This is a genomic window from Sphingobacterium populi, assembly GCF_001586775.1.
Taxonomy (GTDB): domain Bacteria; phylum Bacteroidota; class Bacteroidia; order Sphingobacteriales; family Sphingobacteriaceae; genus Sphingobacterium; species Sphingobacterium populi.
In genome coordinates this window covers 173015-230685 of the sequence record NZ_LQXS01000001.1, presented here as the reverse complement: position 1 = coordinate 230685, position 57671 = coordinate 173015, and the positions used below count along the sequence as shown (strand labels likewise).

Here is a 57671-nt window from a genome sequence, read left to right as displayed (position 1 = left end):
CCGTATTATCTGATGGCCAAAACTCCGTAAAGTATTTTAGAGCGGCATAATCAACCCGGCCACCACCACCAGAGCACAGCATCATTGGCACCTTCGGGTATTTTGCGCGAATACGTTCCAGCACCTTGTACAAACCCCTCATGTATGCTATGTAAAAGTGTTCTTGTTGTTCTAAATACGAAGAATATGCGTTGTAAATAATAGAGTTACAGTCCCACTTGATATAAGCTATTTCGGGATTTGTGGTAAAAAGATCATCGAGCACACCGAATACAAAATCTTGAACAGCAGGATTAGAAAGGTCTAATACCAGCTGATTTCTAAAATAGTGTTCATCTCGTCTCGGTTGTTTTATGACCCACTCTGGGTGTTTCTCATAGAGCTCAGATTTCGGGCTAACCATTTCTGGCTCCACCCATATACCAAACTTAACACCCACATCAGAAGCTTCTTTGATGAGCGAAGCAATACCGTTGGGCAACTTAGTTTTGTTTTCTTGCCAATCACCGAGCCCAGTATGGTCATCGTTACGTGGATATTTATTAGCAAACCAGCCATCGTCCAATAAGAACAAGTCTACCCCTAACTTTTTAGTATCGCTAAGCAAGCCCTTCAGCTTTTGTTCGTTGAAATCGAAGTAAGTGGCTTCCCAATTATTTAACAATGTCAGTCGATCACCCTGTCCATCTAGTATTTTATAATTTCGTGCCCAGTCATGCATGTTTCGCGATGCCTTGCCTTTTCCTTGATTGGATAGTGTGAAACTAAACGTTGGTGTGGTGAATTTTTCTTTTGGTTTTAACGTATAGGCAGAAGCGTAGTTGTTTATACCTGCAATGATACGCAGGTTATTGAGATAATCTAGCTCCAGATCAATCTTGAAATTACCGCTGTATTCCAGTGTACCAAACAGCACTTCGCCAGTATCTTCAGCAGCAGGCTTATCCAGAGAAATCATAAAAGAGGATGGTTGAAATAAATTGGCGCGTGTCCCTAATTTACTGTCTATGGTCTTTATTCCATGTGTAATTCTAGAATCTTCAGGTTGCATTTCCATTGCCCAATCTCCATGGTATTGCCTTAGCCAATAAGACGGTGCCTTCAGTGTTAGGTTTGCTGAAGCAAATTTATGTAAGATTACGTTGCCTTTTTCATTATGTTCTATTGTTGCCCACTGCTCCATCATATCTTGTTTAAAATAAGACTTGTAGTATAATGTAACTGAAAGATCATATATAGGATCTTTCAATATAAGCTCTAGTATCGAAACGTTATCATCTACTTTATTGATCCGATGTGCCACATACCTCAGATCTAGAGATTGGTTACCATCTGCATGGACCACACTAATAGCTGGTTCTAAGATGTTTTTTGAGCCTGAGGGTGTGTAAACGGAGTTGGAAAGTCCAGTGTAGTCGTCGGTTTGCCGATACGCTGAAGGCACCATAGCATACTCCAATTGATTGCTCATTTTTTTTCCAAAGTATCCTACGGTAACATATCCAGCAGAATCTTTAAAGAGTACCAAAGCATTTGATTGAGTTTCGATTGGAATTACTACCGGCTGTGCGTACAGAGCATGTATTGATGTCAGGAATGTGGAGGCAACAACGAAAAGAACTTTATGGACAATAGCATTCATGTAAATAGTATAATTTTGGTTAACGTATAATTTAGATTAGTTCGGCTAGTATTTCTGTATTGAAAAAAGTTTAGCACTTTTTGCGCGCATATGTACGCTGCCAAAAGGTATTCTAGCACCATCCTCTAGGTCGATGAATTGATAGTGTGCTTGGTCGTCAAGGTTTATCTGATCTGCAGATAGAACCATATCTTGATCTGAATCATCGTAGTTTAGTAGTGCGATAAAGCTATTTTCCGGCATATGTTTAACAAAAATTCTTGACGCGTATTCGTTTGTTTCGACTGGCAGGAACGACTTTCCATCGTCGATCACAGTCCATATCGCATCGTTTCCAAAAAGCTTACGGGTAGTTTCATGCCATTTCCCAACTTGAGAAAAATCATCTCCCAAAACCACGCTACCGGTAATTAAAGAAGAATAAAAACGGGCAATATTTTCTGTATCGGAAGCGTCTTTAAACACCACATGATCCCCATCCATAAAATCGTAAAGATGAGTTTGCCACCAACCATAAGTAAGCGAATTGAGCGTGTATCGAGTATCTTTGATAGATGCAAATGCGTCGCATGCGATACGGCGTACATGTACATATGGAGCAGTGGCTATATTAGGTGATATGGCGGCATAAACTAGCATTTGACCATCCAATTGCTTTATGAGATATTCCATACCGACCGCATATGCTTGCATTCCGGTTTTTATTTTCGGATCAGCAAACTGTGTCGACTCTATCGCAGCATGTCCCAGAAAATCAATCTTGATCATTTCAAAACCACACTCCTTAAGTTTGGAAATAACTAATGCGAGGCGTTGTTGCGTTCCAGGATGAGTCGGGTCCAATGCCCTTGCATCATCCATATCATGATAGCCGTCCGCTACTTTCGTCCAAATATCAGCATATGTGTACGTAGAGTTTTCAACCCGACGATCGTGACCATTTCTAAATCCCCAGTCTACGAATGGCGCCCAATATGCTCCCGGTTTTAAACCTTTGGATTTTACATAATCCGCAAACTTCTTGAGTTCAGTATAATCACCTTCTAATCCCCCCTTTAACAATTTATCCCAATAGGAATCTAGATCGACGTAGATCGACTGACCTGTGGGGAGGTCAGGAACATCATCTGCCAGAAAATCTGTCACCTTGATAAGTTTGTCGAAACTGATATCTTGTTGCATGACGCCCCAACTGTTCCAAGCAACGGGAGTAGCATCCTTCCATTCATGCACGCTCCTTTTTTGAAGCGCTTTGGTATGAGCGGCGTAGGTATCCATGCCTATTCTCCAATCCGAAAATTGACCAATCAACACCTTAGCGGATTGAATATGCTGCCCTTCCAATGAGCCATGAGGCATATTGTCTCTAGTTACATCTTTGGCTGTAAAACCGACGATAGCCCTAATCTTAACCGTTTTATCTTGATTTTTAGACGTTTGTATGCCAGTTTTCCAAATACCTTGCTCGATGGAGCCAAAGATAAAGCCATGCCGGTTTTGCTCATGATACAACGCGCCGACTTCGGCGCTGTATAATTCATCAAAGTCATCGATGGATTTACTTTCATAGCTGATGAAGGCATCATTGTCGAATGGCGAAAAAAGGGATCTAAGTGCATCCGTACTAGTTGTAATAAGGTTGCCCTCCACCGGAATAAACTGATTCGAAACTAAGCCTTTGCTTTTGTCGTAGATTTCTACTTCCAGCACCAAATAATTCTGATCGGAATAGACGTAAAACGTCTGTTTAAAATCTGGAAAACCTTTGCGCGTGGAGGTGAAGATATGCTTCTTCCCTACGCCATAGTGATCTTCAAAGGTAGATACGCTATATTTGCGGTCTTCGTACTGCTTAGAATTTAAGATTTCGTCCCCATTCTTTGCCGTAGAAAATCCATCTTGTAACCATACTTTTCCTTGAGAACTGATCTTAAAGGTTCCAGTTTTTAAATCATAATCTACCTTCTCGTCCTTCCCGAAGATTATTTCTATTGCATTAGCTTTGCTAAAAGCTAGTATACAGCACAATAACGTGATCAATAGGTGTCTAATTTTCATATTCAAATCGTTTTTGATGTTCTAAAACATATATCTAATTCTTTCACTGGCTGAATGAGGCCAAGTGAAATCTACTCAATAGCTTAAAGGCGCTGGGTGGCAATGTCTTTGAATTCACCATTTACTTTTACTCTAACCATTTTTTCGGCGTCGGAAAATAACTTATACGATACTACTTCACCGTTTCGCCATTTCATATCTACTGTTATATTTCCCCTGGCTCGAAGTCCTGAAACCTCTCCTTCGGCTTCCCACTCCTCAGGAATCGCAGGAAGCAAATCGATAAATCCTTCTTGGCTTTGGATTAACATTTCGGCCACACCCGCAGCGTAGCCAAGATTTCCATCTATCTGAAAGGGCGGATGCGCACACAACAGATTTTCATAAACACCACCTCCGCCATCATAATCAATACCTTCGCTATCGACGAGTTTAATAAAGTTGCGGAGTATTTTGTAAGCATGATTGCCGTCTTGCAATCGTGCCCAAAAGTTCATTTTCCAAGCCATGGACCAACCCGTTGATTCGTCACCACGAGCAGAAAGACTTACGCGTGCTGCTTCGGCCAGTTCGGGCGTATTATTAATAGAAATCTGCCGTCCTGGATGCAGGGCAAAAAGATGTGATACGTGCCGATGCGTGTTTTCTGGATCGTCCCGATCAGTCTCCCATTCCTGTAATTGCCCCCAGCGACCAATTTGAGGCTTCAGCAGCTTATCGCGCAGCTTTGCGATATCGTTTCGGTATGCTATGTCAATCTGCAGCGAATCGCATGCTTCTACATAATTGGTGAACAAATCGTAGATAATCTGTTGGTCGTGGCTGACGCCATCTTCTCTAGGTCCATGCTCTGGAGACCAACCATTTGGTGCGACCACCGTACCGTCATCTCGGCGTTTGAGTTGGTCATCCCAAAACTCGCATACTTCTTTTAAAATAGGATACGCAAATTTTTTGAGGTAATGCTTGTCTTGATTATAGGCGTAATGTTCCCACAAAGCTTGTGCGAACCAAGCGCTTCCGGGAGTATTCCAATGAAAACTTTCCCCACCAAAAATATTGTTTTCTGTACGTACCGTCCACCCTCTCACACCGGGGAATTCTTGCTGCGTGTGTTCCTTTTTCACCGCTCGAATGGATTGAATATAATCCAAATAAGGACGATGACATGTTGCTAAATTGGTAGATTCTGCTAGCCAATAGTTCATCTGTACATTGATATTGGAATGATAATCCGAACGCCAAGGTGGGTTATTGCTATTATTCCACAACCCTTGAAGATTTGCTGGAAGCCCTCCCTCTCGTGACGAACTAATTAATAGGTAGCGACCGTATTGTACTAATAAGGTTTCGATTTCGCTAGCGTATTTCTTGCTATATAGCGCAACACGCTTTTTAGTAGGTAACCGAACCGATTTACTGCGCTTCCCTATTTTTAATTTGAACCTGTTGAATAGACTTTGGTAATCGGCGATATGCCGTTCCTTGAGTTCGTTGCTGGTAAGTTTAGTAGCTTGGTTGAGTTGTTCTTGTATTTTCTGAAGTGGATCCCCAGATCGCCAATGCTCACTCCGCAGGTTGCTATAATTGGTAGCCGCAGCTAATAGAATACGAAAAGAGTTTACATTTTCTAATCGCATTTGTGGTTTGCTATCTTCGCCAGTTTCTATGAATAATCTGCCGCCGTCGTGCTCAATCTGTGCTGCAGCTGCATAAGACATCTTATTTTGCAACGATCCAAAAAATATAGCTGTGCTCCGTCTGCCTGCACAGCTCCATCGTGCGCATCTGCTAACTGAATAACTGCGGAGTAGGCTCCCTTCTTTTTTGCTTTATATTCCAATACTATAACTTGATCAGGTCTGCTAGCAAAATATGTTCTGGAAAAAGAAGACTTTCTTGTTACAAATTTGGTATTGTGCAAGGCCGAATTCAGATCTAATGTGCGCGAATAACTTTCTGCTTCCGGAGACTCTATTCCTTCGAAATCAATCAATAAATCACCGAAGGCCTGATAAGCACCTGTTTCCTGTTCGTCGCCTGTCCACAAGCTATTTTCGTTGAACTGGATATGCTCTTTATCTACACCACCGAAGATCATAGCGCCTATACGTCCATTTCCGATAGGATAAGCCTGCGTCATCCAATCTTGTGCTGGCTCGTCGTCCCAAATCATCAAGTTTTCTGATTTTTGGGCGACTAACGACACGCTCCAACATCCAAAAAACAACAGTAGGAGGATTCGTCGGCTTGCTGTCTGCATACATCGGTTTCCGCTGTTCGCTGCGGCGCTCCATTTTCTTTTTCTCATACGCTGATTATCAAGCAGTAAATACATTGTTCTTAACTCGCTCTTCATTGTTGTACACTTAATATCCAGGGTTTTGATCGGCATCGGTCAAATTTGGGTTTTGACGAAGCTCGTCTAATGGGATTGGCCAAAGCAATCGAAAATTTTCAATGCTTACTGCAGGATTTATTCGCTCTTGCTTATACATGCCACTCACCCATCTATTTCGTTTTTCCACATAATTTTTGAGTAAACCTGTTCTCATTAAATCTAATTTTCGCCATCCTTCAAAGCACAGTTCACGCATTCGCTCATCCATCAGGTTTGCCGTAAACTCCGCCTCTCCCATATCCGTAGACCAGCGCATTGTTCCCGGTAGGGTTCCACCAAAAGCTCGAGTACGGACGATGTCATTAATCAATGTTATGCCTTCGTTCTGTCTGCCTATGTGGTACAAACATTCTGCATAGCAAAGAACGACATCACTAAACCTTATAAAAGGCACATTTTTTCCACTGTAATAAGTGCTCAATCCTTGTTCAAGAATTCGAGGATCTTCAAACTTTTTAATGTGTGGGTCTAATTCGTCTCCCCAGATATAACCTGACATGGACGGTGTTTGGCCATTCCAAGTAAAATCATATCGTATGCTTTCCTCTCTGCGCACGTCACCTTCTTCCCACAAACCTCCTTCCGATACCATTTCGTAGGCGTATTCGGTGGGCATAATCCCGTCAAAACCAGCAAATAAAGCTGTGGCTTCCACTGGTGTCATATTGGTCACTGCACGAGATCCCATATCCCATTGTATTGAGCTTTGGTCGCCACTTACATTCGAAAATTGGAAGGCATAAACCATTTCTCTCTGGTGCTGAGCGGAGCTCTCACTATTCGCATCAAATATGACAGAATAAGTAGGTGCACCTGTACCTCCATAATATGGGTTGTTATATACTTTCTCAAACTGTGCCGCAGCTTTTTCATAATCGCGAAAACCGGATTCCTCGGCTGCGTACAGGTAAAGTTTTCCTAACATCGCTTGTGCCAAGGGCTTTGTAGCTCGACGTAAATCTTGGTAACTTGCATCTGCGGGATCGGGCAAGTACTTCTCCGCTTTGACAAAATCTGCTTCAATCATTTTGTATACTACATCTAGCGGTTGTCTACTACTATTCGACTCACCCAAACCTTCCATACCGCTCAGGGGAATGGCACCGAACATTTGCACCAATTCAAAATAATTGACGCCACGGAGAAAACAAGCTTCGGCCAATCTCAAATTGAACTCATCGCTATTGGTACTTTCTGTCTGCGACAAGGAGGTAATTGCATTAGCAGCTCTTGATGCTACCTCATGACGGTTTCTCCAGATTCCTAAAGCGATTCCGTTGGTACTGTTCATGCCTTCTTGGTACATATCCAGTCCTCGCTTTGCATTATCGTCTCGCCATTGATTTCCTCCGATATTAGCTTCATCGGTTCCCATGTACATGCCGATACGATCTCGATGACCATCTCGCCAAGCTTTATACAAACCCAACATATAGGCATCTAGGTTCTCCGCGTTCTCAAAAATTGCTTCATCAGGTATCTTAGATTCTGGCGCCACGTCCAGAAATTTGCTGCAAGACGCAAAGAGTGTCATTGCCGCGATTAATATAAATAGTATAGTCGTTTTCATGAGGTTTTCGTTTTGTCTTAAAAAATTTGAATCGCCTGCAAAGTAAATATCAGATTAGAATGATACATTGAGTCCAAAGGTAAAACTCTTCGCTAGCGGAAACCCTTCGCCTGATTCTGGATCATATCCTTTATAAGGAGTGATCAGAAATAAATTATTGGCCGATGTAAATACACTTAGATTTTCTAAAACAGGGTTAATACTTGCCTGAGAGAAATTATAGCGTAAGGTGAGCGCGGCCAAGCGCAGAAATGAGGCATTCATCAATCCCCAATTGGTAGAACCATATCCGAAACGGTTATATCTATTACCTCGATATGCTCTTGGAATATTGGTATCTGTGTTTTCTGGTGTCCATCGATCGAGCTGGTCCTCATGAGCAGGACCGGCCGTAGCATTGCCGTCCATCATCCTTTCGTACTTCCAATCAAATTTCTTGGCTCCATACGAATACACAAATGCAGCATCTAAAGAAAGTCCTTTGTATCGTAAGTTTGTTGTGAATCCACCATAAAATCTTGGGTCGGCTTTGCCAACAATTGTCATATCATCTTCTGGAGTAATCTTGCCATCGCCATTGAGGTCTTTGGGCAAGATATCTCCCGGACGTACGATGTAATCATTATAAAAAGTCATGTTCTCAACACGTCCCATATCCGATTGCTGCGCAATCTTCTCGGCAGAAAAGGAATAATAAGTATTTAGAGACTCTCCGACAAATAAGTTACCGTCTCTAGACATAATATTGCCGCCATTCCATAGTACATCAACTCCATCAAGTAGTTGCCTTACTTTGTTACGATCGTGCGCAATATTTCCAGCAATACGCCATTGAAAATCTGAGGTTGATACCAGTAAAGCATTAAAATTAAACTCAATTCCTTTATTATCTAGTTTTGCCACGTTAGCAATTTGGTAATTGTAACCAAATGAAGGCCATAAAGACATTCTCATTAGAAGATCTCTATTGCTCATGGCAAACACTTCGCCCGTAATGGATAACCTATTATTCCAAAAACTTGCGTCTATCCCGACATTCCATTGCTGTTGCTTCTCCCACCTGAGATCTCGATTTCCAAACCTACTATCTTCGGGCACGAAACCTACAGAACCTAATGAATAACTAGGCGAGTATACAGTCATAAAGGAATAATCTGGAATATTTTGATTACCTACCAATCCAAAACCTGCCCGCAATTTCAATTGATTGACCCAACTTGCATTTTCCATGAAGCTTTCTCTGTCTATATTCCATGCGCCAGAAACGGATGGGAATGTCCCCCATTTGTTTCCATTTCCAAATTTTGAACTACCATCGCGTCGTACGGTGGCCGTTAATAAATATCGATCATCATAGGTGTAATTCATCCGCGCGATGGCGGCAAACAAGTTGTGCGTTCTGTAATCAGAACCGATGTTATTCAAATTCCTGTTACTGGCCAACCCCATATTATTTGATCCTAAAAAATCTGTTGGAAAATTGTATCCATTCATATTGATGGAGTTACCACGGGTACTAGATAACATGCTACTCAATAGACCAAAAAAGCGGTGTTTTCCGATCGTTTTTTCATAATTGATCGAATTATCCCATTGCCAATATTCCTTGAGCCCTCGCCACTGTGACCCTTGTCCATTGTAGCCTTCACGCATCGATTGACCGACGTAACTAGGTACATAACGACTATCTTCCTTATTGTAAATATCCGCTGAAAGCGTCGTACGTATAAATAAATTCTCGATGGGATTCGCTTCCACAAAATTTGCGGTCAAAACACGATTATGCAATTCCCGACTGTCGATATCCTGCGAAAGTATTGGATTGTAACTTCCCATTTGTGGAACGCCTTGAAAATACATGTAGAGCCTGTCTGTATCTATCTCTTGCATGGGATTTCCCATTAATGCCGCCTCATATGCGCTGCCATCGAGCCTATCTTTCACGGCTCTGGATATAGATGTATTGGTACCCACTTTTAACCAAGGCTTAATCCGCCGCTCGTAGTTAAACCGTCCGCCAATACGTTCGTAATTAGATTTAACGAGCACACCAGCATTATCGGAGTACGTAAATCCTAGAAAATAGTTCGATTCTTCATCGGCACCAGAAAAGTTTAAAGCATGATTTTGTTCCAGACCAGTACGTACGACCTCACCCAACCAATCTGAAGTGATATTATTTTGACCATTTCTTAACTCTTCGGCATCAAAGATGGCATTAGATCGGTCGGCTCTCGTTAAAACCTCCTCTATGTACTGTTGCCGATCCGCATTAGGGTTTTCGTCCATATAAGCATTGGCAAATGCATCAATTCGTAAGTCGTACATCTGACGCGAATCCAGCGTCTTCAATCGCCTCTGGTAGTTGCTTACCGTGGCAAAACCACTATAGTTCACTTTACCAGCTCCAGTTTTCCCCTTTTTCGTCGTGATGACTACGACACCATTAGAAGCTTTAGAACCATACAATGCTGTGGATGAAGCATCTTTTAGTACCTCAATCGATGCAATATCATCTGGGTTTACCATCCGCAATCCCTCTTCGGCAATGATACCATCAATCACGTAAACCGGATTCGTACCGTATGAAATAGAATTTGTACCACGCACTTTAATCGTTATATCTTCTCCCGGTGCCGCGTTTGACCTAGAGATATACAACCCCGGTACTTTACCTTGCATAGCGGTAGTGAGGTCTGTGGTTGGCACTTCTTTTAATTGCTCCGCTGATATAGTACCTATTGCTCCTGTAAGATCGCTTTTTCTCATTCTTGTGCCAACAATAACGATATCATCCAGTTCAAAACCTTCCGGTTCGAGGCTAATATTCAATGTACTACCATTTACAGCTAGTTCTTGAGTACGGTATCCCAATGAAGAAAAAATCAAGACGCCATCTTCAGGAATATCAACTGAAAATTGGCCAAGTCGGTCACTAGTTGTTCCGACCGAACTGCCTTTTAAAAGAATAGATACATTGGCTAGTGCATGTTGGGTTTGACTATCTTTAACGAAACCAGTAACTGTGCGTTGCTGTGCAGCGGCCACGCCAAGATTCGAAAGAAAAACTAGCCAAACGCCAATCAAATACGAATAACTAAATTGTTTTGGCCTACAGGTGAAAAAATAATTCATCATCATGTTTTACATAGTTTATAATCTGGTCCTAGCTATTGGGAATAAGACTAGGTTAAGAAAAAAGCAACACATCTGTTCTACTCTATTCTATTATGACAAATATATTTTTTTTATGAGCAATACAAAGAATATTTTATTGTAATATTCTTAGCGACAAAAAACTCATGTAAAACGGTTGTAGAAAACATCGAAACCGAGCATCATACTACATCAAATGATGAAAACTAAAAGACATCATGATTATCGTGCAATTGATAGCTTAGTAAGGAGAACTAAAATCTCTCCATACAGCTATCAATTGCCATATATTAAATAGTTATCGGATGTGTGAAAGATGGGACTCGTTAATTGGGTCTTGTCATATTTTTTCCGATTGAACACTTTTCAGCGTGTTATTGACTTTCACGGTCAGTGTATTTTTTTCAGGTGAAAATAATTTAAAATTTGTCACTTGACCATTCCTCCATGTCATGTCAACAGTTATATTGCCTTTCGCTTTAAGGCCTTTTACAGAACCATACGACTTCCATGCCTCTGGTATCGCAGGTAGCAAGTGGATGTAATCGTCATGGCTCTGTAGCACCATTTCCGCAATTCCAGCTGAAGCTCCAAAGTTTCCATCTATTTGAAAAGGAGGCCCAGCACTGAGTAAGTTATAATACACTCCACCTCCGGCTCCATAATTGATATCTGTTCTGGTGGTAGGCTTCAAAATTTCCTTCAACAACTTAAAAGCACGGTCGCCATCTAAAAGCCGTGCCCAAAATAGCTGTTTGTAGGCAATTGCCCAGCTTGGGCCATCGTCTCCGCGTACTTCTAAACTTTTCTTCGCAGCTTCTGCTAGTGCAGGTGTTTTATTAGGAGTGATTAAAGATGCTGGATATAGGCCATACAGATGCGAGATGTGTCGGTGTTGCGGATCTACTTCTTTGTAATCTTCCAACCATTCCTGTATACGGCCATCTTTGCTGATTATTCCTGGAGGCGGGAGCTGCTTAAGCTTGCTCGCTAAAACGGCTGTAAATTTCTTATCGACCCCCAACTTATTTGCTGCAGTGATGACATTGGTGAACAGCTCTCTGACAATCTGATTATCGATAGTCGGGCCCATGGATATACTTGCTTGATTTCCGTTGGGAAGATAGAATGAATTTTCAGGAGATACAGATGGAGAAGTGACCAGCCAACCGTTGTTTGGCTCTTTGATTAGCGCATCGTTATAAAATTCTGCCGAACCCTTTAATACAGGATATATATCCCGAAGATATTCCTCATCTAATGTATACTCATAGTGAGACCATAAATTGTTGCATAGCCAGCCAGACCCCGCATTGGATGCACCCCAATTGGCACTTTCGCCAGGTTCCGTAAAACCCCACACATTTGTTATCACGTGGGCGATCCAACCATTAGCATCGTAATACGCTTTGGCGGTACGTTGCCCAGGAATCACGAGCCCTTTCACCAGCTCGGCAAGAGGTAAATTAAGTTCTGCCAAATTACCCACTCCTAGTGCCCAGTGATTCATTTGAACATTTACGTCCAAGTGATAATCACCATTCCAAGGTGTATTTATCTCGTGCGCCCATAGTCCCTGCAAATTAGGTGGTAATAACCCAGGACGTGTGCTACTGATACTCAGATATCGAGCATATTGAAAGAATAATGCAGGCAGTGAAACGTCGTCCGAAGGGTTACTGTAGAAATTATCTAGTCGCTGTTTTGTCGTCCACTCTTTCTCCTTTCCGCTGCCTAAATCGAATTTGACGCGAGAAAATAAGCCTGAATAGTGATTGATATGGTTATCACGCTGCACCTTGTAGGCTTTTTTGACTGCTCTATTCAGCTCTTGCTTCATTATCGTCTTAAAATCAGCAGCGCGAAAGTCCGTACCTGCTGCTATGTAAATCGTAGCCTCCGAAGCTCCCTTTACCACAATACTGTCTTTGTTTGAAAGTAAAGTTCCTCCTTTTGGTATCACTCGAACGCGAGCAGCGTACCGCATCCCTTGACCATCAATGCCGTTATCCAACTGTCCGGACATTTCTAAATCCCCGTCCACTAAGTTGTTCTCAAACCTTTCTTGACGATCAAGAGCTATCTTAAAGTTCAATTTTCCCGCCCTGTCAGCCGTCAATTTGATAATTTGTACATCATCGTCGAAACTGGAGAAATATTCCTTTTGAAAATGGGTATTCCCTAATGTATACGAAGTATGTGCTATAGCTTCGTGCAGATTTAGGGTTCGTAGGTAGTTTTTATACTTGTGTCCGCTATTTTCAGGTCCATAATCAAATGCGATGTTTAGCTTTCCCATAGTCTGAAATTTCCCCCACTTGGCACCACCCGACCCAGGGCCCAAACAAACAAAGTTGCTATTGACTAAATCCTGCGCTTGATCATTTTTCCCCTGTAAAATAAGTTCTCTTATTCGTGGGAGACTTTTATGGGCATCATAATTATTGGCATCTTGCTTAGTTCCGGACCAGAGGGTGATATCATTGAGTACAATATCTTCTGAGAATGGATCTCCGCTTGGCGTCATACCTAGCCGACCATTGCCCAAGGGAAGACATTCTTCCCAAACAGTCGCAGGTTCATGATACCTCAATTCTAGATCGCCTTGACCAAGGGCATCGCCCATGCTAAATGTGTATACAATTGTCGTCAAGCTATAAAGGGTAAAATGTCTTTTTCTTCTCATCAATTAAATGCTGTATTTAGTATATATATGGCAAGTCTGCTTGTTTTAGCATATGGTTTCGTCCAAAGAACCACCATTTATTCTTTGTTCCAGAAAGTAATCTCGCTCATATTACTATTCCTTGATTCGTTATTGGAAGTTCTTTTGATTCTGATCCGTATATATCTTACCGCCGGTGGATTTTCAATAATATTAAACATCATGGGCGATACGCCATCGTCGGTTCTTACAGCATCGCAAAGTAGAGTCCAGCCCTTTTGCTCTGCTTCTGCTTTCCAGCCCGATTCGTTGGGTCTTAATTGCGTTTCGGCATTATCGATGTTATCAATTCCCCAAACCTCAAATTCTACTGGATTATGGCAACAGTTTCTGCCAATCTCCTCAAATTTGGAAAGGTTTGTATATACTTTTCCCATATCAAACGTAATGGTGTGCGGAATTGGCACATTATCTTGGCTATGGTATATGTCTGGATATCCTTCTGGCTCTCGCTTACCACTCCACAGGTTTCTAAGAGGACTCTCTCCCAATGTGTATACATCATGTTCCAATCTGACCTCTCGGAAAAGACTTTTATCACATTCAATGTCTTGGTACACATGAGAAGGAAAGGTACTGAAATTCAAAACCGCAAAGGTATCCAGAGAATTTCTCTGCGGCATGTAAAAAGATTTATAGCTTATTTCTGTTCCAAGCTTATAGTCGGGCACGGCGACTGTTCGTTGATCAGCACCAATTTTTATGGTTGCGTTATCCCCGGATTTTTTCTGATAACTTATTAAAGTATATACATTAATCGTATCTGGAGCTAGGAAATTTAAGATAGTTGACTCCTCGCTATATGAGACAAATGGTCTTTCGATATTGACTTGCCTGTTTAGCAAGCTACGGGTATATACTGTACCATAAACTTTCACATTGTTCGCATTAAACGGAATTGATTTATTCCCTTTATTATCGAAAGACTGTATTGTGAAGCTATAGGAATATTCGTTAAGCCCGTTAATAAGTGCCCTTAATGTATCTTGATTGGGCTGTGCTTTAACAACTACGGAATCCTTTTTGTCATTCCAGTATACAACATACCTGTCAATGGTTGCGTCAGTACTTGCCTTCCATACTAACTCTGTACGTAAGTTGCCAGGCCGGTAGGAAACATTTTCTACACTTCCGGTATAAATGATCTCATTTTGAGCCAAGAACTCACGAAAATCAGTATCCAACTTTGCGCAACCTACAAGTAATAATAGAATGGCTAACACAAAAGGTCTAAAAACACTATTTTTCATATTATATAGTATATATAGGGTTAATTATTGAGCGATCCGTACAGGGAAAGTTCTATGACGTGCGCCGAGCTTCCACCAGACCATGTTTCCGCAATGGATAGCCTAAGATAACGTACAGCAGGAGCGTTTAATGGCACATCAAAGCTTACACCAGATCTAACGAATGCCTCGTCTGCAGCATTAGATTGTCGGGGTGACGCGCCAGATGGTGGATCTGGAAAGCGATAGTTTCCTAAATTTATCCAATCGCCAATCTGCGCCCCCTCCTCGGCAACAAGCGGTAACTGTATATCTCGCGGTTGTGCCGACGAGGAGCCCCATAGTGAAAAAACTTTTGGATTTCCATGTCCATAAGCGTATTCTCCAGCCCTAGCCCACATGACAAAGCGACTAAGCTTATAGCGATTTCCTACATCAAAACTACAGACAAATGGTGGGCGAACTCCATCAACAGTATGCCAACCGTCGCCATCATTTCTTCCATCCCATAGATTAGGAAGAATCCAATTGTAGCCAATTGGCGAGTCGGTAGGAAGTTGATAAACCCGAAATTTACTTTTATCCAGCAACTCTTCATATAATGGAGTAATGTTGGCAATGGTAGTATCGGAAATATTGCCCCATTGATCTGTCACGTATACGCCAAACCTGCGTTCGCTGCTAGAGTAACCACGTACGGAATAGTCTATTGTTTCTTCTCTAGTAAACAATTGATCTTGAACTTCCATAACGCCAGTATTGTCGTCGAAAGCGACAAATATTAGCCCAATCTCTCGTTTTAAGGTATTCTGTGCCTTTACATTAACTCCTCCAAAATCTGAAGTCAACGTAATAGTAGGTGCCACTAGTTGATATACAGGCTTATTAGGATGAACAGTAACCGAAACTGGATCTGACATGATATTTGCACGAGATACGGCATATAGCGTTACTTCATGAGGCGTATCGGCGGCAAAACCATTTACAGTAATCGTGTCGGTATAGTAGCTAGATTTAGTTTCTCCTTCTACTTGATCATTAATCCGGTATTTTGCTAGTACATATAGTAAATTCGGAGATTTTGGAAGATCATAAATAATATGTGCTCCACCATTAAAATTTTCGACCCGGATATTGGTTACCTTTTCGGGTTTGGTAGTGTCTTGCGACACTACATCGTTAAAGCCATCCATTTCCTTACAGCCAAACATTGATAGACAGACTGGTAGAAGAAATAATAGCTTAATTGCATTTCTAGACATCATAGCTTGCTGTATTTTACCACAAAGGATTTTGAACCAAGTTGTTATTTACGATTAAATTATTGGCTTTGATTGGCCAGAGATAGTCTCGCTGATTGAATACTGGCGCAAACAGCAGTTGCGGTCTATAAAAATTACTCGCCTGCGATTCGTAGATATCCCAACCCTGCATCGGCCTACTCAATACTTCTTGCAATTCTTTCCAGCGCCTTAAATCCCAACCTACATTGCCCTCGAATGCCAATTCTATACGGCGCTCACGATGTATAATTTCTCGGAGGCCATCTTTTGTAGTAAATTTAGTTGGCTGTGTGGAATGATTTGTCCATGCTTCCTGAACAGATGGAAGACCGGCTCTGCTCCTCACGCGGTTTACATACTCTAGCACTTCAGCGTGCGGCTTACCGTTTTCATTCATCGCTTCGGCATACCAAAGGTAGAGTCCCGCTAACCGAATGATAGGAGATCGGTAAGGTTCCCAAGTCATCTGCCTTTCATAGACCGTTAGGTAATTCACTATTTTCTTTGGCCAGCATGCTGCAATATTGATCCGTATATCGTCTTTTGGCCCGGCAAAGGAAGCGCTACCTCTAGCTTGCACATATTGCGCATTTTCTGGGTCAAATGTTCCATTGCCGTACCAAACCCCTCCATCGAAGCCGATTGAGGAGTAAAACCTTGGTTCTCGATCAAAATGAGCATTTATGGTTTCGTATCCTTCATGGACGTAAAAACGATCTTTTGACTGCGAAGTCCTAATACTAAAGCGGTTTGAATAGTTCCACGTCCGGTCTTCATTGATCGGTAGGCCCTTATCGGTATAAAATAATTCTTGCTGTGAGATCGGAACAGCGTAAGTACCTTGTGCAATCAGATTGGTGGTAGAACCAGCGTTGAGACGAGGCATTCCAAACTCCTGTTGACCAAATCCAAATACGGGATTTATTGCCCATATAAGTTCGTTATTTAACTCCCATCTTTCTGTAATTGCAGTTTGTAACGTAAGCACCTGTCGTAGAGAATCAGGAAGATTGGATGGAATATTGGCAGGCGGCACAAAGGTGTGCAGGCGCAATCCCTGCTGCTCGCATAAGTTTATAGCAGCTAGGCATGCCTCTTCTGCTTTGACCCATTTGGACTGATCTACCTGTGTATTGAAGAGCATTTCTCCATCTTTCCCCGTGAAACCAGCATAATCAGCATTGCCATTGAATAACGGGCTTGCTGCCGTCATTAATACATCTGCTTTCACAGATAAGGCAATTACTCTGGTAATTCTCCCCAGCTCGGTCGTTTGGTTTGTAATGGTTAAGGGAAGGTTTGGAGTTGCCTCGTCGAGCAGGCCGACGATGTATTCTACAACCTGATCTACGGGCATTCTTTTGACCTTAACTGCATTTTCATCACTGCTAATTGGGAGATTGCTATCGGTGATGGGAATGGGACCATACATCCGCATAAGATAAAAATGGTAATATGCTTTGAGGAATTTTGCTTCCGCGATCCATCTTAACTTTTCACTTTCGGTTAAGTCGATCGGCTTATCCACGTTTTCAATCATGGTATTGCAATATCTGATAGCAGCGAAGAGAGCAAGTCCTTTTTCTTCTCCGTCCCAGTAATTTAGACCCGGATTATTTGCATTCTGCGTTCCGCGGATTATGTTAAATCCAAGTGCATCCATCCCCAAGTTATCGCGTAAATCATTTGGATAGACGATTTCGCCCGACGTGGTAAAACTAGGGTTGTGTTGCGGATACTGCATTCTCTGTAAAGTAGAGTAACAAGTAAAAAGGTATTTTTCTGCCTCATTTCTGTTGCGAAAAGCATAATCGATCGTCCCAACATTGTCAGGAATAACATCTAAGTAGTTGCATGAAGTGGCTAACATAACCACAAGTAGCATTCCTAAAAATCTGTATATTTTCATAATATGATCGTTGTACATTTTATTATAGATTTACGTTCAATCCCACATTAAATACTTTTTGTAGCGGATAATTAAAACCGTTGCCGCCTAACTCTGGATCCCACATTTTAAATGGTGCCCATGTAAGTAGGTTTAGTCCATTAAAGTATATCCGGAAGTTTTTCATATGTAATCGCTCAGACCATCTTGCGGGCAAAGTATATCCAAATTCAAGCGATTTAAGTCGCAAAAAACTACCATTGCGCATCCACCAAGTGCTTACTTGCCTATTATTTTCTATGATAGCTCCATTTGTTCCTAGTCTTGGATAAAGCGCGTATAGGTTTTGATTAGCTTCAGACCAATGATTATCTGCATATGCTTGTAGCAATTGTGTATCACCAGGGAATATTGCATCCGGGCTTTTTATAAATGGACTAGTACGTGCGGCATCAATCATAAAAGATACTTGAGATTGTCCCTGAAAAAAGCTGGATAAGTCGAAGCCCTTATAGCCCATGGAAAAGCCAAAACCATACACTATCTGAGGGATTGTAGGATAACCTACAAATGCTTGATCATCGAAATCTATTTTTCCGTCTCCATTTAGATCTCTGTACTTTATATCGCCTCCCATTGGAGCAATACCATTGGAGCTGAAAATTTGAGTAGGAGAATTTTGTGCTTCATAATCATCCACAAACAAACGCTCTGCAATAAATGCCCGCTGCCTATTCAAAGGCTGACCTTTCATATAGCGGTATTGCTCATTATAAGCAGGTTCTTCGAATTCGAGAAACTTATTCGTGGCAAATGTAAAATTACCCATTGCGGCAAGCCACAAGCTACTATTCAAGTTTTTTCTTCCGTCTAACGATAGTTCAAAGCCTTGTGACTCTACCTTTCCTATATTGGCAGAAATCGGAGCTTCTAAACCCATAGAAGTAGGAATACTAGCACGATCTTGCAATACATCAGATTTTAGGTTACGAAAGTATTCAGCAATTACTCTAAAATCTTTAAAAAGCGTCATCTCAGTACCTAAATTAAGCTGTCGTGATACTTCCCATGTGACATTACGGTTTTCATAATTTCTAATACTAACGCCATCCCTTCCATACGCATTATTTGTCCCAAACATAGCAGAACGATTTGGGTCATTCAGATTGACGTCCGATAAGTAGAAAAATCGTCGGTCTGAGATCGCATCATTTCCCACCATACCATAACTAGCACGAAGCTTCCATCTATCTACAACAGTACGCAGCCCTTCTCCATAAAATGGTTCCTCTGACAAGATCCAAGATCCACCGATCGTTGGAAAAAATCCATAACGATGATTTTCAGAAAAACGCTCAGAGCCATTATAGCCAAAATTGAACTCGAAAAAGTAGCGGTTTGAGTACGAGTAAGTAGCCCTTCCAGCAAGGTTCAGGTTTCGAAATGGCAATGAGTTAAATAGTGAGTTTGCATTTCCATTAAGCGTTTGTTGTTGGGAGTAGATTAATGCGGCACTCACATTGTGATTTTCTCCGATAGCTCGGTTATAATCTAATGTACCCTGTAAGTACAAGAACGTGCTTAAGTTATTTCCATTGTTATAATAATTCAGGTATTCGCGAGCTTGGTCAGGCTGCGAATTTATCCAATTGAGCGTATACTCGTCGGATGCTCGATCGTAAGTCTGTATATTATAATAGAACGGTGCATAAGCTAATGTAGAACGGAAGATCGCATACCGATTGGTGCTTGCTGTAGCATGAAAATTAAGACCTTCGGTTATAAAACGAAGACTTTGATTTAACTCGAATTGTGCTAACATACGCGACTCGGAGTAGCGCTGATTTCCGCGCAAAAGTGCCGCGTAAGGATTTGAAAAGCGTAGATTGGTAGAACCTGGCCCATCTGGCTCATTGCCAAACAAGATATGATTAGTCTGCTGGTTAGCAGCATCAGGAAGATAGTACGCAGGAAAATCAACTGGGCTGGTATGTGTGGCCAGATTATATAAATCTGTTCCGTACGAGTTTTCGGTAAATGTCATCGGGCCTGTATACTCATTAAAGTTTCCAGACAGTCGAACGATCATTTCTGTAGATGGGCTTAAATTAATGTTTACGTTACTTCTTAATTGATAATTTTTGAAGTTCACATTACTATTGTTGTTATTCCTGATGTCGTTCCGCAAAATACCATTGTCGTTAGATAATGATCCTGCGACATAATACTTCGCCACGCCTCCGCCACCAGAGACATTTAGATTTATTCGCTCTGTAGTAGTTCTCTTTTTAAACAACATATCCAGCCAGTCTACCGCGGGATACACGTAGGGATTACTATCTGGATGACCGTTCATCGTGGCTAGGGTATTCGCAATTTTATTTTGGCTGTATGGCCGAGGAGCCAACGGGTTACGTGTGATCATGGCTTCGTTATAAAGCATCATATAAGTCACGGGATCGGCCAGTTCTAATGATCTTACTGGCTGAGAAATCGATTGCTCCATACGCAGACCGATACTTGCTTTTCCTTCCCTACCCTCTTTTGTTTTAACTAAAATAACACCGTTACCGCCCCGTGCTCCATAAAGTGATGTTGCACTCGCATCTTTCAGAACAGAAAAACTTTCAATATCGTCCACCTGTAATCGAGCAAGGTCATTTGCAGTCATCTCCGTGTTGTCTATTAAGATTAAGGGATCTCTTTTGTATCCAAAAGTGGTGACGCCACGTATGAAGAAATTTGAATTATCCAACCCTGGCTGCCCGCTTGGCTGAAAAGCGATAACGCCAGCGATCTTCCCTGCCATTGCATTTGTGAGATTGGAAGCGGGGATTCTCAGTTCACCAGGCTTGACCGTGGTAACAGCGCCGACAATTGCTTCTCTGCGTTGCTTTTGGCCAAGTGCCGTTACTACGACTTCATCAATGCCATCGCTGGATTCGCGCATAACGACATTCAGAATCGACCGGTCCGTAGGAACAATTTCTAAGTGCTCTGTGTAGCCAACAAGCGTAAATTTTAATGTTGTGCCTTCAGAGGCTTCGAGCACAAACTTACCGCTGGCATCTGTGGAGGTAGCTTTTGCTCGATCGCTCAGCGAAACAACATTTACACCCGCCATTGCTTTGCCTAACGTATCAACGACCGTACCCGCGACTGTTTTGACGCGAGTTTGTGCTTGGATCTGGATCGAACATAAGCTCAAAAAGACAAAAATGAGCACGCAAACGATTCTATGCGAATCAAGAGGTTTCACAATCATAGAGATGATGATTAATTGGTTCTAAGTAGGTTTATAATATATTGGTTCGCAGTATAATTATATCTGTACTATACTATGCTATTATAATTCAAATATATATAAGAGATGCCGATCTTCCAAATTCTTTCAGAGAAAAAAATGAACATTCATTATTTTATGACCGATCCATCAATTATTTGGTTATATGCGCGTTAACTGTCATTCCAACTGACATATTGATAGATACCCGTTGTATCAAAATTGAAACTATATTGCATCGGCTTCAGGTATATTTATTACGCTTAATTCATAAATAGATGGTGGTGCAGTTGCTTCGTGTACATTAAATCTTAATTTTTCTGTTTGATAACGTGCTGGAAATTTTATCACCTTACAGTCACCCATAGGTACGTCACTTAGATAAATAGTTTGCCATTGGTTCTGTTGCCAGATAGCAATACTGTATTTTTTGATTCTTGGCACTCGCACTTGTGAAAAGCCATCCGGAAGGTTTTGTGTGTCTTGGTATTCAAATATGGTGATTTTGTTAAAGGCCTCGTTGGGGTCTAATTTCATTTCAACACTTGCAGTGAGATCTTTAGCCGCCCAACGACTATCCAATTTCCCATCGTTGATGGCACTAGATGCGTAGTTGTCATGATGATCAGGCCAGACACTAGTGGCGGTTGTATGCTTTTCTAAAGAAATGAATTTGCCATTTCGAGGAAGGGGCATGTGTGGGGCTAATTGAAGCCTTTTCCCTAAAGCTATGGCAGTATTTGCTACGTATTCTCGAATTCTTCCTGTTTGATCAGGAGATACATTCATGACCATACAGTTGTTGTTTTCGGTAGACCAATAAAATAGTTCTTCCAACTCATCCAGATCTCGTGTTGGCAATGGTTGGCTTTTTTCAAACCAGTTCCAATTTTTACTGATGCAAATAGTATGTTCAAATGGAAGATAATAGGATTCTCCTTGATGTATGTATTGTTTCTGATCGAATTTCGAAATCATCTTGGGATCCCATAGTCGAAAATCAGAAGGAAAATACTGGAAGAAATATTTATCATTGACAGTCATCTCAGACGGAATTGTGTAATCACGTTTCCCTTCCTCGTTTACAATCGTGTGATTAACGCTCACCGCGCATGCTGGATTAAATCCTTTAACAAGAGAATATATCTGATCAATTCCCCAGTCTGAAGGATTTTTATCCCAGCCACCATCAAGCCAGAGCTCTGCGATAACACCATAATTTGTATACAACTCGGTAAGTTGGTTCAGCATATAGTTGATGTACGCTTGAGGATCTTGGTCTTGATAAGATGGTTCATTTCTATCCCACAAAGAATAATAAATAGCAAACTGAACGTCGTATTTCTGACAAGCCTCAGCGACCGCTTTTACGACGTCTGTCTTTACTGGAGAAGATGCGACATCGTATGTTGTAAATTTACTATCCCACAGACAAAAGCCATCGTGGTGCTTGGCCACAAGTAGTACATAGCGAAACCCAGCATCTTTTGCAGTACGCACCCACTGCTCGGGATCAAGATTTGTTGGATTATAACTAGATACGGGTAACGTGCCATCAGACCATTCTACATCATTGAATGTATTTATACCAAAATGTATGAACATGCCGTACCCTCGATCGATCATAGCTTGCTGGGCAGGATTAGGTTTTGTTGACGGAACGATTGATTGTGCAGCACAAATGTTGAAGGCGAAAGCAAATAATAGAATTAAAATGTCCTGTTTTTTCATCGTCTGCTGATTTAATGTTCAAGTAATAGGTTTTAAAATGATGGCATGATCAGATTTAACGAAAGGTGTAAAACAAAAAGGCCATTAGTACTAGTAGAAGAAGAGAGATGGTTTTATAATTGCCAAAACCTGTTGAACCTTTAATTCTGAGTGGATCCAGTGGCGACCTCCAATATAGTTTTTGGCTTTCGGCAGTGTGTTTAACTGGAAACATATAAGAAAGACCTATCTGAATAAATACACAAAAACAGAAAAGGTAAAAAGCCATCATCATGAATGGAATATGACCGATTATAGATGCTGGGAACAACTTATTAATAGCGAACACCACTATTCCCATTGCCGAACCAAGCCATAAAGTGTATTTTGCCGAGATTGCTGATGCTTTCTTCCAAAAAATACCTAACAAAAAAACACAGGTTATCGGTGGTGCAATATGAGCAATGATATCATTAAGACCATTAAAAATGCTTTCATAATTATTTAGCAAAGGCAATAATGATAACGAAACTAAAAGAGCTATTCCTGCAGAAATTTTGCCGACTTTAACTAATTTCTGCTCATTTGTTTCTGGTTTGTATCGTTGGTATATGTCATAACTCACCATGGTCGAAATGGAGTTAAGAGCTCCGGAAATTTGGCTCATTAATCCTGATAATAATGCGGCAACCACAATCCCCATCAAGCCATTTGGCAACAGTTGCGTAATCATTACTGTGTAAATTCCCTTCGTATCTGTACTGGTGCTCCCGGCCGCGGTCGTTGTTAGCGAACTAATATCTAAGTGACCTGCTTGCGATAGTGTATATGCAAAAAGGCCCGGCATGACAAATATGAATACGGGTAGAATCTTTATAAATCCACAAAATAGTGGACCAAGTCTAGCGTGAGTTTCGTCTTTGGCTCCTAATACACGTTGAACAATAGTTTGATCTGCACACCAATACCAGATTCCAATAATAGGATATCCTAAAAACACCGCATACCATGGCATTCCACTACTGTCTCCGTGCGGTCGCATCATCGATAATTTATCCATCTGATTATTATCCTGAAGCACTTTGACCATCGGCTCCCATCCTCCCATTTTTAGATAGGCGGCTACACTCATGATAATAGCGCCCGCTAATAAGACAATAGTTTGTATTGATTCGGTAACGACTACCGCTCGTAGTCCTCCAATAACAGTATAAATCGCCGTTATAATAGAAATGACTACAATACTAGTATACATATCGACCCCAAAGAGCGTTTTAAGTACAATTCCGCCCGCTAAAAGAGAAAAAGAAATATGGATTATGACGGCTGAGACGACAGATACGATTGCTAACCAATCTCTACTCGAACGATCGTATCGCTTCTCCAAAAAATCGGGCAGTGTACTAACGCCCGACTTGATATAAAAAGGAGCAAAGAAAACAGCGAGTAGAATTAGCGTGAATATGGCCATCCATTCGAAATTGCCATTGAGTAATCCGGTATCAAAACCACTTTGAGCCAGGCTGACTAGATGAACACAGGAAATATTAGTGGCAAAAAGAGCCAGACCAATTACCGGCCAGCGCAATGTTTTTCCAGCTAGAAAATATTCTCCGGCAACATCTGCATCCTCTATTTTCTTATTGTGCTTAATGCCTGCCCAAAGCCCGATGGTTACAATTCCCAGAATGTAAAATATACTTATGGCTAAATCTACCGAACCTATCATGACATTAAATACTTTTAATTTTGAGAGAATTCTATTGTTTAAAATCGCAACTGCTTCCTGGTTCTTGAGGCGTTATGTACGTTCCGTTGACTATTTGTGCGGGGTGCAAGAAGTGTTGCTGTAAATGTGGTATATGTTCTAAAAAAAGTACCTCGTGCCCAATAGAGATATGATTGAATAACACTAAATGCTGGTGCAATTGCCCCATATCACCCACATGTGGTACCACAGGAATACCATATTTTTTTGCTAGTAAACTTATGGTGATGAATTCACTTACGCCGCCAACACGTAACGCGTCAACTTGTATAAAAGCAGCAGCCCGGGCTTGTAAATAATTTTTAAAGATTACTTTATTAGGAACATGCTCTCCTAAGGCTAATTTTATTGGCGCAATGCTTTTTGCCAATATTTGATGTGCTAACACATCATCGGGATGTGTCGGTTCCTCAATCCAGTAGGGATTCATCTTTTTTAACTCATCACAAATGGCTATTGCTTGTGGAAGATTCCATTGTTGATTAGCATCGAGCATTACTTTGATATCATCACCGGCTACTTCACGTACAATGTTTGCCCTCCGAATATCCCGCTCTGCATCGGTAGATCCTACTTTCAATTTCATCGCGGTAAACCCATCAGCTATTGCTTTATGACAATTCTCTCTTACTTTTTGATCCGAGTAATTGAACCAACCAATGGAAGTATCATATCCAGGATACCCTTTTTCAAGAACCAAACTTCTTTCTTTCTTACCATTTAGTTGTTTAGTTAATAATTCCACAGCTTGCGCTTTGCTGAGCACTTCTTCTAAATAAGAAAGGTCAAGCGTATTCACGATCTCCTCTGCAGACAGGTCTATCAATAATTTCCACAGCGGAACACCTCTGTGTTTTGCCCAAAGATCATAACAAGCATTCGTGACGGAGGCCAAAGCTAGCTGAACAACACCCTTATGCGGACCAAGCCATCTAAATTGTTGATCGTTAGATAATTCTTGAAATATAAGACCAAACTCAGCCATCACATCTTCAATATCTTTACCTTTTAATTTTTCAGCATAATACTGTGCTGCCTTACATACCAGATCATTTCCTTCGCCTAACGTAAATGCGATTCCGACGCCTTTCAAGCCGCTACCATCCAAAAGTTCCGTAACGGCATAGGAATATATCGGATCTCTATGTATGGCATCGCTGCCGGCATTTCCATCCAGTTTGTATCTCTTATCTTTAACTACTATATTTTTGATCATAACGCGTTCTACTAAATGTCAGCATATCTTCTATACCCCAATTCTGCGCCACCACTTACAGGCATAATGCAACCTGTGATAAATCTCGCCTGTTCTGACACTAAAAAGACGCAAGCATCTGCTACAACATCGCCTTCTGGGCAATAGCCTAATGCGTGGATATTCGCTAAGTAACTATCGATTACGTGACTGTTTGGTTGTTCAGCGCTCCATTTCCTGAGCATAGGTGTCCATACGCCAGCTGGAGCAATGCTATTAACCCTTATACCAAAAGGTGCATAATCCAGCGCCATAGATTTTGTTAATGCATTTACAGCACCTTTCGTTGCGCTGTAGGCTGCATGAATTTCTTGGCCAATTTCGCCCACAAGGCTGCCAGTATTTAATACATTTCCTTTTGTCTTCTTTAACTCTGAGAGCCCTGCCTTTGTCGTATTGTATATTCCTTTAACGTTTACATTGAAGAGGTGATTCCATTCTTCATCATCGGTATCGTGTAGTGCTTTTGACGGATTTGAAATTCCAGCATTGTTATGAATAATGTTGATCTTACCAAACCTTTTAATTGTAGTAACTATGGCCTGCTCTACCTCTTCGAATATAGAGACGTCAGCAAGGATAAATAGCACCTCATTACCAGATAAGGTGCTTTCGGCTTCTTTTATGCTATCGGTATTATTAGAAATTATGCTGAGTTTAGCTCCCGATCGAAGATAGGCTTTTGCACATTCCAGTCCGATACCTTCAGTTCCACCAGTTAAAAAGATAATTTTGTCTTTAAGCATATGATAGTTTGCTTACTTCTTTGTTAGGTTATGTAAAACGATATTGCTGTCTGCTGCTCATGTAGCATCGAGCAAGATAATTGGCTATTGTTCTCAAAAGTAGACCATAATAAATTGGCTAAAAATGGGGAATACCACTATTTGGATGGACAATTTAACTATCAAATTATTTTAGTGTATTGTCGAACAGTTGGATGTTATTATCAAGATTTAATGCTACTTTTAGATCTTAGCTTACTGTTGCAATTCAGCCACATTCCTATGTTATGAGTATCAATTTCAAAAAAAGAGATGGATTTGAAGGGGAGAAAATTATTAATGTTCCTCAGAAAGTGCTTAAGCAGATCATGGCAAAACACCGTTGTCTATTCCCGCTTTACATAACTCATATTGGCTATTTTCCAAAGGCAACGGCTCATTATAGAGAAAGAAGAAAGGGTTGCGAGGATAATATTTTCATTTATTGCACACAAGGTAAAGGTCATTTTATAATCGACGACAACCAGATTGAAGTCAAAGCCAATGAGTTTTTAATGGTCCCAGCAACAGATAAATATTTACGCTACTGGGCAGATGCAGAAGATCCATGGACAATTTACTGGATTCATTTCAGAGGAAAAGATTTGAATGAATTTAACAATTCGCTTAAAATAACTTTAAATAGTGGCCCGATACAAATTCCATTTAATCAAAAGGCGTTAGATATTTGGGATAATATTTACAGAAGCTTGGAAATGGGCTACAATCTTGAAAATTTATGTAATTCAACTTTCTGCCTATATCATTTTCTTGCAACTTTTGTGTTTTTCGAAAAACACATTACAATCGTCGAAAAAGAAAAAGAGGACATTATTGCTGAGTCTATCAAATACCTGAAGTCCCATCTAAATGAAAAACTTCGCGTAGAAGATATTGCAGGCAAATACAATCTTTCGAATTCTCATTTTGCCGGCCTATTTAAAAAAAGTACAGGCATGTCGCCGATAGATTACTTCATACATCTTAAAATGCAAAGGGCCTGTCAACTATTGCACAGCAGCGATGATAAAGTGAGTGTAGTCGCTCATCAGTTGGGATATGATGATCAGTATTATTTCTCAAGAATTTTTAAAAAACAGATGGGATTGTCTCCAGAACAATATCGACTAATGACAAAAAAGAGTAAAAAGAACTTCGTAGCATCTGCCTAAACTTATTGACGATACGAATTTTAAATTCTTCCCCAGACTACACCGTAAGGAATCTAGACGGATTACATTTACATCAACATGAATGAACATTACGATGCCTGCTGGACTAAATTCGATAACATGCGATGATCAATATCCTCAGATTTTACTATATTGAGCTATATGACGAGTAATTTGATATCCGCAATTACTTTAAAATATCATTTTATATTTACCTTTTGCCAACCTATGACTACGATCCCTCAACCTATCAAAACGTATCTATTACTATTTTCTCACTTAGTTATTATCTTTTTCGCCAACGTGTCGCACGCGCAAAATCTCAAATCACCTGTGTCATTTGATATAAAACTAACTTACGAAGTAGATTTTTTGCAAGACAGCAGCGAGTCGCAGTCGTTTCGCACCGAATTGACGCATTTATTAGTAAATGACTCCATGTCACTTTTTGAGTCCAGCAACGCTGCCGCATTAGATTCTGCCCAGTACCTGGTAGAAGATGACGTGGAGAAGAAGCGTTTACTTGCGACCTCCAACTCAGGCACAGCAATTACTTATAAAGTACTCAAAACGGCAAACCGAATCACTACCTACGATTTATTGTTCAATAATCGGGAAAACACCAGTGGTATCGGATTCTTTTATGATGAAGCTTTTCCAGAGTGGGAATTATCTGCTGATACCACCCGTATTAATGGATTATTGTGCCAAAAAGCGAGCACGCAATTAGGTAATCGCGAATGGATCGCTTGGTTCACAACAGAAATACCAATATCTGATGGACCCTACAAATTTTGTGGACTACCCGGCCTAGTTGTTCAAGTAAAAGATCGAAAAGAACATTGGGTATTTACGCTTCGGGATATTCAAAACACGGCCGACTACAAAGCCACTTTACAAGGGCAAATGGACTATGAGCGACTTGCCGACAAGGAAGCCTTTTTCGCAACGAAGCGCGAATACAATAAATCCATATTTGCAAAGGAAGAATTACGATCTGGTCGAAAATATACCCCAGAAACACGTCCGATAATAGAAAAGAGGTTACAGTCTTTTGTCAAGCAATCTAGCAATTGGATAGAGTTGGATTCTGCTAACTAATCGCTTTTGTATTATCGTAGCTCAATCCAATTATTATCTCTATTAAATGCTTCTTTGGATTTTCTTTCATCAGTAAAAGTATGCCATTTCCTGCCACCTAATTGCAAGATTACATTTTGGCAGAATTGTAAAAAACACATATGATTGCTAATAGGTACCTAAATCGCATAGTGAAGTCTTTCATTGGTGAGTCATGAATTTTGTGTGTTGTTTTGGTTGTCAAAAACGAAATTTGGTAGACAAGATAAACTGTCGTGGTCGGAGCTCAAAACTTGATCGTATCAACTGATAGTCCGTCGTGATCTGTTGTACATATTCATTGTTGTTCAACAAATTTTGCGCTATTAGCTCCAGGTCTATTTTCCGCTTTCCGAGTGTAATTCGATAGGTAGCATCCATAAAAAATTGATCTACCTGTCCCTCAATATTATTATGATAATACGAATTACTGATCTGAATGGTCTGTAATTCGGTCGGGTAAATCAGCAGAGTGAGGTAATGATTATTATAAAAGATACGATTACTTCTGCCTGCGGCAAATGTATTAACCGTTTGCCCTATCGAAGTTTTGTATTCGCCACCAATTATAGAAGAAGCATTATTCATAATTTCCAAATCAGCAACGTAATGAAATGTCTTTTGCCTGGCCATCACATTGTTCAATAAATAATCTGAAACAGACCAATTAGTTCTTCCATTGATCTTTACAACTGTTTTGGCCGAGGCAAAAAAATGTGACAAGCCGCCTGATAAGCTATGTTGTTGATTTTGACTTTCACGGTTTGCGATACTTGTGCGCAATCGCCCCAGCGAATCTACCTGCGTTTCGTATATATAATCGCGTACCGCGGCATCAAAGCCGTACTGTAGATGAGCAAAATTTGCTTTTAATGTATTTTTGTAGTTATAATTAACGGCACCATGAACGACTTTGCTACCTAACAATCGGGCATCATAGCGTTGGATATTTCGATATTCGCCGATGATAAATCCGTTGTAAAAATTATCCAATCCCCCAAACTGATTTCCAGCACCAGCGCTTGCGCCAAACTGATGTTTGGCATTGGCCATGAATGTGGCATTCGCACGTGGATTAAAGGTGTTACGCAGTTCATTATCCAATGTCTGCAGTCCTTGCTGATTTACATTGTAATAAAATAAACTATACGGTGTTGCCAAATTAAATTTCCATCGGGCGGTTTCGAAACCAAATCCCACATCTGCTCCTAATCTAACCTGCGAATTGATCATATTATTCAGGAAATCGGCTCCTAATAATCGATTTTGACCGTCTTCGACTAACTCGATATCCGTCTGCAGATGATTGCGATTATAATCGAAAGATAGTATTGGAGATAATCTAATTTTTTTCCATCTTCTAGTAAAACTCACATTGTTCTTCCAATCCAAACCTTCAAATTGAACCAGCTGCTGCACGCGATCAAATGGATCACCATTATTAAGTAAATCTTCAAACTGCCCAGGCATTACTTGCAGCCGCTGCGGTGTTGTTCGCCACTCTAAACTGGAATTTATGTTTAGTAGTTGCTTACCTACAAAGCGCCCCATAGCCAATGAGTTTTTAAAGACCTCGTCAGTAAATGCACCTTGCTGACGAATAGGTGTATCATCATTCAGCAAGACAAGTCCTAGATCTGTATTCCAGCGCTTGCGGTACTTTAACACATTTCGTAAAAATATATTCTTTTCGTTTTTCTCGATGGTCGCTCCAAGGTCCAAATTGTTAATTCGATACCGGTTGTCTACCGCTTCGCTATTGAGAATTGTTTCATTAGCTGTAAAAATCTGCGTCGCCGTAAAACCTCTTCTTACTTTCGTATCATCGTAGTACGATATATTACCTTTAACTTCGACATCATTGCGCAACTTTTGCAGCACATTTGTACTGAACAAAAAAATCTTATTATCCAACCATTTACGCTCTTCGAAACCAGGACTTGGCACATTGCGAAGACCGATATAATTTGGACCATCCGATATATTGACATCTTTATTGGTGAAATAAGCTCCTGTAGCACCAGTGTAAAAGGCGCGCAGATCTTTCGCGACATCAACGCCGACGTTGTTGGATTGAAACGAGTTGAGCATTTGAAATTTTTGCCCAAAAGTCATTGGCGTTACATTTACATCCCAAAGTGCCGGAGTGGCGCCAATGCCCACTTTTCCAGATCCAGTCGATGTAAATCGTTTCAATTCTAGATTGAGCGAAGCTTGATCTGAAAATACCACAGAATCCAACAATTTGATGGGCTGATCGTTTTCTACAATTTGTACCTTTCTGACCGCATCGGCTGGTAGATTTTTGTTAATCATGGCATAACGGCCTTCCATTAAATCCAGATTGTTCACCATGTATTTCTGGATTGGCTTGCCTTGATACAATATTCTATCGCCCTCCATCTCAACGCCGGGTAGTTTGCGGATAATATCAGCAATCACGCGATCCTGTGTTGATGTAAAGGCAGCAACGTCATAATTTACCGTATCTTTCCGTTTGAATATGGGTAAGTTCGCTGCTTTAACTTCTTTGATTTCCTTAGCTTGAATAGTGAGTGTATAGGTGTAGGAAGCGGCGATGTTTGCAACTACTACAGAATGCTGCGCATAACTCATATGATTAAACTCCAAACGGATGCTGTCCGCATCTGTGAGCTTACTCTCCAATCGAAAAGAACCGTCTGCGGCGGATCGCGTAAAACCAACCAGCGCAGTACCGTTCACCCTTTTATACCCGACCGAAACGTTGGATATCGGGTTTTTATCGATGTCTACTAACTTGCCAGATATAAATACCTGAGATTGGGCAACACCTATTGACATTGAAATCACGAAAAATAGTAGGACGACTTTAATGGGATAAGAAAAAGAATATAATAACATGGTTAGGTGGTCGGCTAAATTGGGCGTCGTCGTAATTGTAGTAAACTACTAAAAAACAAGATGATCGACTAATCGGATATAGAAATTTTCATAGATATGGATTCGTTTCTGGTTGGAAAACAACAGTATGCTAGTAATTTTCCAGCAATCATCTAGCTAATATAAATAGATAAATTCACAGAATAGCGGAAAATTTAAAAATATCTACGATTTTTTCGTAATCTTGTCGAAGGCGATCAACTTTTGGCACTTTTTTATCTAAAGATTTGCGCGTTACGATGTTACGTAGCTACAACTTTGGATTTGTCCTTTTTGTATTATACGACATCATACCTACCGCCTAGGCAAAACCACCAATATTCCTGACGGCACTTTTATCTCCCGATTGTGCTGTATCAGGAGATAAAAAGTTAATCTCTTACCAAAACTCAGTTTCTCAATTAAGCGCCATCCTATTTTTTGGTCAACTTTTGTAAGCGATCCTTAGCTAAAGGAACGATATCATCATCTTCTGTATAATTATCGATCACGCTTTGTAATGTACTCCTAGCTTGCAGTGTATTGCCTTTGCGTGCATAGGTGTCCGCCAGTAAAATAAAGCTCTTTGCTACCCAGTATTCTTGCTCCTCCATATTCTCGATGACGTCGAAAGCCGTCTTTTGTGCTTTATCGTATTCTTTCGCCTCATACTGCCTCACACCCATCAGATATTTCGCCTCAGCACTGGCCGCTGATTGGCTTTTTTGAGCCGCCAGATCGAGTTCTTTCATAGCGGATTGCTTATCTCCGCTTTGCTGTTTCGCCTTTGCAGTATATAAGTGTGCTGTCGCAAGTTCTTCATCAGTCGCTCCAGTATAACTTTTTACCAACTTAACATACTTATTCATCTGCTCATAATCACCGATTTCATAATAGCAAATCACGAGGTTACTAACTGCGTAGCCGTATTTATCTTTATAATCTGGATTTAGCTCTAGCTTTTTGAGGTGTACTATGGCCTCATTATATTGTTTCAACTTGAGGTATAATGCGGCTGCCGTTACTAGCGTATTCTTGGTGTAAGGACTTGTCCAATCATTTAGGATAATGTTCAAATCGTGCAATGCCTCTTTCGGATGTCCGGTATGGTACAGACTTACTCCGCGTATATAACGCGCATGTTTCTCTTGCCGGGGCTTTGGAAATTTGTCAAAATAAGCATTAATGGCTTCTACAGCTGCTCCGTATTGTCCACGAGAAAACAAGGTGTTTCCTGCTTGAAAAGCTAGGTTGTCTTGCTCCGAAACACTGAGATCAGTAACATTAGTGCCTGTCGCATAGCGTATATAGCTGGCGGCATCCCCTTTATCAAGATAAATGTTTTCAATAGAATGCAATGCTTGTGACGCTTCACCCGTTGTAGCATATTCTTTCACAACGCGTTCGAATGTAGCCAGCGCTGCGTCGGTATCATTCTTATTGTACTGCACTAGGCCAATGGTCATCAATGCTCTAGGAACGTAACTGCTTCGAGGATATTTCTTGATCATCCGTTGTAACCCTTCGATGGCAGTATCATAATCTCCTGATGTAAAATACATATAAGGGATCTCGAAGGCTACGTCATCCGCATAATTCGAGTTGGGAAATCGTTCTACAACGGCACGCAGTGTACTGAGTTTGGCCTCCTGATCTCCTTGCAAACCTTGAATGATCCCCTGCTGAAACAAAGCATAATCCTGATTGGGAGCTTTCGCGCGAATGAGTTGATCGTAATAGCTCTTAGCTTTACTATAATTGCGCATCGAAAGATAGGAATCGCCCAAACGAGCCATCACGTCATACTGTATGTTTTTGTCTGATGATCCTTCTCCGGTTGCCAAGAATTTTTCAAAATACTCGGATGCCATGTTATATCTATTAATCCGGAATGCGGCGTAAGCCAACGCATAATTGGCGTAGTTGTACACAGACGTTTGCCGCGCTGCAGGATCTCGAAGGAATCGCGAAAAGTTATCGACGGCCTCGCCATATTTACGCACTTCGTACATAGCTTCGGCCTTCCAATAGGTTGCCAGAGCAGCCATTTCCGTATCAAATGCAAATTTTTCGGACCGCATAAACATGGATATACTATTTTCGAAAGCTCGTTCGTTGTAGAATTCCAACCCGCGGTAATAAGTAATCTTCTGATACACCCTATCAGCTTGCCGATCTCTATCAGTAAACGATTCTAAAAGATATACTGCCGCTTGAAAATTACTGGTACCGGATAACACATCGGCCAGCCGCATTTCTGTCGTTTCTGACTTCTCCACATCGTTTTTATAATCGGCAAATTGCAACGATATATACTCTTTAAGCGGTTGTATAGCATTTGGAACAGAATCTAATTCAGATAAGATCTTGCCATAATTGAATAAAGCGTCTGCTTTTAGCTCTTGATCATAATTTAATTTAGATGCTTTATAAAAGGCATCCCGTGCACGGTTTTTGTTACCCGTTTGTACCGCAATATGACCTAAGGCAATCAAAGAACTTTGATAAAAAGCATCCAACGGCTTCACCTTCTCCAAAATAGAAGTCGATCGCTCAAACTCGCCCGCGCGATAAGCCAAGATTCCAATACGATTATCATCAATATTGCTCTGCAACGCATTAGGATATTTTTGCGGCAAAGGCATATGATAAGCCTCCTTATATCTATTTTTCTGGAAGTAAATAGCGGCCGCCGTTTGACGCATCTCTGCTTCCAATGCTTTACGGTCGATATTCATATCCGGACTACGGCGGATTTTTACTGCATCGGCCAACATCGGGCGATAATCACGTACCACTGTGATGGAATCCATCATCGAAGTTCTGGCTTCGGTCTTTTCTTCTTGCAGATGCTCATCTTCCTTCTTCTGTCCTTCCTGTGCATATGCCGTGATCATTAGAAATGAAAAAATACCAGAAAATATATGTCTCAGGCTCTTGTACTGCAACCCTTGTTTTACTGTCATTTGTTGTATGTTCTGAATTATATTAAATAGTCTTCCGCTGCAGCAATACTATTTACAAAATGCGTACCGTCTTGGAAGTTATATTTAATAACGATAAAATTCCTTCCGCAAATAAAGCAATTACGTTAGAAATCTCATACAGATTTATGCATGTATTTCGATGGACTTTGAGGTGATTCGACAGTAATTTAGTAGTAACCAAAAATCGGAGCAATTGTAAATTAGTTCTTGAACTTAGCAGTCCATAAAGAACAATTAAAATACGTGTTATAAGCTTGTCCGACCATTATACCGCCGACCTTAATAAGGCTATTTTGATATGATGACACGCTATAGTACTATTCATTCCGTAAACTATCTACTGGCTTAGCAAGTGATGCTTTGATGGATTGAAAACTGATCGTAACCAGGGAGATTCCAATCGCCGTGAAGCCTGCAATAAGAAAGTAATACCATGCTATCTCTATACGATATGCATAATCTTTCAACCAATTGTTCATTGCCCACCAAGCGATTGGCGACGCGATAATAATCGCTAAAATAATCAGCTTGATAAAATCCTTCGTAAGCAACATAGTAATTTGTGCGACGGATGCACCCAGCACTTTACGCACAGCGATTTCTTTCACCCGTATTTCGGCCATATAAGCGATAAGAGCCAATAAACCCAAACATGCGATGAAGATGGTCAAACCGGCAAATAACATGGAAATGGTTCCTACGGCTTGTGTTTCTTTAAATTTGCTTTCAAAAACCTGATCAACAAATTGATACAGAAACGGATAATCGGGATTGTATTTTTTAAAAATTCCTTCTACCGTTTTCAAACTTTCTGCGGTGTTCTGTGCCGGATTTAGTCGATAGTGTATGATATTAAACCAAGCATCTGGCCCTAGCACCACGGTGGGTTCCTGTTTGCCGAATGGAGAGCCGATCACAAAATCTTTAATAACGCCGACTACTATCCGCTTTTCACCATCGCCCATAATCGTACTTCCTACCGGATCTTCGAGCCGGAGTGCTTGTACGGCAGATTCGTTGAGTAGTACAGCCAGACTATCTGTAGGATAAGTATAGATATCGATATCTCGACCTGCCAACAACTCGAAACCTAATGTCTTGACCGCATCTGCGTCTGAACTGAAGCGAACAAAGTTGATTCTCTCATCCGATTCAGTCGAAGCATCTGACGTAAATCCCCAGCCTGAGCTCCATCTGTCGGTTACAGGTGACATAGTTTTTGACACAGACAAAACTGCATTGCTTGCTTCTAGTTCATGACGAATCTGCTCATAATGTGTACCTATTTCGCCTTCTATGAACGTATATGCTAGTCCATTTTCCTGATATCCTCTATCGCGATTCTTCGTATATTGAATTTGCTTAGTTACAACCACCGTGGAAATCACCAGTATAATGGCTAGAGTAAATTGTAACACAACAAGCAAGGAGCGGACACTGACGCCCTTTGTAGTGCCTTTAAACTTTCCCTTGAGCGTCGATATTGGTTTGAAAGCAGAAAGAAAAAAGGCAGGGTATATACCCGCCAATAAACCAGTGAGCAAGGCAAATGCTATAAGCAACAGCCAAGTAATAGGCGATAGAAATGATATTGAGAGATCTTTGGATACTAGATGATTAAAAAATGGAAGTGCCACGATCATAATAACTATTGCTAGAATCATTGCTAAAAGGCTTATCAGCATACTTTCAGAAAGAAACTGTACAATCAAGCTTTTTTTTCCCGCACCTACCACTTTTCTGACGCCTACCTCCTTCGCACGCAATTCGGATTTCGCAGTACTTAAGTTCATGAAATTGATACAGGCTACCACGAGTATAAACCCTCCTATCCACGCAAAAAGCCGAACTAGATCGATACGTCCGCTGGAATACGTACCACCCACACCATTATCATACAAATAATGATCTTTGTATGGTGTCGCAAAAATCTCACCTGTATTTTTAGCGTAGTTGTTGCTGCTATTAGTATGATCGCGAGCAAAGGTTTTTATTTTATCATTGAAATCGGCTAAGCGCACGTTTTCTTTCAATAAAACAAAGGTCGTAATGGAGTTGTTACCCCAATGCTCATCGTAGAATCCGATTTTTTTAGCATAATCCCACGATATTAATGCCTCGAAATCAAAGCTGGAATTCGAAGGAATATCTTCGATCACTGCCTGTACTTGCACCTGATTTACAGAATCAATCCTGATGATCTTACCGATAGGATCTTCCTCACCAAAAAGCGCCTTTGCCTTCGACTCGGTCAACACGATAGACGTCGGATCTTGCAGCAGACGACCTTTTTCTCCTGATATGAATGTCATATCGAACAGATCAAAAAATCCTGGATCGACAAAAACGGTGTTGGTTTTAATCTTTTTCTGCTGATAGGTTGTTAGAAAATGGTTGTCTTCACCATAGCGGGAATATGATTCTATATCTGCAAACTCCTCCCCCATAGCTTCTGCCAAAATCTTTGGTGTCGATATCCAAGCATATTTAGCCCCTTGATAATCATCTCTGTTGCTGATAATATACAAGCGATCGTCTTTTGTATGATAGCGATCCATACTCAGCATATTCTGCAACCATAAAGCAATCATTAGACAACCTGCCATACCGATCGCAAGCCCGATAATGTTAATGGCGGAGAATGCCTTATTTTTCCTAAGATTACGTAGTGCTATCGTGAAATAGTGTTTAAGCATGGCCTTCTTTTAATGATGTCGTTTGCAGTGAATAAAATAGATCAAAATACGTTATTTCAACCTTGCAATATCCGCTCTTTGATTTAGGTCAAGTTATCTGCCAAACCATTAAACACCTAGCTATCAGTATAAAATAAAATATTCAACTTAGAAAAATGTCCGTTTCTGAACGTTTGTTGTACGGTAATGAACACTATTTCCATGCAGATACTTAGGCAAGGTATGATTCTCACAAGATTGCGATAGCGAAGGCATGTAAAATACGAAAGTTTGCACAAAACTTTATTGATCAATAAGCCAGCCGCAACGCTTGCTTTACTGCGTCTTTGTTCGGTTTGGAGACCGGGATTCTCTCTCCAGACAGAAGACATAGCAAACCGCCATCTTCTTTTAACCAGCTTTTGACGAATTTTGGATTGACTACATGACTTTGGTGGGTTCTTAAAAACCCATTGGGACATAGTAGATCAGCATATTCTTTCAAGGATTTAGAAACCATTATTTTTTCGCCACTAGACAGATAGAAATGCGTGTAGGTGTTATCTGCTTCGCAGCGTACGATTTCTGCTAAAGCAACATATCTTATCTCTGTCTGCATTTGCAGGGCAATTTTTCCCGAGCTTAATTCAGATCTTTTGAGTTGCTGCAACAGAAAATCGAGTTGCGACGTATGTATTTGGGTCGCTATTTTTTTTTCAGCTGTATGAACTGCATGTATCAACTCTTCCATATCAATTGGTTTTAAAAGATAATCTAAAGCTGCAAATTTTACTGCCTGGATCCCATATTGATCGTATGCCGTAACAAAAATAACTTCGAAATTGCGCATTGGAAGACCTTTTAGCACATCAAAACCTGTTTTATCACCCATTTGAATATCTAGAAATACTAAGTTGGGCAAATATTTTTCGATAACGCTAACCGCATCACGTACATTTTGCGCTGTCGCAATGATCGAAACCCGCGGACAATGCTTTGTTAGCAAAGTCCGTAAGTTTTCTAAATTGGAAATTTCATCATCTATCAGAACTGCTCTCATCATATTATAGCCAATCGGTTATTGTCATACTTATGGTAGTCCCATTATCCGTGGACTGCATCGCTAAGGTAAAGCAATTCTCCTTGTAAACATTATTCAACAATGCGATTCGGCTGTGGCTTAGGGAAAGTCCTAGTCCATCGTACTTGTGCTTTGTATCAAATCCGCGACCATTATCTACGACTTTTAAAATCAAATCCTTGGCATACTTAGTAAATTCAATATTAATTAACCCAGCGCTGCCCTGATTCGAGATACCATGCTTTATTGCATTCTCTACAAAGGGCTGTAGCAGCATACTGGGTATTTCGGTATTATCTAAATCCAGATCATTAGAGTGCTTAATTGCGTAGGCAAAACCAAATCTCAGTTGCTCCATCTGTAAATAGTCGTCTAGCAAGGTCTTTTCTTCAGACAGGCTAATGAGTTCTTTATCATGAAGTACATTACGCGTGAGGCGCGCAAACTTGGAAAGGTACTTGTTCGCATTGTCGGTTTCATTTTTGTTCATTAGATTCTGAATACCAGCCAATGCATTGAAGAGGAAATGTGGATTTAATTGAGAACGTATGGCATTAAGCTGCAGTTTTGCTGCATTTTTTTGCTGCTCTTCTGCAGCTAGATTTATTTTGCTTCTTTTTTTAGTAAAATAGAGTATAACAAGAAAGATTACCCCAATACCAAACGCCACGATTAGCGTGTATGTCAACATTTCTTTTTGTGTATAACTTTCCTGATTCAAGGTAATGGCGAGCGAGTACCTGCTACTATATTTTTCAATTTCATGTGCTGACATATTGCAGTCAAGACAATTGTCCCATTGAATCAATGGTTGAATAATAATCTCATAATCCCCTGATTTCTTGAAGATGCTTTTATCCATCACTACGTACGGTAAAAGTTGGCCTGCTTCATCAACAGTACCACCATATTGCCAAGCGGTGGACTCGAATATTAATTTATTGGTGCGCTTGTCTTTTATCGAGATTCCGTAGATATAGTCAATATCGGATCTATCTTTTACGATCGTCAGTTCATCGTCTTTTTCGTCGAATGTAAGGTTTGTACTTTCTTTTGGGTCTATGATATGATCGTAGTCCACGCCTTGGTCCGTCGCGAAGCGTTTTCCAAAAAGTTTGATTTTTGCTTTCGGAATAGGCTTGCCATAAAATACATTTTTAAATACATCGAACGGTCTTTCGACGTCATAAGTAAGAATGGTAACGGTTTTATCTTTTATAGGAAAAGGATCAAGCATGATAACGTCGAATATTTCTTCGTCGCCCCGGTCACCTTCTTGCAGTTGTGTTAGGTCAATCATTTCATTAACCACAATTGGTTTGTCATCGGCCAAAATGGTATAGCGATAATTTTCTACACGCTCTGACTTCTTAAAATAGATTTTAACACAGACATGCTCAATGTCTGGCAAATAGTTAAATGAAACATTGGGTTGATTAGGAAATTTATTGGCATAAAAAACGTTTTTAGCTGCACTATCAACAAACATACTTATTCTGCCTCCCGCAGCGTAGTTGTGATTATAGTCGATGCCGCGTTGTGCATTGACAGTTGATAGTGTGATAATAAGGGCGAGAATAGCGTAAATGATCTTTATCATGGTGTTTAAGTTTAAATTTTCTCAAACTTGCCACAATAATAATGAATCTGAAATCCTAAAATAGTATATGCTATAGATGAATTGGTAAAAGTGGATTTCTGCACAGTATTTGGAAAATACGTTGCTTCGTTAAGTACAAGAGCAGCTCCTGCGAGCTGTTCTTGAATCTGATAATATCTGCACTTGTGCAATCCATTTACGTGAAGTACGAGCTATTCTACTCTTGATTACACTTCCTTCAATAGTCGCATACCAAATCCCGGTAAAGAAGATGGGATCAATTTACCGTTCGCCAATCGATAACCCGAAAGATCAACATCTTCCGATGTACTGGAAACGCCTTCAATAGTTATTACATTACCAAGGCCACCCGCCAGATGTGCCGTGTAGTAAGATTTCAAAAGTGATCCCCAAGCGTGAGGCGAGGCGAGCGTTTTTGTTTTTTTCAATTGTGGAATAAGCTTTCGCCAATTAGTAAATCCTAACTCTTCGATATCTGTTAAGTGCACGTCTAATAAATTCTTATCGATCAGGGTATGTAGAAATTGTTGATCTGCATCGGCTTCGCCATCTGCGAGCAAAGGATTAAGACCATTCTTATTGAGATATGCCCTGAGCTTCTCATATTGAGGCACCGTTTCATGGAAAGGTTCTTCTATCCAAAATAGTTTAACACCGGCGATTCCATCCAGATATTGAATAAATTCGCCGACTGAAAAACCATTATTCCCATCCACCAGAATATCGCAATCAGGAAATGCGTTAGCCACGGCTTTGGTCACTTCGATATCGCGTGCCAAACCTTTTTCAAATGGCATCCAGCGATGCCCACGCCCAATTTTAAGCTTAAACTGACGATATCCCAAATCATAATCAGATCGACATTCTTCTAAAATCCTATCGACTCCGCCTGGCTGGTGTGTAGGTTCTAAATCGTCAAAATAAATCATTCCACTGTAGCAATCTGTGATGATGGGCTCAGATTGTCCTAACATTGCATATACCGGTTTATTAAGAACTACGCCTGCAAGATCGTGTAAAGCAATATCGAATGCGAGATGACTGTCGTTCAGTATACCCACATCTGTTGCGAATACATCCGACAATTTTTTACCGATAAGCTGCGCGCTGATATTTTCAGCATCTCGTCTGCTTCCACGAAGTGAGCCCCAACCAGTGGCGCCTTTATCCGTTTCAATCACACATATTTCTACACGAGGCCCATATCCATGTAAATCTAATCGAGCATTCTTACCGACAAGCCGAGGGTATTGCAATCTCACATCTGAAAATCGAATGTTACTAATTTTGTGATAAGACAAATCATCATCTCGCGATCTGCCAAACGTTCAAGTAGCGATGAACTGTAAGAATTGTGGCTGAGTAAGGTGGTCGATAAAGCACCTATACCAAGAGCTTGTAAGAAATTGCTGCGTTTCATAGTGTAAAATTTAGAGTTGACTGCATATCAGCACCGTTAGCCTTGTAGGCATTAACTTAGCTCCGTCAAAACAGCGATCCTGCTATAACGATTTACCTAATTGAGCGTTTGCGAGCACAAAGCAGCTTAATATAGGAAAATAAATGCTTGTTAACTCGAGTTTATAGTTTATAATCAATTGTAAATATAGTATTTATAAACATACTTGCATTAAGAAAATTTAAAAATTGATTACCACACATTCCTTATTACAGGCATTATTAACGTGCAAAAAGATTGGTGTTTGTTTAGATCCTTTATGATCTAATAATCCTGTTTCAATATTTTTTATGCAGAAAACACTACTAATGTGCAAGGTTTTTTATCGCGCTGGACAGTGGTAAGTTGCATCAAATATTAATAACTTTGTACAAATTGACATCATGTTTACAGGAATCATCGAATGCTTAGGTACAATTTTGAAAATCGAAAAGGAAGATCAAAATGTACATTTTACGGTACAGTCTGACATTAGTAATGAGTTAAAGATCGATCAAAGCATTTCTCACAATGGAGTTTGCCTCACAGTCGTAGACCAAACTGAGGGTACGCATCGTGTCACCGCCATTCAAGAAACCTTATTAAAATCTAGCTTAGGCAATTTAAGAGAAAATGACATCGTCAATCTCGAGCGCTGTACTGTTGCCGGAGGCCGATTAGACGGTCATATTGTGCAAGGGCACGTCGATCAGACAGCCAATTGTGTAAACATAGAAGATCAAGGTGGAAGTACTCTTCTCACCTTTGAGTACGACGCATCATTAAACAATATTACGGTCGAAAAAGGTTCGATCACGGTGGATGGCATCAGTCTAACGGTTGTCAATTCGCGTTCTAATCGATTTTCTGTGGCTATTATTCCTTATACCAAAGAACATACAAACTTTGCGCACATCGCAGTGGGTACTGTAGTGAATATCGAATTTGATATTATCGGAAAATATGTGAGCAAGTTGCTTTCATTACGCGATTAAGCAATATTTTACGATCGAAACCCGAGTATATCCATTCGTCTTTTGGATCGAAATCTTTCGGGCACAGCGCGCCATATTTCCTGTTGAAGAGCTTCTATTGCTTTTTGTTTACTGAAGTTTTTGGTCATTACGATGCTAATTTCACGAACAGGCTCAGGCGCCTTAAAATATCGAACGTGCTGTAGTGCCTCATCTCCATAATCCATAATCGTTAACTCAGGCAAAATAGTAATACCACCATTGATATCGACCATGCGCTTCAGCGTTTCTACGCTACCCGTATTATAGTCAAAAGATGAATTTTGCGATTGACTTCTATATTTACAAATATTTAAAACTTGCCCTCGCATACAATGCCCCTCGTTAAGTAGCCATAAATTATCCTCCGCAATTTCATTAGTTTGCAACAATTTTTTGCCGTACAATTTGCTTTCAGTTGATAAATAAGCTACAAATGTCTCATAGTACAAAGGCAATTCGGCAATTGCCGAATCTTGTAACGGAGTGGACAATATACCACAATCTAATGTTCCTGTTTTGAGTTCATGGATAACCTTTTCGGTCGTATACTCCCACACCTGAATCTTGAGCTGTGGATATTTTTTGGTAAATGAAGCAATGACCGGTGGCAAAAGATAAGGAGCTACCGTTGGGATAACACCAATACGAAATTCGCCAGCCAATTGCCCGGACGCCTCCTGCAAAATATCACCTATTTTTTTGCTCTCGATTAGTACCGTGCGTGCCTGCCGGATGATTCGCTTTCCCACTTCGGTCGGCACAACGGGTTGCCGACTACGATCAAAAATTTTGGCACCGAGATTCTCTTCTAACTTTTGGATCTGCATACTCAGCGTAGGTTGCGTTACAAAACACTTTTCTGCGGCAGCCACAAAACTGCGATAGGTATCGACCGCTATAATATATTCTAATTGAACCAGTGTCATACTATAAATTTAAACTATACTAAGGTAATCATTTTTTAGGAATGACTGGCTGTACTTAGTCAGCAAAATAGCTTCCGGAAAAGGCTGCACGGTACTAATGAAAGATTTCGTAATTTTGAAATCCAACACATGGTTAAAAATTTATGATTTCACACAAACTATTTTTGACGGCACTGCTGCTCGGCGCCAGTGCCTTTCAATTTGCCGCTACCATACCCGACGAAGGCATGTTCCCGTTGAGCGATCTTAATCGTGCGGGATTGAAAAAAGCGGGATTAAAAATTTCCGAAAAAGACATCTACAATCCGGGCAGCACCGGTTTAGTCGACGCATTAGTTCGCGTAGGCGGCTGTTCAGGTTCATTCGTTTCTGGCAAAGGCCTTATTATCACCAATCATCATTGTGCATTTAGCGCAGTACAATTGGCAAGTACACCGCAGCACAATTATCTGGAAAATGGTTTTGTCGCGCAGCAGCCAGAGCAGGAAATTGAAGCAAAAGGGTTAACCATTCGTATTACCGATTCGTACGAAGATGTCTCAAAGCAAGTTTTAGAATCCGTCAAAAACGTGAGCGATCCGTTGCAACGCATCGAAGCAATCAATCAAAAGCGTAACGAATTAGCTCGTGAAGCAGAGCAAGCCGACCCGACGATCAAAGCAGAGGTTTCGGAGATGTTTATAGGCAAAAGCTATGTACTCTTCAAGTACAAAACGATTGAAGATGTACGACTGGTGTACGTACCCAGACAGAATATCGGCGAATTTGGTTTCGAAACAGATAATTGGGTATGGCCGCGTCATACGGGCGATTATTCGTTCTTGCGTGCTTACGTAGCGAAAGATGGCTCGGCTGCGCCTTACTCCAAAGATAATGTGCCATATGAACCGAAAAAACATCTTAAAGTAAACCCGAATGGGGTCGAAGAAAATGATTTTGTATTTATTCTAGGTTACCCGGGTCGCACATTTCGACATAGACCGGCACAATACATCGATTATCAGCAGAAATTCTTACTGCCGTACACCTCCGATATTTATGATTTTGAAAATCAGCGTATGGAAGATGCAGGCAAAACGGATAAAGCGGTAGAACTTGCTTTGGCAACGCGGATCAAACGCAATGCTAATGTGCTGAAAAACTATCGTGGAAAACTCAAGGGCTTGCGTAATACGAATCTCATCCAAAGCAAAATGGACGATGACGCGGCATTAGCTAGATTTATCGACAGCAAACCCGAACTCAAATCGGCATATGGCACCTTGATGAGCGACATAGAAGAACATTATAAAATGGTATTTGCAGATGCTCCGAAAGAACTTTGGATGAATAATGTGTATCACGGTGTAAAAACCCTTGAGATCGCTAATTATTTTCAATCTTTTCAGGATGCACTTGCACAGCAAACGTCGCCAAAAGCGCAACAAGCGTTATATGATCAAAACATTGCCAAATTTAGCGAACGGATCAGCGGGCTATTCGAAGCGTATCACCTTGGTGTAGATCAGCAGATTGCAACACATTTATTCGCGCAAGGCAGCAAATTGCACGGCGCTAATACATTAAGATTTTTGCAAAATGATAAACGTACTCAGGACAGTACCGGAACTTGGATTGCACAATTGTTAGGAGAAACGAAGTTAAATAGTGAATCGGCTTTCCGTCAAATCATTGCTTCGCCATCCAGCATCATATCCTACCAAGATGATTTGCTCAAGCTGCATCGTGGTCTGGCAGCAGAATATGCGCAATTCACTGCTGAGCAGAAGCGTCGTGAAGGGGCATTAAATAAGCTAATGGGCGATTATGTAGCGGTTAGGGAGCAATTTATGGACAAAAACTTTGTACCTGATGCTAATTCTACCTTGCGACTAACCTTCGGAAATATCAAAGGATACAGCCCAGCAGATGCCACATATATGCATCCGTTTACCAGTGTCAAAGGATTAATTGAAAAAGGAAATTCTGGTCTTCCAGAGTTTGGCTATCCTCACAAAATCAAAGAGGCGTGGTTGGCAAAAGATTTTGGCAGTTACCTCAAAAAAGACATGAACGATGTGCCTGTCAATATCTTGTATAATATGGATACAACAGGGGGTAATTCCGGTTCGCCCATCATGAATGCGCATGGCGAATTGATCGGCGTAAATTTTGATCGAGCTTATGATGCCACAATCAACGATTTTGCCTGGAATGAAAGCTACAGTCGATCCATCGGAGTAGATATTCGCTTCGTACTTTGGGTGGCGGATAAAATTGATAATGCCCATTTTATTCTGAAAGAAATGGGTGTGCAATAAGCAATAATTCGTAAAATAAAAGAGGTCGACAGCGAATGCTGTCGACCTCTTTTATTTTAAATGAGATGTTCTGCGTCTCTGTTTTTCTCTCTTTCAATATCCTTGTCAAGATAACCAATGTAAGAAACCGCCCACTCCCTCACGCTTTCCGTTTTATGATTAGTTAATTGTTTAAATAATTCTTTTTTAGATTCAAGAAAAGGCACAACTGAACCAGTCCAAGAGTATGTTCCCATATTAGAACTCAAATGGTCACGAACCTCCTTTATGTCGCCATATTCGTCTATAAGTCTAAGCGCTACTGGATGCCATTTAGTATAGTCTGTATTATTGTTGTCAAATATTGGTATTAATTCAGCAAGTCTCATTGGAGCTAGTGGTTTATTGTCTGTGCACCAATTAAAAATAGAATCAATATCACCGTCAAATAACACACCAACACTCCTACCAACACCACCAATACTAGAGCCTAAAATATGTTTCAGCCCATAAAATTTAATGTATTGCTCTTCTTTTGAAATCAATGCGTCTGATAAATCTTTCCAAATAGAATTGAAATGGACCTTTAATAAAATTTCATATACTCCTTGAATGTAGTGGTCTAAATGATATGAGTTTTCCCAAGTAATAGAATCTATTATTGACTTATTAATAAATTTTGCGAAGTCAACTTCTTTTTCGTCAGATATAATAAAAGAAATGACTTCTGTCCATTTATAGTCATCTAATTGTCGTTTGAATTTTCTGTTAAACCCTAGTTTTAAAATGCACTTTTTGTAGATTGGAATAAGTAATTTTTTCTTTACTTCGTCACCATAACTCAGGTCAGCGAATAGGTCAAAAACAACTGAGTAACCATCATCACCGTAAGCGAATAGTCTTTCACTAAAAGCATTTAATGCTTCAAAATTTAATTGTGCTAAAACGTTACTGTAGGTAAAAGCGTAAAAACTATTTACATCATAAATCTTGTTATCAATTAACTGAAATAGTAAATCAAAATAATCTTTTCCCGATTTATCAATGGAAAGGAAGTAAAATAATTGACTGCTAAATTCAGAAGATTGGAACAATCTTGAATAAAATTCTTTCTTTATTTCGTCACTGGAATTGGAAATGAAACCACCAAGAACTGTGAAATTTCTTTCCTCTTGTGGTATCTGTGAAATAACTTCTAAAGAGTAATCTATAAAACGATTGATTTTAGTTTTGTCATCTTTTAGCAACTCCGATAATCGTTTTCCAAAATGATATGAAAAAACTTGTTGATTCTTATATAACGAAGGAAAGGTTTCTTCCCAAGAAACATTGTTATCGATAAATTCATCAGCTAATTTGATGATTTCTTCAATTACTTTTTCACTTGAGTAGGTCTCGTCGTTATCCAAATGATAAGAACTTGATAATGTCAAATACTTAGTTGAAAAATCTGTCTTGGTTAGCAACTCAACTAAGTTGTTTAATTCGTCAAGTTGTTTTTCAGGGATAGAATGTTTTTCATATTTCCTTGCAAACTTCACTCCTTTTAGACCATTATCCCAATCATTGTTTTTTAATTCTGAAATTTCTTTCAAATAGGGTAGTATCAATTTTCCCATACCTATATGAAACATTGTTCTTATACTATTTGCAATAGCGTCACTCGCTAAATCAGAATACTGATTTTTTGATTTAATGATTTCAAGTAGTTTATTGAGAATGTTTCTCCAATATTCATCTATTTCTTTCCAAGTAGGATTGTTGTCTACTAATGTTCTGCTACCTTGTTGTTCTGCACCGCCCATTCTACTTGCGTGTCCAAAATTCAAACCTATTTTCATCGCTCTAATGGCAAAATCATAATAGGCTTTATCTCCTTTATTCAACAACCATTCAATTATTTTCCACCGTTCACCCAAATCGGCTTCTGTTCCTGAAAGATGTATATTGAATAGATGTAAAAACTGGGTTGTGGCATTGTTTGCCCAAGTTTCGTTTTCTGCAATTGCAAATTGTAAAAGAACTTTAGCACTATCAGCAAATGTTCTTTTGTCAAAACACAATTTTTCTAAAGTCCAAACAATGTTTCTTCGTCCTGCTTCTATTTTCAATAATTCCTCAGTGGATTTATTAAAAAATTGACGTTTGAAATTTTGAGAAACAGCAATGGGATTCACTTCTACGAAAGAGCGGAAGAGGCGTGAACCCAACTCTGTATTTAAAACTTCCGCATTATCGAAAGGGCTTTCAGTCCCTACAATTTTATCAACAATTTCTACAGCCTTTTCATTATAGTCAAGGTATTTCATTTGCTCGGCAAGTGAATTTATCAAATGCTTTCTATGTGGCTCTTCAAGATTAGATATATCTAAAATAACTTGTAGCATTCTATCAGATGTACAAGTATCCAGCCATTCAACTGCTAATGCCATTGAAAGTGGGAAAGGTCTAATACTCAAATATCGTCCTTGTTTTTCAAAAATTTCTCTAGCCTTAAAATGCTTTACAACTTCTAAAAAAGTACTAATTCTTACTTGTTCTGTATTATTTGATATAGTAATATTTTGATTTGTAGCTATAAATTTATACTGTGATTCGAGTTCATTTTCAAAACCAAAATAACTAAACATTGAACAGGACTTTAGAATACTTCGCCACTCTTGCTCCTTGCCTTTTGTTCCAAGAAGTTTGTCTAACAAATCTTTATCTTCTAGCTTGCCAATAAATTCTTCACCATTACTTACGCTTTCTCCCAATAGAACAGCCATTAAGGGAATTCCTTGTGAAAATTCCTTTATTTTTCTCTTACTTTCTTCATCTAAGTTATTGAATCTACTTGAGAGTAATTCATCAACAACTGATGATAGCTCTTCTTTTCTAATAATTACATAATTCACCCCATTTACTCTATCATTCTCAATTTCTTCAGGATTAGAATCGAGAGATATTAAAGATGCTTTATTTCCTTCTCTATTTATAAGTTGAAGTAGTTGTCTGTGAACTGAGATTGGGCAATTATCTAGAACAAGAATTGGGTCAGTTTGCTCTGAAATAGCTTTTGAAATAATGTTTTGGTAGTCTGCATTCGGGTATAGGTTACAATTTATGTAAAGTACACGACTTGAAAGCAAAATTGAATTATCATCAGAACTAATTGGTCTAAATATTTCTAATAAGTTTCTCGTTTTACCTAATCCAGATAATCCTAAAATTCTTATTGTTTGATTAGTGCTTTTTAAACCATCAAGAACTAAATTCGTTATTTCTTTTGTCTTATCATTCGGAATAAATGGTTGTGGTGTTAAAATGGAATTTTCCCAATCACTCCAAACTTGTAAGGGATGAAATTTACTTTTTTGACTTTGTAGGGCTGAAATTGCTGTGTCTTTAATTGCATTTGCTAAATCATTGACAAAATCTGTTTGCATTTTAGCTTTGTCTTTAGTTTTTTCAGAATATCTGTATTCAATAGGGAATCGAATATGTCTTAAATCAAAGGGAATATTCTCTGGGTTTTCATTGGGTGAACCATATTCACTATTCAAAACGCCAATCATTTTTTCTAATCCAATAGCATTGTTTGCTACGCCGTGTTCGTTAATTACATTATTGTTTTGAAACGGTTTGAATTTGTCGTTTACAATTTTTCGTATAAACTTTTTAAACCCACTAATATGATTAACAACTGAAAGGTCTGCAATAAAAATATCAGAATTTGGAATTCTTTCATCTGTGATTTTAGAAGCAACTTGAGGTGAGCCTGGCTCACCTCTGACGCCTTCAAGAATTATAAACTCTATATCTTTTAATTCTGGTTTTTTATTTACCTTTTTGACAGCTTTTTCAAGACAAGTTAAAATGAAATTCTTATTGTATTTAGTGTTGGTTGTTGTCTGCCAAGAGTAAAAGATTTTTATCTTCATTTGTTTCTGTTTTTGAAGGTTGTTCTTGTCGCTAGGTAGTATCTTTACAACTCGAGCCAGCAAAGAAATCCCACATTGATTTTCTCGCTACGTCCCGACGGTGAAAGTTATTCGTTTTAATTGCTTGTATATGTTTTATGCATCTGCTTTATCAAGAGCTAAAATACAAAAAAAGCCAATGTTATCTTCATTGGCTTTCTTTAATCACTTTATTGATTTCATAGGTGAGTAACAAAAGATTGCTCCATACCTTTAAATTTATTCGAAACCTTTTGCATATCCTTACCGACTTTCTCGTTAAGTATCTTGGCATAAATCTGTGTTGTGGCAATATTTTTATGCCCTAACATTTTGCTCAAACTTTCGAGCGGAACACCCTCGCTTAAAAACAGGGTGGCAAACGTATGGCGTGCCAAATGAAAGGTTACTTTCTTCTCTTTAAGACAGTCGATAAGTCCGGATATTCTCTTCAAACTGTCATTGCAAACGGTATTTGAGGGTACAGGAAAAACCCTGCTGTCCTTTGACAATCCTGCATATTTTTCGATAATCATTTTAGGAATATCCAATAGCATCACATAGGATGATGTTGATGTCTTTTTTCTGCGTATAATAATCCATTGATTTCCGTCAAAGAACTCCTGAAGATTGCTGTTTTTCAATCCTTTTATATCCGAATAGGAAAGCCCTGTAAAGCAACTGAAAACAAACAGGTCTTTTACCAATTCATCTTTTCTTTTCTCACAGTTAAATGTTACAAGCCGTTCCAATTCGTTCCGTAATAGGTAGCCTCTGTCTTTGTCCTTTTTGGTATTCTTGTACTCGCTGAAAGGATTGAAAGCAAGATGCTTTCTGCTCATTGCCAATCGGCAAAGCGTGGTAAATCCAATCATATATACCCAAACCGTGTTATGCCCCAAATGATGTTTATCACGCAGGTAGTAATCAAAGTCTTGTACAAAATCAGGAGTAAGGTCGCTAAACGATACATCTGTATAACCGTATTTCACACGTGCAAAATTGCGAAGATGCTTTATGAGTGTCCTGTATCTCCGGTAAGAGCCTATAACTCTAAGTCCACTATTAACTTTTTTCTCGAAGTCCAAAAGAAATTGTTCGCAGAACTTGAAAAAGGTCAGTTCTCCGCTTTCCATACCGAGAAAGGCATTTTTAAGTTTCGCACTGCTTACAGCTCCCTCGTTCTTTAGAATTTTTGAATAGCATTCCTCAATACCCAAACGTATCTTATCAAGTTTACCGTTTACGTCTTGAGCTTCTCGGCTTTTCCCTAAAACCCTGCCGTACTTCAAATCCCAATTTGTTGCGGAAATATCCAGCTTTGTACTGAATGCAGACTGTTTGCCGTTTACGGTAACCCTGCACATAACCGTAACTTTTCCGTTTTTCTTTGGTGCGTTCTTTTTAAGGTAGAACAATACCTTAAACGTTGATTTTTTTGTCGTTTCCATACTCACAATTCTTAATGATAAAATTAAACTTATGTGAGCTACATAACAATATGAAAAACGATGCAAAAAGCTGAAATACAGTATGTTGAAGCGATTGTTTTCAATATTTAAAAGTAACGTTTTAGTAACCTTACTTTTGCCAAACCTCGCTTTTTACTGCTTTTTACCTCATTTCCAAAAATCATAAAACGGCTGTAAAGCCTTTATTTACAACCGTTTTACCTGTTTTTAATCTTTGATGTATTTTTAGTGAAAATTTATTTTAAAAAAATCGGTATTCCTAGGATTCTTCCTCTTTCCTTGCACGGATTTCCAATTCTAATATTATATCGCGCTTTTTTCCTTCGATTACAGAAATATCACCTGCTACAAAAACACCTTTTGACCCAGTTTTAACATTGCGAATACCATAAACGTGCGATTCGTCTCCCGGATCAGTTGCACCCTCATAGCGATAAATTTGATCAATTTTATAATCTTGAGCACTTGCGTGTAGTTCGTCAAATTCAACATTATAATCAACTTCATACCCTTCTTGCTTCAGCTTCTCAATCGCAACGGAAGCTGATTCGTAATTATGTTTCGTTTTCATAAGCCTATATCTCCTATTCTATGAGAACAACAACTCAAATAAAAATGTGTTTTTCAGACGAGCATTTTTTAACTTGCCACGCACAACAATAAACGATTACATATGGCCTATCCTATTCCACCGTCAGTACCAACTCCCTCTGCGGCATTCGAACGATTACTCACTGTACTAAATACACTTCGTGAAGCGTGCCCTTGGGATAGAAAACAAACTATGGAAAGCCTGCGCTTGCTTACTATCGAAGAAATGTATGAATTGGGTGATGCGATTTTGGAAGCTGACTTACCTGAAATACAAAAAGAGTTAGGCGACGTCATGATGCACTTGGTTTTTTATGCTCGCATAGCCGAAGAACAACAAGCATTCGACATTACAGATGTACTCAATGGTGTGTGTGATAAACTGATCGCCCGCCACCCACATATTTATAGCGATGTGCAGGTGGAAAACGAGCAGGATGTAAAGCAGAATTGGGAAAAACTAAAACTGAAAGAAGGAAATACTTCGGTACTCGCAGGTGTACCAAAAGGACTTCCGGCCTTGGTAAAAGCCTACCGTATACAAGACAAAGTTCGAGGAGTCGGCTTTGACTGGAAAGATCCTGCGGATGTCTGGAAAAAAGTTGAAGAAGAAATTAGTGAATTTAAAGCAGAATTTGATCTTAGTACACACACGACAATTGACACTGATCGCGCGGAAGCAGAATTTGGCGATGTACTCTTTTCGCTCATCAACTACGCTCGCCACCTGGGCATTAATCCCGAAAACGCATTGGAACGTACTAATAAAAAATTCATAAAACGCTTCAACCATGTGGAACAGCGAACGCAAGAATCTGGCCGCCAATTGCAGGACATGACATTGGAAGAAATGGACATATACTGGAATGAAGCCAAAAAGATATAGCACCCAACCTCCTTTTTTAAACGATCTCGTTTATGATGCACGAGAACCAACCGATGATGTGTTGCACTGGCAAATCAGTAAATTCATAAAAAAACTTGTCCCGAGAACCGGGACAAGTTTAAAATAGAGGGTAGTAGAGTATAGTAATATAAAACAATTAAAATTTGTTACAACTTCTCTCCGTGCTGAGAAAAGTCAAGACCGATCTCTTCTTCTTCGTCGGTCACGCGAAGTGTCGTAATAAGATCTGTTATTTTCAGTAAAATAAAAGCCATAATCAAAGTAAATACCGTTGCGCCGATCAGACCAATGACATGCGCGGTAAACAATTCTGTTTCTCCAAAAAACAAACCATTTGCTTCTACTGCTTCATTGATAGCACTATGTGCAAATACGCCAGTTAACAGCATACCAACCATACCGCCCACACCATGACTTGGAAATACATCTAAGGTATCATCCAATTTAGATTTTGTTCTCCATTCGATACACAAACGACTAATAATCGCGGCTACTGCTCCAATAATCAAGGAATGCGGAACCGTCACAAAACCAGCCGCAGGAGTGATTGCCACTAATCCTACAACCACGCCGATACAAACCCCAGTTGCCGAAGGTTTGATACCTTTGGCAGCATCAAAGAATAAATAGGTAAGCGCTGCCGCGCCTGAAGCTGTTGAAGTAGTTGCTAACGCGGTCGCCGCCAAGGCCGACGCGCCAAATGCCGATCCACCATTGAAACCAATCCAACCAAACCAAAGCAAACCAGTTCCCATCAACACATATGTAATACGCGCTGGCACATGCGGATGCGTATGAAAATCCTTGCCATGTTTGAGGTAAATTGCTGATGCCAAGGCGGTCAGACCGGCGGACATATGCACGACCGTACCGCCCGCAAAATCCAAAACTCCCATATTAAACAAAATACCGTCTGGATGCCATGTAGCATGTGCCAAGGGCGCATAAATGAACACAAAGAAAAGACAGACAAAGAGTACGTATGATGTGAATTTGATGCGTTCGGCAAATGCACCTGTGATTAAAGCTGGTGTGATAATAGCAAACTTTAATTGATACATAGCAAATAAAACAAAGGGAATCGTCGGAGCACCTCCCCAAGGCGCTCCGTCGACCACGCCTTCAAACATAAAATAGGTCATCGGATTACCGATAAAACCTCCTACTGACTCGCCAAATACTAGTGAAAAACCGAATACGACCCAAAGAACAGCTACCACTGCCATACAAATAAAACTTTGCAACATCGTGGAGATAACGTTCTTCTTTTTTACCATTCCACCATAGAAATATGCTAATCCAGGCGTCATAATCAATACTAATGCTGCGGAAGCCAACATCCAAGCTACATCTGCCCCATTATATTCATATGTTTTTGAAATATCTGGAATTCCAGGGTTAAAAAAAGCTAAAATTACAACTATACCCATTATAATTATAGGTATGAACGATTTTTTTCCAGATAGACTCATATTTTTTTATTGAAATTTTAAATAATAACTCAAAAAAACAATAAAAAAATAATATTTCAAACATTTTATTGAAAAATTATACAATAAAAAACACATTTATTAGCAATAATAGATTTAAGACATATAAAACACTATAAATTATCACAAAAAAAGCTCTCCCAAAGGGAGAGCTCAAACAATAATCATAAAAATGCAATAACTACATTACCTCAATACTTCTCTTGGTCACGATTGCGTCTTCCTTTTTGCCGATTTTAACTACTAAAATTCCATCTGCGTAATTTGCGTCGATATTATTATAATTTACAACATCTGGAAGCGTGAAAGAACGACTGAAAGAATGGTAATTAAATTCGCGTTTCGTATACGTATTAGCTTCTCCTTCGCTGGAAGCTTTTTTCTCAGCCGAGATGGTAATAAGATTCTTATCCACGTTTATGGTGAAATCGTCTTTTTTCAGACCGGGAACTGCTAATTCTAACTGAAAAGCAGCATCGGTTTCTAAAATGTTTACGGCTGGAACACGAGTAACTAGACGGTCACTCATAAATGAATCTGTAAATAAGCTATCAAACACATTATTTACAAATGGGTTAACAGCGTCGGTGTTTACGGTACGTGTTGGAAATTTTACTAAAGCCATGATATATCCTCCTGTTATGTTAATTAATCATTTACGGAGAGATTTACAATTCTTATACCATAGCGAAATTTCTCACAAAAACAGACTTTTTGACATGATTAAAAAAATAAACAAGACAAAATGTCTGATTTAAATCAATTTTGCCGACAAACTCACTGTATAAATAGCTGATGTAGTTAGCGCTGATAGGTTAACCCTACGACGGATTGAGAAACATCGCCACCAAATGGTGGGTTTTGCTTCCGTATATGGACGGCAATATGTTGTAAATTGGCATATCGTTCGAGTAATCGATTTAGTATATCCTCCGCTGCCGACTCGAGCAATTCTCGTTTTGGCGCCATTACCTCCACCATGATCTGATAGAGCTCTTCATAATTGATGGTATTTTCTAATCGCTCGGCATTAGGATTGGCAAAAGGAAATGTGACGGAGACATCAACATAAAATTCGTTGCCGAGTAGCTGTTCTTCGGGATAAAAACCTATTGGAGAAAAAAACGCGCATCTTTTATTGCCACTTCTTGGGTAATGATTGCCATGAATGAGTAGATATGTATACTTAAAGATAATATTTAAAATACAAATCCCTAATTCATGGCAACCGTTCGTAACTACTTCAGCAGGTTTACTTCGTAAAGGTCATGGCGACGATCTTTCAAAATCTTAACAGTTCCATATTCGTGTAAATCGCGTAAGGCATACAAATCAACATCCGCTATTAGCACCATTTCGGTGTTTGGAGTTGCTTCAGCTTTGATAGCATTGTTGGGAAACGCAAAATCAGAAGGAGTGAACACTGCAGACTGTGAATATTGTATATCCATATTGCTCACACGTGGCAAATTACCAACTGAACCTGCAATAGCAACGTAACATTCATTTTCGATAGCGCGTGCCTGCGCACAAGCGCGTACACGCATGTATCCATTTTGTGTATCCGTCATAAACGGCACAAAAAGAATCTGCAAACCTTGATCGGCCAGGATGCGTCCTAACTCAGGAAATTCGACATCATAGCAGATCAACAAACCTACTTTACCACAATCTGTATCAAATACTTTTACTTCGTTGCCCCCCACCATACCATAGTACTTATATTCGTTAGGTGTGATATGGATTTTTTTGTACGTATCGAGTTGTCCATTACGATGACATAAGAATGTAGCATTGTAAAGCTTGCCACGCTCCACCACTGGCATAGATCCAGCAATGATATTAACGTTGTAGGATACCGCGAATTCTTGAATTTTAGCAACGGTTTCTTTGGTTAATTCAGCGAGCTTTTCCATAGCCATACGCTCGGGCATATCGTTATACGAACTCATTAATGGCGTATTAAAGAATTCAGGAAAAAGGGCAAAATCGGCACCGTAATCACTTACTGCATCAACAAAAAATTCAACTTGATCGTAAAACTCATTGACATCCTTAAACAGACGCATCTGCCATTGCACCAGTCCCAGACGGATAGTCTGCTTGGATGCGGAGCTTGATTTAGCATCGGGCTCATAATAGATATTGTTCCATTCTAATAACGTTGCGAATTGCATGGATTCGGCATCCTCCGGAAGATAATGCTTTAGAATCTTCTTGACGTGAAAATCATTGGACAACTGAAAGGTAAGGGTCGGATCGTAGATTTCCTTGCGTTTTACGCGCTCTATATACATTCTCGGACTCATCGTAGCGGCATAGGTATGATAATTTGGAATACGCCCTCCTGCCACGATACTTTTCAAATTCATTTGCTCGCATAATTCTTTACGAGCGTCATACAGTCTTCGCCCAAGACGCAAGGACCGATATTCTGAATGCACAAATACTTCGATACCATATAAGGTATCGCCATCATTATCGTGCTTTGAAAACTTGCCATCATCAATGATTTCGTAGTATTTTTCGTATACGTTGGTCTTTTTGGTATTGATGATAATGGACAATGCGCAGGCTACGACCTTTTTGTCGACTTCTACACAGATTTGTCCTTCTGGAAACATATCTACTAAATCGTCGATATGCGCACGGGTCCAAACTTCTCCGGCGTGGCCGTCGTAAGCTTGGATCATAGACTCACGAAGATCCTTATAGTCCTTCTTAGTCAGGTTTCTTAAATTAATATCCATTATATAATCTGTATTGCATTATAGTAACAGGACGTGATATAGATTGTTTGCCAGCGAAGATGATGTAGATGTATCAAAAAAAGCAGAGGCCGATAAATCAGGCCTCTACCACTTTTGTATCTGTTTTATGCCTGACCAGTTGGTCCGCCAAAATTTAGCGGAATCGGCACTTCTCTAGAATCAATTTTGCCATTCTGCGCCTCAAAACGATTCACATTGTCTTGCAAAGCACCTAGCAACCGCTTTGCATGCTCAGGAGTAAGTACGATGCGAGATTTCACCTTCGCTTTGGGCACACCCGGCATAATACGTACAAAATCGACCACAAACTCGGTATTTGAGTGGGTGATAATAGCGAGATTAGAATAAATACCTTCTGCTACTTCTTCCGTCAGTTCGATATTGATTTCCTGCCCTTCTGGATTGGGATTATTCGGATTATTATTATTCATCTTTCTAAAAGATATCGTGTGCTATTTAAACTTATTTGGTGAAGGTACGAAAATCCTGATCTGGCTGAATCGCAAGCACCATTTCATAGATCAAACGAATCACATTATCTACATCTTCCTT

General features: G+C 39.9%; 36 protein-coding genes and 1 pseudogene (2 of these 37 running past the window's edge). 5 read left to right on the top strand and 32 right to left on the bottom strand.

The features are described from left to right. The 15 genes from A0125_RS00885 to A0125_RS00815 all read right to left on the bottom strand — a co-directional run. On the bottom strand, positions 1-1642 hold the 5' portion of the coding sequence (locus A0125_RS00885; RefSeq protein ID WP_066750668.1) for an alpha-galactosidase. The gene continues 557 nt to the left of window position 1, outside the view; 1642 of the gene's 2199 nt are visible here — the first part of the coding sequence; it begins with the start codon at positions 1640-1642; its stop codon lies beyond the left edge, outside the window. A 45-nt stretch (positions 1643-1687) separates the two neighbouring features. Beyond that, on the bottom strand, positions 1688-3700 hold the full coding sequence (locus A0125_RS00880) for an alpha-amylase family protein (protein WP_066750665.1): 2013 nt from the start codon (positions 3698-3700) through the stop codon (positions 1688-1690). Positions 3701-3783: 83 nt separating this feature from the next. Next, positions 3784-5421: a glycosyl hydrolase family 95 catalytic domain-containing protein gene (locus tag A0125_RS00875; RefSeq protein ID WP_066750662.1), complete on the bottom strand. Its 1638-nt coding sequence runs from the start codon at positions 5419-5421 to the stop codon at positions 3784-3786. Then, a complete protein-coding gene (locus A0125_RS00870) occupies positions 5367-6011 on the bottom strand; it encodes a glycoside hydrolase N-terminal domain-containing protein (protein WP_197464711.1) in 645 nt (214 codons plus the stop codon). Before A0125_RS00870 ends, A0125_RS00875 begins: the two co-directional genes overlap by 55 nt. 58 nt (positions 6012-6069) lie before the next feature. After that, on the bottom strand, positions 6070-7671 hold the full coding sequence (locus tag A0125_RS00865) for a RagB/SusD family nutrient uptake outer membrane protein (RefSeq protein WP_082784829.1): 1602 nt from the start codon (positions 7669-7671) through the stop codon (positions 6070-6072). 54 nt (positions 7672-7725) lie between these two features. Beyond that, positions 7726-10812, bottom strand: a complete 3087-nt coding sequence (locus A0125_RS00860; RefSeq protein ID WP_066750653.1) for a SusC/RagA family TonB-linked outer membrane protein — start codon at positions 10810-10812, stop codon at positions 7726-7728. Positions 10813-11167: 355 nt separating this feature from the next. After that, a complete protein-coding gene (locus A0125_RS00855) occupies positions 11168-13513 on the bottom strand; it encodes a glycoside hydrolase family 95 protein (RefSeq protein ID WP_066750650.1) in 2346 nt (781 codons plus the stop codon). Between the two features lie 77 nt (positions 13514-13590). Then, positions 13591-14802: a DUF4998 domain-containing protein gene (locus tag A0125_RS00850; RefSeq protein ID WP_066750640.1), complete on the bottom strand. Its 1212-nt coding sequence runs from the start codon at positions 14800-14802 to the stop codon at positions 13591-13593. Between the two features lie 20 nt (positions 14803-14822). Beyond that, positions 14823-16046 (bottom strand): DUF5000 domain-containing lipoprotein, encoded by a 1224-nt coding sequence (locus A0125_RS00845; protein ID WP_066750639.1) that lies wholly within the window; start codon positions 16044-16046, stop codon positions 14823-14825. A gap of 13 nt (positions 16047-16059) precedes the next feature. Continuing rightward, complete coding sequence (locus tag A0125_RS00840) at positions 16060-17973, bottom strand: RagB/SusD family nutrient uptake outer membrane protein (RefSeq protein WP_066752626.1); 1914 nt, start codon at positions 17971-17973, stop codon at positions 16060-16062. A 22-nt stretch (positions 17974-17995) separates the two neighbouring features. Next, a complete protein-coding gene (locus tag A0125_RS00835; RefSeq protein WP_066750638.1) occupies positions 17996-21217 on the bottom strand; it encodes a SusC/RagA family TonB-linked outer membrane protein in 3222 nt (1073 codons plus the stop codon). A 246-nt stretch (positions 21218-21463) separates the two neighbouring features. After that, positions 21464-22966 carry an alpha-L-fucosidase gene (locus tag A0125_RS00830; RefSeq protein ID WP_066750635.1) on the bottom strand — a complete coding sequence of 501 codons (1503 nt, stop codon included), beginning with the start codon at positions 22964-22966 and terminating at the stop codon, positions 21464-21466. A 55-nt stretch (positions 22967-23021) separates the two neighbouring features. Then, positions 23022-24674, bottom strand: a complete 1653-nt coding sequence (locus A0125_RS00825; protein ID WP_066750632.1) for a sodium:solute symporter — start codon at positions 24672-24674, stop codon at positions 23022-23024. Between the two features lie 31 nt (positions 24675-24705). Next, a complete protein-coding gene (locus A0125_RS00820) occupies positions 24706-25929 on the bottom strand; it encodes an enolase C-terminal domain-like protein (RefSeq protein WP_066750629.1) in 1224 nt (407 codons plus the stop codon). A gap of 11 nt (positions 25930-25940) precedes the next feature. After that, positions 25941-26714, bottom strand: coding sequence for an SDR family NAD(P)-dependent oxidoreductase (locus A0125_RS00815; protein ID WP_066750626.1), 774 nt, complete (start codon positions 26712-26714; stop codon positions 25941-25943). A 266-nt stretch (positions 26715-26980) separates the two neighbouring features. On the opposite strand from A0125_RS00815, the gene A0125_RS00810 reads away from it, so the two are divergent. After that, entirely contained in the window at positions 26981-27904 is a 924-nt protein-coding gene (locus tag A0125_RS00810; RefSeq protein ID WP_066750624.1) for an AraC family transcriptional regulator, read from the top strand. A gap of 228 nt (positions 27905-28132) precedes the next feature. Continuing rightward, entirely contained in the window at positions 28133-29005 is an 873-nt protein-coding gene (locus A0125_RS00805) for a GLPGLI family protein (protein WP_066750622.1), read from the top strand. A 219-nt stretch (positions 29006-29224) separates the two neighbouring features. On the opposite strand, the gene A0125_RS00800 is transcribed toward A0125_RS00805, so the two are convergent. The 7 genes and pseudogenes from A0125_RS00800 to A0125_RS15490 form a co-directional block, all read right to left on the bottom strand. Continuing rightward, a complete protein-coding gene (locus tag A0125_RS00800; RefSeq protein WP_156472370.1) occupies positions 29225-31846 on the bottom strand; it encodes a carboxypeptidase regulatory-like domain-containing protein in 2622 nt (873 codons plus the stop codon). A gap of 512 nt (positions 31847-32358) precedes the next feature. Continuing rightward, on the bottom strand, positions 32359-34890 hold the full coding sequence (locus tag A0125_RS00795; RefSeq protein ID WP_066750618.1) for a tetratricopeptide repeat protein: 2532 nt from the start codon (positions 34888-34890) through the stop codon (positions 32359-32361). A 389-nt stretch (positions 34891-35279) separates the two neighbouring features. After that, positions 35280-37607 (bottom strand): annotated as a pseudogene (locus tag A0125_RS00790) (ABC transporter permease); the annotation flags it as partial. A 289-nt stretch (positions 37608-37896) separates the two neighbouring features. Then, on the bottom strand, positions 37897-38649 hold the full coding sequence (locus A0125_RS00785; protein WP_231863066.1) for a LytR/AlgR family response regulator transcription factor: 753 nt from the start codon (positions 38647-38649) through the stop codon (positions 37897-37899). 1 nt (position 38650) lies between these two features. Further along, complete coding sequence (locus A0125_RS00780) at positions 38651-40267, bottom strand: sensor histidine kinase (RefSeq protein WP_066750612.1); 1617 nt, start codon at positions 40265-40267, stop codon at positions 38651-38653. Positions 40268-40494: 227 nt separating this feature from the next. Then, on the bottom strand, positions 40495-41550 hold the full coding sequence (locus tag A0125_RS00775) for an enolase C-terminal domain-like protein (RefSeq protein WP_066750609.1): 1056 nt from the start codon (positions 41548-41550) through the stop codon (positions 40495-40497). Continuing rightward, the gene (locus A0125_RS15490) at positions 41547-41708 is read right to left on the bottom strand and encodes a hypothetical protein (RefSeq protein ID WP_156472369.1); all 162 of its coding nucleotides are present in this window, start codon (positions 41706-41708) and stop codon (positions 41547-41549) included. Before A0125_RS15490 ends, A0125_RS00775 begins: the two co-directional genes overlap by 4 nt. Positions 41709-42130: 422 nt before the next feature. On the opposite strand from A0125_RS15490, the gene A0125_RS00770 reads away from it, so the two are divergent. Beyond that, positions 42131-42721, top strand: a complete 591-nt coding sequence (locus A0125_RS00770; RefSeq protein WP_066750606.1) for a riboflavin synthase — start codon at positions 42131-42133, stop codon at positions 42719-42721. 8 nt (positions 42722-42729) lie between these two features. On the opposite strand, the gene A0125_RS00765 is transcribed toward A0125_RS00770, so the two are convergent. After that, positions 42730-43668 carry a hydrogen peroxide-inducible genes activator gene (locus A0125_RS00765; RefSeq protein WP_066750603.1) on the bottom strand — a complete coding sequence of 313 codons (939 nt, stop codon included), beginning with the start codon at positions 43666-43668 and terminating at the stop codon, positions 42730-42732. A gap of 143 nt (positions 43669-43811) precedes the next feature. On the opposite strand from A0125_RS00765, the gene A0125_RS00760 reads away from it, so the two are divergent. Further along, positions 43812-45968: a S46 family peptidase gene (locus A0125_RS00760; protein WP_066750600.1), complete on the top strand. Its 2157-nt coding sequence runs from the start codon at positions 43812-43814 to the stop codon at positions 45966-45968. A gap of 56 nt (positions 45969-46024) precedes the next feature. On the opposite strand, the gene A0125_RS00755 is transcribed toward A0125_RS00760, so the two are convergent. The 3 genes from A0125_RS00755 to A0125_RS00745 form a co-directional block, all read right to left on the bottom strand. Beyond that, positions 46025-49870, bottom strand: coding sequence for a hypothetical protein (locus A0125_RS00755; protein ID WP_066752607.1), 3846 nt, complete (start codon positions 49868-49870; stop codon positions 46025-46027). A gap of 218 nt (positions 49871-50088) precedes the next feature. Further along, a complete protein-coding gene (locus A0125_RS00750) occupies positions 50089-51339 on the bottom strand; it encodes a site-specific integrase (RefSeq protein ID WP_066750590.1) in 1251 nt (416 codons plus the stop codon). A gap of 280 nt (positions 51340-51619) precedes the next feature. Next, a complete protein-coding gene (locus A0125_RS00745) occupies positions 51620-51931 on the bottom strand; it encodes a hypothetical protein (RefSeq protein ID WP_066750587.1) in 312 nt (103 codons plus the stop codon). A 102-nt stretch (positions 51932-52033) separates the two neighbouring features. On the opposite strand from A0125_RS00745, the gene mazG reads away from it, so the two are divergent. Then, positions 52034-52837 carry a nucleoside triphosphate pyrophosphohydrolase gene (gene mazG, locus A0125_RS00740; RefSeq protein ID WP_066750584.1) on the top strand — a complete coding sequence of 268 codons (804 nt, stop codon included), beginning with the start codon at positions 52034-52036 and terminating at the stop codon, positions 52835-52837. A gap of 167 nt (positions 52838-53004) precedes the next feature. Here the strand turns inward: mazG and A0125_RS00735 are convergent, their stop codons facing one another. From A0125_RS00735 to A0125_RS00710, 6 genes are all read right to left on the bottom strand, one after another. Continuing rightward, positions 53005-54288, bottom strand: a complete 1284-nt coding sequence (locus A0125_RS00735) for an ammonium transporter (protein WP_231863065.1) — start codon at positions 54286-54288, stop codon at positions 53005-53007. 241 nt (positions 54289-54529) lie between these two features. Further along, positions 54530-54973: an Hsp20/alpha crystallin family protein gene (locus A0125_RS00730; protein WP_066750578.1), complete on the bottom strand. Its 444-nt coding sequence runs from the start codon at positions 54971-54973 to the stop codon at positions 54530-54532. Positions 54974-55149: 176 nt separating this feature from the next. Beyond that, entirely contained in the window at positions 55150-55518 is a 369-nt protein-coding gene (folB, locus tag A0125_RS15280) for a dihydroneopterin aldolase (protein ID WP_262507268.1), read from the bottom strand. Between the two features lie 68 nt (positions 55519-55586). Then, entirely contained in the window at positions 55587-57098 is a 1512-nt protein-coding gene (locus A0125_RS00720; protein ID WP_066750571.1) for a carbon-nitrogen hydrolase family protein, read from the bottom strand. Positions 57099-57223: 125 nt separating this feature from the next. Then, entirely contained in the window at positions 57224-57550 is a 327-nt protein-coding gene (locus A0125_RS00715; RefSeq protein ID WP_066750568.1) for a DUF3467 domain-containing protein, read from the bottom strand. Between the two features lie 31 nt (positions 57551-57581). Further along, positions 57582-57671, bottom strand: the 3' portion of a protein-coding gene (locus A0125_RS00710; protein ID WP_066750565.1) for a M42 family metallopeptidase. Its footprint extends 1026 nt past the window's final position; only the last 90 of its 1116 coding nucleotides appear in the window; its start codon lies off the right edge, out of view; it ends in the stop codon at positions 57582-57584.

Coding starts and splice junctions, on each gene's coding strand:
- A0125_RS00880 (WP_066750665.1), bottom strand. CDS start 3,700: ATGAAAATTAGACACCTATTGATCACGTTATTGTGCTGTATACTAGCT.
- A0125_RS00875 (WP_066750662.1), bottom strand. CDS start 5,421: ATGTCTTATGCAGCTGCAGCACAGATTGAGCACGACGGCGGCAGATTA.
- A0125_RS00870 (WP_197464711.1), bottom strand. CDS start 6,011: ATGAGAAAAAGAAAATGGAGCGCCGCAGCGAACAGCGGAAACCGATGT.
- A0125_RS00865 (WP_082784829.1), bottom strand. CDS start 7,671: ATGAAAACGACTATACTATTTATATTAATCGCGGCAATGACACTCTTT.
- A0125_RS00860 (WP_066750653.1), bottom strand. CDS start 10,812: ATGATGATGAATTATTTTTTCACCTGTAGGCCAAAACAATTTAGTTAT.
- A0125_RS00855 (WP_066750650.1), bottom strand. CDS start 13,513: ATGAGAAGAAAAAGACATTTTACCCTTTATAGCTTGACGACAATTGTA.
- A0125_RS00850 (WP_066750640.1), bottom strand. CDS start 14,802: ATGAAAAATAGTGTTTTTAGACCTTTTGTGTTAGCCATTCTATTATTA.
- A0125_RS00845 (WP_066750639.1), bottom strand. CDS start 16,046: ATGATGTCTAGAAATGCAATTAAGCTATTATTTCTTCTACCAGTCTGT.
- A0125_RS00840 (WP_066752626.1), bottom strand. CDS start 17,973: ATGAAAATATACAGATTTTTAGGAATGCTACTTGTGGTTATGTTAGCC.
- A0125_RS00835 (WP_066750638.1), bottom strand. CDS start 21,217: ATGATTGTGAAACCTCTTGATTCGCATAGAATCGTTTGCGTGCTCATT.
- A0125_RS00830 (WP_066750635.1), bottom strand. CDS start 22,966: ATGAAAAAACAGGACATTTTAATTCTATTATTTGCTTTCGCCTTCAAC.
- A0125_RS00825 (WP_066750632.1), bottom strand. CDS start 24,674: ATGATAGGTTCGGTAGATTTAGCCATAAGTATATTTTACATTCTGGGA.
- A0125_RS00820 (WP_066750629.1), bottom strand. CDS start 25,929: ATGATCAAAAATATAGTAGTTAAAGATAAGAGATACAAACTGGATGGA.
- A0125_RS00815 (WP_066750626.1), bottom strand. CDS start 26,714: ATGCTTAAAGACAAAATTATCTTTTTAACTGGTGGAACTGAAGGTATC.
- A0125_RS00810 (WP_066750624.1), top strand. CDS start 26,981: ATGAGTATCAATTTCAAAAAAAGAGATGGATTTGAAGGGGAGAAAATT.
- A0125_RS00805 (WP_066750622.1), top strand. CDS start 28,133: ATGACTACGATCCCTCAACCTATCAAAACGTATCTATTACTATTTTCT.
- A0125_RS00800 (WP_156472370.1), bottom strand. CDS start 31,846: ATGTCAATAGGTGTTGCCCAATCTCAGGTATTTATATCTGGCAAGTTA.
- A0125_RS00795 (WP_066750618.1), bottom strand. CDS start 34,890: ATGACAGTAAAACAAGGGTTGCAGTACAAGAGCCTGAGACATATATTT.
- A0125_RS00785 (WP_231863066.1), bottom strand. CDS start 38,649: ATGATGAGAGCAGTTCTGATAGATGATGAAATTTCCAATTTAGAAAAC.
- A0125_RS00780 (WP_066750612.1), bottom strand. CDS start 40,267: ATGATAAAGATCATTTACGCTATTCTCGCCCTTATTATCACACTATCA.
- A0125_RS15490 (WP_156472369.1), bottom strand. CDS start 41,708: ATGAAACGCAGCAATTTCTTACAAGCTCTTGGTATAGGTGCTTTATCG.
- A0125_RS00770 (WP_066750606.1), top strand. CDS start 42,131: ATGTTTACAGGAATCATCGAATGCTTAGGTACAATTTTGAAAATCGAA.
- A0125_RS00765 (WP_066750603.1), bottom strand. CDS start 43,668: ATGACACTGGTTCAATTAGAATATATTATAGCGGTCGATACCTATCGC.
- A0125_RS00760 (WP_066750600.1), top strand. CDS start 43,812: ATGATTTCACACAAACTATTTTTGACGGCACTGCTGCTCGGCGCCAGT.
- A0125_RS00755 (WP_066752607.1), bottom strand. CDS start 49,870: ATGAAGATAAAAATCTTTTACTCTTGGCAGACAACAACCAACACTAAA.
- A0125_RS00750 (WP_066750590.1), bottom strand. CDS start 51,339: ATGGAAACGACAAAAAAATCAACGTTTAAGGTATTGTTCTACCTTAAA.
- A0125_RS00745 (WP_066750587.1), bottom strand. CDS start 51,931: ATGAAAACGAAACATAATTACGAATCAGCTTCCGTTGCGATTGAGAAG.
- mazG (WP_066750584.1), top strand. CDS start 52,034: ATGGCCTATCCTATTCCACCGTCAGTACCAACTCCCTCTGCGGCATTC.
- A0125_RS00735 (WP_231863065.1), bottom strand. CDS start 54,288: ATGGGTATAGTTGTAATTTTAGCTTTTTTTAACCCTGGAATTCCAGAT.
- A0125_RS00730 (WP_066750578.1), bottom strand. CDS start 54,973: ATGGCTTTAGTAAAATTTCCAACACGTACCGTAAACACCGACGCTGTT.
- A0125_RS00720 (WP_066750571.1), bottom strand. CDS start 57,098: ATGGATATTAATTTAAGAAACCTGACTAAGAAGGACTATAAGGATCTT.
- A0125_RS00715 (WP_066750568.1), bottom strand. CDS start 57,550: ATGAATAATAATAATCCGAATAATCCCAATCCAGAAGGGCAGGAAATC.